The following is a 43,913-nucleotide window of genomic DNA, read 5'->3' as shown; positions in this document are numbered from 1 at the left end:
CGTCACCGGCGGCAGCTCCACCACCGGACCGTCCCACGACGCCAGCAGCTCCCGCTCCGCCACCGGCAGCAACTCCAGCCCGCTCACCGGCAGTTCGGGGTCGGCAACGATCGACACCAGCAGCTGCCGGTAGCGCTCGCCCATCCGCTTCGCGGTCGCGTCGTCGAAGAGGTCGGCGCTGTGGATCAGATAGGCCAGCAGCGAGCCGTCAGGCTGCTCGCGCAGGTCGAGCGACAGGTCGCAGCGGGCCGGGTGCCAGCCCAGCGGGAAGGGCCCGGCCTGCAGCCCGGGCAGCGGATCGGCGACGTCCCCGTACGTGTGCAGCGCGAACATCGCCTGGAAGATCGGCGTCCGGCTCAGATCCCGCTCGACGCCGAGCGCGCCCACCAGCTGCTCGAACGGTACGCCCGGGTGGGAGAGCGCCGACAGCACGGTGCGGCGCGTGGCCCGCAGCAGCTCGCTGAAGGCCGGGTCACCGCCCACGTCGCACCGCAGCACCATCGTCGTCGACAACAGGCCGACGACCGGCTCCAGTTCCGGCCGCCCCCGCCCGGCCGCCGGGGTCCCCACGCAGAAGTCGGTCTGCCCGCTGTGCCGCGCGAGCAGCACCTCGTACGCCGCCAGCAGCACCATGTACGGCGTGCAGCGCACGCGCCGCGCCAGCTCGTGCACGGCGCCGACCAGCGCGGCGGGGAGCGCGATCTCGGTCTGGCCGCCCGCGGACGTGCGCTCGGCGGGGCGCGGCCGGTCGGTCGGCAGCTCGAGGTCCGGCGCCCCGGCCAGCCGCTCGACCCACCACCCGGGGTCGCCGGGTGGCTCGTCCGCCGCGGCCAGCTCGCTGTACTGGACCGGCAGCGGCTGCAGCGCCCGGCCCGCGTACAGAGCCGCGACCTCCTCCTGGACGACGTTGAGGGACCAGCCGTCGCCGTTGATGTGGTGCAGCGTCACGCACAGGACGTGGTCGTCCGCGGCCAGCCGCACCACCGTCACGTGGAAGGGCGGCTCCGCGGCGAGGTCGAAGCGCCTGTTCGTCCGCTCGGCGACGATCCGCCGGGCCTCGTCGGCGGACGCGGCGTCGACCCGCTCGGCAACGACGGGTGCCGGGTCCTCCACGATGGCCCTCGGCTCGCCGCCCGCGTCGGTGAAACGGGTCCGCAGGGCGTCGTGCCGGGCGACCACGGCGGTGAAGGCCGCCTCCAGCGCGGGCACGTCCAGCGCACCGCGCAGCCGGTGGGCGTAGGCGAGGTTGTGCGAGGGGTCGTCCGGGTCGAAGGCGTTCAGGAACCACAGCCGCTGCTGGCCGTACGTAAGCGGTCCGGTCTTCACTCGTCTTCTCTCCGGGGTCAGGGGGGCGGTTACGGGCGGCGCCCGGTACGGCAGGTACTTCGGGCGGTGCGGGGCTGGGACGGCATGCGGTGCGGGGCCACCTACGGCGTGCGTCGGTCGGCGGCTCCGGACGGTACGGGCTACGGCTGGGGCGGTACGGCAACGGCTCGGGGACATGTGAGCGGCGCTGGGCGCCGGAGAGGCCGCCCCCGCTGCCTGCTCCGGCGCCGGTCGGCGCGCGGCACTCCCGCGTCCTCCACCTCCCGCGGCACTCCCGCGTCCGGCACCCTCCCGAGGGCACCGCGCCGGCACCGGCCACCGGCGGCAACCGGGCGCGGCTGCCAACCGGCGAACGGACGAGCGGGGTGGGAGCGCTCCCGATGTTCGGCCGCTATATCAGCAGCCGTACATCCCGCCGGTCAAGAGCCAACCGCCGTACGGTTTCCGGCCGGGCCGTCCGTACCCCGCGCCGGCACCCGCGCCCGACCGTGCCTCTGCGCACCGCTCCCGGCCTGCCTCACCTGCCCCTACGGCGGAACGTTGACGCCTCGACGGGCAACTGGCAGACTGACGCGCGTCCGAGGATATTGGTCTAGACCAATGATGTGATGCACCACCGCGAGCGTGCCGAGCCGCCGGCCGCCCCGCGTGCACACCCCGTACCCGTACCCGCCCGCCGCGGGGGAGCCGCCCTGTCCCGGGAGCGCTCCCGCCCGGCGTGCGGCGCACCGGGTGCGTCCCCGGCTCGGCCCGGTACGACAGGAAGGCGGCAGCACATGACGGCCGACGCAGGTGTGCCCGGAATCCGGCCCCGCCACCGCACGATCGACGTCCACGCCCTCCCCGCCCCGGGGCCCGCGGAGGGCCCCCTGACCTGGGCCCAGCAGCACATGCTCACGCTCTTCGAGGAGCTGCACCCGCAGACCGACCCGCTCAACCTGCGCTTCGCCGCGAAGCTGCGTCCCGGCCTCACCGAGGACGAGGTTCTCGACGCCCTCGCCGACCTCGTCCGCACCTACGACACCCTGCGCACCCGCTACGCCGTCACCCCGGACGGCCCGGTCCAGCGGGTCTCCGCCGCCGTACGGCTGCGCGTGGCCGTCCACGACTGCCCCGCCGAGGCCGGCGAGACCCTCGCCACCCAGGTCCTGGCCGAAGCCGCCGCCCGACCCTTCGACATCGGCGCCGAGTGGCCCGTCCGCGCCGCGATCGTCGTCGTCGACGGCGCCCCCCGCCACCTCCTCCTCGCGCTGTGCCACCTCGCGGTGGACCACGAGGGCGCCGAGTGGATGCGCCACCACCTGCGCGCCCTGCTCCCGCCGCAGCCGGCCCGCGCCCCCGTGCCCGCGACGCCGTACCGGATGCTCGGCGAGGCCGAGCGGGAGCGCACGGCCGCGGGCGTACGCGGCGGCGTGCGGGCGGTCGCCCATCACGAGCGCACCTTCGCCGCGATGCCGCAGACCATGCTGCCGCGGGCCCTGGCCGAGGCGGAGCCGCCCCGCTACCGCTACCTCGAATTCCACTCGCCCGCACTCGCGCTGGCCCTGCCCGCGCTCGCCGCCCGGCACAACTCCAGCCCGGCCACCGTGCTGTTCGCCGGCCTGGCCGCGGTCTCCGGCTTCGTCGCCGGACTGCCCCGCGCCTTTCTCCAGTTGACCGTCGGCAACCGGGCCCGGGCGCGGCTGCACGGCGCGGTCGGCATGTTCACCCAGGACGTCCCGGTCGCCGTCGACCTCACGGACGCCACGGTCGCCGACGTCATCGGCCGAGCGACCCCGGCGGTCTTCCAGGCCGCCCGCTTCGGCGCCTACCCGCCCGCCGACCTGGCAGCCGCGCGCCGCGCCGCCGAACTGCGCCGCGGTGTCGCCTTCGACCTGTCGTGCTGGCTCAACTACCGCACCTCCGCCGAGCACACCGCGCCCGCGACCGGCCGCCCCACCGCCGCCGAGCTGGACCGGGCCGCGGCCCGGACCCGCTGGCGCTGGCTCGACGGCACCGACAACAGCACCAGCACCTACTTCGTCTTCGCCGACAGCAGGCCGCGCAGGGTCACTCTCACCACGATCCTGGACACGGCCCTGCTGCCCGCAGCGGAAGCCGTCGAGTGGCTGCGCGCGGTGGAGCGCGTGCTGTGCGCCTCGCTCGGTGGCGACGTCGCGGTGGCCGCGATCGGCGAGCGCACCGGGCTGGCCCCCGACCCGCGCGGCGACGGCTGGTTCCTGTCCGACGCGGGCTGGGCCCACCTCCCGACCGTCACCGACCTGGTGCGCCGGACCTCGGCCGCCGAGCACGCCGCCGTCCTCGCCGAGCCGTCCGCCGAGGGGCCCCGCCTCGTCGCCTACCTGCAGGGCGCCCGTACCCCGCCCGACCCCGCAGCCCTCCACGCGGCCTGCACGGCAGCCCTCCCCGGCCTGCGCACCGCGGTCGCGCCGCACGAGTACGTGGTGTGCGCGGGCCCCCCGCCCCGTTCGCCGGACCCCGCCGCGTGGCGCCGGGCGCCCGTCCTGGCCCGCGGCACCGGCCGTTCCTCCACCCTGCCGGAGCCCCACCCGGCCTGACACCCCGTCGCCCGCGCCCGGAAGCCGCCGCCGCGGCCGGGCCGCGAGCGTCCGACCGGTCAGGAGGGGGAGGACGGCCCGGCGCCCGGGGACTGCGGCGGCTGTTCCGCGAGCCGTCGCAGCGCGTCCTCGGCGGCGGTGCCGGGCGGCGCGCTGTAGACGACCACGCTCAGGCCCGAGCCGTCCGGCAGGCTCATCGTCTCCTGGTCCAGCTCCAGCTCCCCGACGAGCGGATGCCGCAGCCGCTTCGTGCTGTCGCGGAAGACGTGCACGTCGTGCGACCCCCACATCACCCGGAAGGCGTCGGAGCGGGTGGACAGCTCACCGATGAGGTTCGACAGCTCCCGGTCGTACGGGTTCTTGCCCGCCTCGACGCGGAGCGCGCCCACCGCGAAGCGCGCCATACGCTCCCATTCGGGGTAGAACTCCCGGGCCCCCGCGCTCAGGAAGGCGAACCGGGCGACGTTCCCGCCGCAGCCCGGGTCGGCGTACAGCTGCGCATACAGGGCGCGGCCCAGCGCGTTGGCGGCCAGCACGTCGAGCCGGTTGTTCATGACGTACGCCGGAAGCCCCGGCATGCCCTCGACGATCCGCGCCACGCTCGCCCGTACAGCGGGCCGCGCCCCGCCCCGCCGCGCCCCGGCCGACCGCGGCGCCGGCCCGGCGGCGCGCGCGAGGTCGTACAGGTACATCCGCTCGGTGCCGTCAAGCCGCAGGGCCTGTACGAGCGCCTCCAGCACGCTGTCGGAGACTCCGTGCAGATTGCCGCGTTCCAGCCGCGTGTAGTACTCGACGCTCACTCCCGCGAGCGCCGCGACCTCGCCCCTGCGCAGCCCGGCCACCCGCCGCCGCCCGTACACCGGCAGCCCCGCCTGCTCAGGGGTGACCTTGTCCCGCCGCGAACGCAGGAAGGCGCTGACGGCGTCCCGGTTGTCCATGAGGACAGCGTAGGCAGCCCGCCCGCCGCGAGGGGGTCCCTGCCGTTACCCCTCACGGCGCGGACTCCCTCGCCGCGCCCGTGCGCAGTTGCATGGTGAGCGCCCCGGACGGCCGGGGAGGACCGACAGCGAAAGGGACACCGCCATGAACGACCCGCACCGGACCGTGACCGAGAACCCCGCGCACGTCGTACGCGGCCTCTACGACGCCCTCGGCAAGGGCGACGTGCCCGGCGTCCTGGCCAGGCTCCACCCCGACGTGGTCGTCGACGAGCCCGCCCCGCTCCCGTACGGCGGCGTGCACCGCGGGCGTGAGGCGTTCGTCCAGGGCGTGCTGGGCGTGATGACGGGCCACGCCGGTGTCGCCCTCACCGCCGTCGAGGTCTTCACCGGCCCCACCGGGGTCGTCGGGCGGCTCACGGGCACGCTCACCGCCCGCACCACCGGTGAGGTGTTCCCGCTGACCATGGTCGAGATCCACCGGGTCGAGTCCGGCACCGTCCGCAGGATCGACGTGTACGTCCAGGACCCGGGCGCGCTCGCCGCCTTCTACGCGCGTGCCGCCGCCGGGGCGGGGGCACGCTGACGGGCCCGAGGAATGCCGGTGGCGACGGCGGTGTTCGTACCGGAATGAGCGATTCGCACGGGGAAGCGGCGCCCGGCGTCGACACCGCCGCCGTACGCGAGCGGCTGGACGAGGCGCGGGAGGACGCGGCCGCCCAGATCGCCGCGCTCGGCCGGGACATCGACGCGATCGTTGCCGCGAACGCGCTCGCGGCGGTCGACGACGAGCACGACCCCGAGGGGTCGAGCACCGCGTTCGAGCGCGCTCACACCGCCGCCCTGCTGGACCAGGCCCGGCAGCGGCTGGCCGCCCTGGACGACGCGCTGGAACGCCTCGGCCAGGGCGCGTACGGCCGCTGCGAGGGCTGCGGCGAGCCGATCCCGCCCGAGCGCCTCGCCATCCTCCCCGCCGCCGCCCTCTGCACCCGGTGCGCGCAGGCCCGCGGCCGCTGAGGTCCCGAAGCCGCCGGTGCGGAGGGGCACGGCTCCGCCCCCGGTGAGGGCCCGGCGGCGGGCTCGCCGGACCTGGGACGTTAGCCCTCGGCGGCTGCCCGCGCCGCGTCCTGTCCTGGGCCCGCCCGCAGGCCGAGCGGCTGGGGAGGGCATGCGTGGTCGCGGTACTGGACCGGGCCGCCGCGGAACGCTTCCCGGACCGGGTCTTGGCCTTCGACGAGTTCGGGCCCCTGGGGATCCGGCCCACTGCAGGCTCCTGCTGGGCGAAGGAGGGCAAGCCCAACCGGCTGCCGGCGACCTACCGCCGCACCCACGGCGTCACCTACTTCCACGGCTGCTACTCCGTGGGCGACGACCGCCTGTGGGGCGTCAACCGCCGCCGCAAGGGCACCGCCAACACCCTGGCCGCGCTCAAGTCGATCCGCGCCGCCCGACCCGACGGCGCTCCGATCTACATCATCCTGGACAACCTCTCCGCCTACACCGGCGCGGGCATCCGCCGCTGGGCGAAGAAGAACAAGGCCGAGCTGTGCTTCACCCCGACCTACGCTTCCTGGGCCAACCCGATCGAGGCCCACTTCGGCCCGCTTCGGCAGTTCACCCTGGCCAACTCCCACCACCGCAGCCACCCCGCGCAAACCCAGGCACTGCACCGCTACCTGCGCCGGCGCAACACCAACGCCCGCCACCCCGACGTACTCGCCGCCCAACGCAAGGAACGCGCCCGCATCCGCAGCGAAAAGGGCATCCGCTGGAGCGGACGCCCCCTCAACCCCGCGGCCTGACCAACCGCGAACCGCAGCTCCCGAACGCCGAAGGGGCAAGTTCAGGAGAAGAACAGCGACCAAAGGATGACTCAGGAGGCGGACGGCTCGATCTCCCCCGCGAAGACGATGACCTGGTCGATGAGGCTCCGTCGCAGATGGACGACGTCTGTTCCCGCCAGGCGGAGGCCTCCATCAGGCGTGGTGAAGACCCACTGGTACCGGGCCCATTCGTCAGGCATGTCCACCGCTGAGCAGCGCACCATCGTGCCGGTCCCCGCCGGGTGGCGCCGGATGTCCAGCACGAACCGCTCGACCGCCGCGATTCCTTCGCTGCGGCCCAACGGTCCCCAGAAGACCACGTCTGAGGTCAGGGCCTGGGAGAGCAGGGCAGTCACATAGCTGTCGTTCGAGGCGTTGAACGCGGAGATGAACGTGTCGATCGCGGAGCGTGCGGTCTCTTCCTGCATGCCCCAGTAATACCAGCCGTTTCGCGTGCGCTCGTCCCACGAGCCGCCTTCCGATCACAGTGCACCATGTCACAGCACCAGCGGCCGACGGGCGGCAGCGCGGGCGAATCGCTGGAGGTGCACGCGCTGGAGGTCGCCGACCCCGCGGTGCTGCCCTTCGTGACCGGCACCTTCGACCCGATCGGCCCGCCGGCCACCGCCGCCTTCCCGCACCGCCACAGCTTCTACGAGATCGGCCCGGTCACCGGCGGACGCGGCGCGCACGTCGTCGACCTGACGCCGTACGACCTCGCTTCGCCGTACCTGTACGCGCTCGCCCCCGGCCAGGTCCACCACTGGCAGGACGCCGAGGCCCTGGCGGGCCGGGTGCTGCTGTTCACCGAGGACTTCCTCCTCCCGCACCCCGGGGACGCGGCCGTCGTCCGCTCCCTGAGCGCCCGCCCGCTGCGGCCCGCCCCCGACGAGTACGCCGCGCTGCGGGCGCTGCTGGCCGAACTCGACCGCGAGTACCGCGGCGCGGCGCACGGCCGGGTGAGCATCCTGTCGTCCTACCCGCACATCCTGCTGCTGCGGCCGGCCCGCCTCCCCGGCCCGCCGGCCCGACCGCGGAGCTGGCCGACCGCTTCCGCGACCTGACGCCCCGGCCCGGCGGCCCGCTGCGCTCGGTGGCCGAGTACGCCCGCGAGCCCGGCGTCTCGCCGGGTCACCTGCACACCGCCGTCAAACGCACCACGGGCCGGCCCCCGGCCGGCTGATCCGCGACCGCCGGATCCTGGAGGCCAAACGCCTCATCGCCGCGACCGGTCTGACGATCACCCAGGTCTCCGCATCCGTCGGCTTCGCCGACCCCGCCTACTTCTGCCGCCTCTTCCGCCGCGAGACCGGCCTGTCCCCGGGCGAGTTCCGCCGCGCCCTCGGCCCCGGCGCACCGCCGCCGTCCGGCCCCTGACCCAACCCGCCGCCCCGCACCGGGCCTTGGCCCGGACCCGGGCATCGACCGGACGCGCGAGCCCCAAGGCGCCCGAAAATGCCGTACCCGCACCCCTGCTGTACGTCCTGCTGTACGGTCGAAACATGTCGAAGCAGGTGACGATCCGGGTCTCCGAGGAGCTCCACGCCCAGCTGAAGCAGCGGGCCGAGTCGCAGGGAACCACGGTGACCGCACTCATCACCGAGGCCGCGCACAACGCCGTCCGCGACCCCCGACTCGACGGCGCGGCCGACGCCTTCCGCCGGTTCGTCGCGGAGAACGCCGCCGACTTCGACGCGGCCTTTCCCGGCGACGCCCCCGCTGCCGCGGACGCCTCGCGGGCGGCGTGAGGTGGAGCTGCACATCGACGTCCGCTGGCTGCTCGAACGCCAGGCGGAGGTCCTGCCCAAGCAGCCCGAGGTCCACGACTTCTCGGGCCTGGCCGCGGCCGTCGCCCGGCACCGCGTGGGCGTACCGGCGGTCGGCGCCGCCGTCGACAGCGCCTGGCGCGCCGCCGCCCTCCTGCACACCGTCGTCAGGCTCCGCCCGCTGCCGGCCCGCAACGCCCTGTACGGTGCCGCCGTCGCGGTGGCCTACATGAACGCCGCGGGCGAGGCCGTCGCCCCGCCGCGCGGCGCGATGATCGACCTTGCCCGAGACATCGACGCCGGCCGTGCCGACGGGTACGACACGGCCGACCGGATCCGCTCCTGGCGGGTCTGACCACCCGGAGGGGGAAGCCGGCATGGCCGACGGCGGCGAGGACCCGCAGCAGATGGTGCGGCTGCGCTACCACCTGTACGTCGAGACGCTCCGCGCCCGGATGCCCCAGGCCCAGTTCGACCTGCTCATGGAGGTCATCCGGCTGTGGGCCGGGCACGGCGGCGGCACCGCCCGGCTGCACTTCACGACCGAGGAGGAGCGCGACCTGTTCACCCCTGAGGTGCAGCAGGAAATGCTGAACCTCATGGGCCTGCTCGGCGCCATGCAGCCCGGCCACGAGGACCGCGCCGACCACGTCGTCGCCCAGCTCGGCGACGGCGAGCACGTCAAGGGCGCGATGTCCCTCGTGCCGCCCGAGGTCGCCGCCGACCCCGAGCGCCTGCGGGCGCTGCGCGACCGCATCGACGCCCGGCAGCACCAGCGCCGCCTCGACGAGGAGGAGGTCGACGGCATCGCCCGGGCGTCGGGTATGCCGCCGTCGGACGAGGACGGCTGACTGCCCGGCCGTCAGTCGTGGTCGTACACGGTGACGGCCACGCCCGCACCGGCGAGCCGCGCCGCGACCAGCGGCTCCACGCGCGCCCACGTACCGCCCGCCAGCCCGCAGCCTATGCGGGGCATGTGCACGGAGGCCCCGAGCTCCCGCGCCCGCTCGGCCAGGACGCCGAGGGCGGTGCCGATCGCCTCGTAGCGCACGGGCGCGCCCTTGCTGCCGGTGCGCATACCGTGCTGGCCGATCATGTTCGCCACCCACAGCAGCCGTTCGACCTGGACGATCTGCACGGCCCCCAGCCCGAAGTCGTTGCGCGCCCGCCCCCGGTGCCACCGCCGGTAGGCCGCCTCGGGCTCGGCCCAGCGCCTGGAGACCGCCAGCACGAAGCCCTTCCCCCAGCCCCCCAGGTCGTTGCAGACATGCGCGATCACCTTCGGGCCCTTTCCCAGCGGCGTTGTCGCGTCCCCGCGCACGTACGCGATCTCCCCGGTCACGGACCGAACGCTACCCGCAGCCACTGACAACGGGCCTGCCAACTCCCGCGGCTGCCTGTCCGCGGTTCCGGGGAGCGGCGCCTGCCCGGGCGCCGCCACCTCCTGGTCCGCACGAGGAGGAGACCGGGCCACGCGTCGCCCGGTGAAGGAGACCGGCGGGCGCCGCCGGACGCCTACCTTCCTGGTCCACACCGCCGAGGCCGTGGCGGCCCTGGCCCCGCGGCCGCACGGCCGCGCGGATCGGTAGGGTGGAGGCTCGGCGTTTCGCGGGCGCAGGCAACGGGGGTGGGAGTCGGTGGAGGACGCGGTCGTTGCGGTGGCCGGTACGCTGCTCGGCGGTCTGCTGACCGGACTGCTCCAGTCCCGCAGCGCCCGCGCGGAGCGGAAGGCGGCCCGTGCCGACCGCCGTGCCGATGACCTGCGTGCCGCGCTCGGCGCGCTGGTGGAGGTGACAGGCGATCACCGGCGTGCGATGTGGCGGCGCGAGCACCTGCGCCTGACCGGAGCCCCGGCAGCCGAGTACGAGGGCGCCCGGGCCGAGAGCCATGCGACCCGTTCGGCTGTGACCGCTCCGCTGGTAGCGGTGTCCGTCCTGGAGCCGGCTCTTGCTCCGGTTGCCCGTGCCGCCGCCCAGGCCGCTTTCGACATGCGCGGCGCCGCCGATCTCGATGCCCTTGCCGCTGTGCGGGAACGTGCGATCACGGCCACCGACGACCTGGTCGCCGCGGCCGGCCGTGCGGTGCGGCAGCCGGACTGACCACGGCCCGCGCCCGGGCCACCGGTTGTGCGCCCGGCTCCCGCTCCTCCTCCCGGGAGTCCGCGCCCTGGCCACCGGACCACTGCTCCCACGGACCGCACGGGGTGTCGCCCGGCACCCCCGCTCCGCCGACCGTTCGCCCACCCGCGGCCCGCCCGTGACCCCGCTGTTCCCCGCCCCGGCGCCGAAGCGCTCCACGGCCGGCAGCCGTGATCGCTTCCTCGCCGCCCTCCCCGGGCGAGGGCGGCGCCGCCTTCCCGGAACTCAGATCTCCTCCAAGGACGTTGGTGGGAGGACGCGAGTGACGGGAAGTGAGTAATGGGACACGGACAAGCACCGGATGCCCCACGGCTGCTGCTGGTCGAGGACGACCGCGAGCTCGGGGCCATGCTTCTCGACGTGCTGGGGGACGAGGGATACGCGGTCGACCTGGCGAACGACGGCCAGCGCGGTCTGCACCTCGGGCTCTCCCGGCAGTACGACGTGCTCGTCATTGACCGGCGCCTGCCGGTACTCGACGGCCTCGACCTGCTCGGCAGGCTGCGATCACGGGCGGTCCGCGCCCCGGCGCTCGTGCTGACCGCGATGGGGACCGTGCGCGACCGGGTGGACGGACTGGACGCGGGAGCGGACGACTACCTGGTCAAACCCTTCGTGCTCGACGAACTCAGCGCACGATTACGGGCGTTGTGCCGACGTGCGGGTGGTTCCGGCGACGTCCTGAGGATCGGCTCGGGTTGGCTGCACGTGGGCGACCGCGAAGTCGAGCTGGCGGACGGCGAGCGGATCGCCCTGGCGGCGCGGGAGTTCTCGCTGCTGTGGGTGCTGGCCGCGCACCCGGGCATCGTGCACTCGCGAGCGGAGCTGCGCAGGAGGGTGTTCCAGGAGGCGCCCGCGTCGTCCATCGTCGACACGTACGTCTACTACCTGCGCCGCAAACTGGGACGGCACGTCGTCCGCACCGTGCGCGGGCTGGGCTACTGCCTGGGGACCATGTGAGGACGGGAGCGGTACCGCCCGAACGGACGGCGGTGCGCCGGGCGCGGCTGCGGATCGCCCTGATCACCGCGGCGGTCGTCACCTTGCTGATCACGGCCGTCGGATGGGTCTGCGACACCGTGACGACGCGCGCGCAGAACGAGCAGGTGTGGCGGGAACTGCGCTTCGGCGCGGCAGTCGGCGACCTGTCGAAGCCGCCGGTGTGCACCTGGCTGTTCGCCGACGGCGTGTCGCCACTCGCCAACGCGCCGGCCGGCTTCCCGCTGAGCGGGGACGTCGACCAGGTGCGCCGGACCCACCGCGCCGTGGAGCGCACGCTTCGTCGCGACGGCACGGTCTACCTGGTCCGCACGCAGGCGCGGGCGGACGGGCCGGTCGTCCAGGCGGTGTTCGACATGCGCTACCAGCTGGCCGACCGTACCCACCTGTGGTCGGCGCTCGGCGTCTCCGAGGTGATGGGGCTGCTCGCCTCGGCGGGCGTCGGGGCTCTCCTCGGGCGGGTGTCCGTGACGCCGCTGGCCGAGGCGCTCGCGCGGCAGCGACGCTTCGTCACGGACGCCAGTCATGAACTGCGCACCCCGATCACCCAGGCGTACACGCGGGTGCAGGTGCTCTCGCGTCAGGCCGCCGCGCAGAAGCTGCCCGCCGGGCACCGCGAGGGCCTGGACCGGCTGACCGGATCGCTCGGCCGGCTCGGTGAGGTACTCGACGACCTGCTGTTGTCCGCCAGCCTGATGGCCGGCCCGGCGCGGCAGTCGGAACACCGGCCGCTCGACCTGGCGGCCCTGGCCCGGTCGGTGGCCGCGGAGGAGTCGGAGACGCTCGACGGCCGCCTCACCCTCCAGGTGGAGGCCCCACCCCACCCCCTGCCGGTGAACGGCGTCGAGTCGGCGCTGCGCCGGGCCGTCGGCGAACTGCTCTCCAACGCCGTCCGGCACACACCGGCGGGCGGCCGGATCGAGATGACGCTCAGCCGCGCCGACGGCATGGTCGCGCTGACGGTCGCCGACACCGGACGCGGTTTCTCCTCCGCCGAGGCGGAGCGGCTGTTCGAGCGCTTCCACCGTGGCGGCGACGACGGCCGGTACGGGCTGGGGCTCGCACTGCTGCGCGAGGTCGTCACTCACCACGGCGGCACGGTCACCGCCTCCAGCCGGCCGGGGCACGGTGCGCGGTTCACCATCCGCCTGCCGGGCTGCGCCCCCCCGCTCACCCACGCTCCGGCGCACCGGGCGACGGCAGGCCGAAGGTGACCGTCAGCCGGCGGCGGTGCGGACGTCCGCGTCCAGCGGGCGGTCAGGTTCGACGGGAGGCCCCCGTTGCGGACGGGTCCACCAGCAGGTCGAGCTGACGCCCGGCCGGCGTGTCCGGCGAGGGCGCCGAAGCCGGTGGCGGTTCCGTAGATCCGGGGCCCTGCGTCGCCGCCGTCGCCGTCCCGGAGGGCGCGCAAGAGGCGTCTGCCGCGCCCGGTGCGCGCCCGGACGTCGTCGTCCACGACGACGGTCGGCGGTGCGGCGGCCCGGCGCAGGGCGGCAGCGCCGAGGGGGCCGGTGAGACGGACGGTCCGCGTGGAGGGCACGCAACCGGAACCTGGGCGGGCAATCTCAGAGCGCTCTGAAAACCCGTGGATAGCTTCCGGGCATGACGCACGACTACGTGATCATCGGAGCGGGTCCGGCGGGCCTGCAGCTTGCGGCCCTCCTGGAACGTGACGGCGCCGACTACGTCGTCCTCGAGCGCGGAGCGGGCCCCGGCACCTTCTTCCGGCGGTTTCCGCGCCACCGCCGTCTCATATCCAACAACAAGGTGCACACCGGGTACGAGGATCCGGAACTGCGGCTGCGGATGGACTGGAACTCCCTGCTGAGCGACGACCCCGAGCTGCTGTTCACCCGCTACAGCCCGAGGTACTTCCCGCCCGCCGACGACATGGTGCGCTACCTGACGGACTTCGCCGCCCGGACGGGTGTCGAGGCGCGGTACGGCACCGAGGTGGCGAAGGTGTCCCGCGACAGCGGCGGTTTCACCGTCACCGACCGCGCCGGACAGGTGTGGCGGGCCCGGCGCCTGGTGGTCGCCACCGGCGTGTCCCTGCCGTACCTGCCGCCGATCCCGGGTGTCGAACTGGCCGAACGCTACGACACCTTCGACCCGGCCCCGGAGTCCTTCACCGGTCAGCGGGTGCTCGTCATCGGCCGGGGCAACTCCGCCTTCGAGACGGCGGACAGCCTGATGGAGCACGCGGCGGTCATCCACGTCGTGGGCCCGGGTTCGCTGCGGCTGGCCTGGCGCTCGCACTACGTGGGCCACCTGCGCGCGGTGAACAACAACTTCCTGGACAGCTACCAGCTCAAGGCGCAGAACGCGCTGCTGGACGGCCGGGTCCTCGCCGTACGCCGGGAGGCGGACGGCTTCCATGTGCCGGTGGCCTTCGACCGGGTCGACGAGGTGGTCAAGGAACTCCGCTACGACCGGGTGATCCTCGCGACCGGTTTCCGGTTCGACGCCTCCCTCTTCGACGAGTCCTGCGCGCCGGAGCTGGTCGTCGACGACCGCTTCCCGGCCACCACCGCCGTCGGCGAGTCGGTGAACGTCCCGGGGCTGTACTTCGCCGGGACGATCATGCAGGGGCACAGCTTCAAGAAGGCCACGACCGGCTTCATCCACGGCTTCCGCTACGCGGTCCGGGCCCTGCACCGGACGATGCGCCTTCGGTACCACGGCGAGGCCTGGCCGCAGGCCGCCCTCGGCACGTCCACCGAGCGGGCCGTCGAAGCGGTCGTCACCCGTGTCAACCGCTCCTCCGCGCTGTGGCAGCAGTTCGGCGTCCTCGGCGACCTGCTCCTCGTCGCCCCGGACGGCTCCCTGCGCTACGCCGAGGAGGTGCCCGTCGCCCACGTGCCGGACGCCGTGCGTGCCGGGGACTTCGGGGCGGTGGAGGCCCATGCCGTGATCACTCTCGAATACGGGGCCGGCCACGACGAGGTCGATCCGTTCGACGTGACGGCGGGACGCAAGTCCCAGCAGGACGTCTCGGGTCTGGACGGCCGCTACCTGCACCCGGTCGTCCGCTGGTACCGCCACGGCGCCTTCGTCGCCGAGCACCACCTCACGGAGAACCTGGAGAACGAATGGGACAGCGAGGAGGTCCACAAGGCGCCGCTGCGCGCGTTCCTCGCAGCCCACGGGAGCCAGGCCGCCCCGGTGACGCCATGACGCTGCGGGCGCTGCGCGAGGCCGCGCGGGAGGTGCTGGACCCCGTTCACTACGACTACGTTGCCGGCGGGGCGGGCGAGGAGCGCGTCCTGGCCGCCAACGAGCGCGCCTTCGACCGCTACGCGCTGCTGCCGCGGGTGCTGCGCGGCAACGAGGTGCGCGACACCGCCGTGGAACTGCCGGGCGCCCGGCGGGCGGCGCCGGTGGTCGTCGCGCCCACGGCCTTCCACCGCCTGCTGCACCCGGACGGCGAGCGGGCCACCGCACGTGCCGCCGCGGCCGAGGGAGCGGTGCTGGTGACCGGTACGGCGGCGACAACCGCGGTCGCCGACGTCGTCGGCGCGGCCCGCGGCGCCGCCCCGGACCCGGCGGTCTGGTTCCAGCTGTACCTGCATCCCCGCGCCGACGTCACGGCCGAACTCGTACGGCGGGCCGCGGACGCCGGCTGCACGGCTCTTGTCGTCACCGTGGACTCGCCGGTCTTCGGCCGGCACACCCGGGACCTGCGCAACGGCTTCACCGACCTGCCGCCCGGATACGGGGCGGAGAACATGCGCGGCCTGCCCGGCACCCCGCCCGGTGCCCTCACCGACATCCCCATGTCACCGGCGGCCACCTGGCGCGACCTCGGCCGGGTCGTGGGCGGGACCGCACTGCCCGTGGTCGTCAAGGGGGTCCTGCACCCGGCGGACGCGACGCTCGCCGCCGACCACGGTGCCGCCGCGGTGATCGTCTCCAATCACGGCGGCCGCCAGTGCGACGCCGTTCCGGCCGCCGTGGACTGCCTGCCCTCCGTCGTCGACGCGGTCGCGGGCCGGGTCCCGGTGCTGCTCGACGGCGGGGTGCGCCGGGGCAGCGACGTCGCCGTCGCCCTCGCGCTGGGGGCGGCGGCAGTCGGTGTGGGGCGCCCCGTGGCGTGGGGCCTCGCCGCGGACGGGGAGCCCGGTGTGCGGCAGGTCCTGGCGACCCTGCGCGACGAGTACGACCACACGCTCGCCCTGTGCGGAGGCAGCCGTAACGCCGACCTGACGCGCGACATGGTGGTCCGCACGGACATGCCGTGGTGAGCCGCGGCACCACCCCCGCCGCGGACGGCACCTGGTGGTTCCCGCGCGCCGTCGTCAGGCTGCGCGGAGCGATCTTCGAGAAGGTCAACGGCGACCGGGCGGTGACCCTCCCCAACGCCACCCACGGACCGGAGGTCTTCGAACGGGTCTACGCCCACCCCGCGGCGGCGGGCCGGAGCGCGGGCGCGGGCCTGTCGGACCTGTTCTGGTACTGGCTCTCGCCGGGGCCCGAGGTCCACCAGGAGCACCTGGAGCCCGGGGAACGCTACGAGGAGGTGGCCGCGGCCACCCGGCGCATCCTGGCCGGGAATTCCGCGGCGCACGAGGCGGCCGCGGCACGTACCGTCGCACGTGTCCTGGACGGACTGCCCCGGCACCGGATCAGCCTGGTCCGGCTGCGGGACCTGATGATGCCCGCGTGGGCGGAGTTCTCCTACGAGCTGGTCTTCAAGGAGCCGTGCCCTCCGCAGGCCAGGGAACTCATCACCGCCCACGCGGGTGACGTGATCGACTCCCTGAAGTGCACCGCGCTGCGCCACCCGCGCCGCCGGGCCCGCCTGACGGCATATCTGCACCGGCGCGTCGCCGACGGCGACGTGCCCCACCGGCTGCCGGCCTCGCTCTCACTGCCCGAGCAGGTGCACTACCTCCAGGGAACCTTCTTCAACACCGCCGTCGTGCAGCTCTCGGAAGCCACCGCCCACCTGCTGCTCGCCCTCGCCCACCACCCCGGCGTACAGCAGCGGCTGGCGGCCGACCCCGGCGACGGCCCCAGCTTCACGCACGTCCTCGACGAGACGATGCGGCTGTTCCCGCTGTTCGGCATCGCGCACCGGATCACCAGGGACGAGATCCCGCTCGACGAGGACACCGTGCTCCCGGCGGGCTCCGTGGTGTGCTTCAGCTACCCCGACTACCACGCCACGGGCTACGAGCGGCCCGCCGAGTTCGATCCCGGCCGCTGGACCACGCTGTCCGCACGCGACGCGCACCACATCCCCTTCGGCATGCCGGCGAACCGCCCCTGTCCGGCATGGCGGCTGTCCCCGCTCGTGCTGCGCGCCGCCACCCGCGAGGTGCTCGGCCGCTTCCGCCTGGAGTCCACCGCCTCGCACACCCGCTCCATCCCGAACCGGGCCCCCTGCCTGCTGATCCCGCGCGCCGCCCCGCCGACGCCGCGCCGCCTGGCAGCGCTCCGCGGATTCGTCAGGATCCGCGACAGGGCCGAGGACGTCACCCGCGGGCTGCGGCAACTGGTGCTCGGCACGGTCATGGTGCTGCACGCCCGCCGGCTGGGACCGGCCGCACGCCACTTCGACGGGGCCGCGGCCGGGAACTGCCCGGCCTCCCGACCGGAAGGAGAGCCCGGATGAGTCCCACGGAACTCGGCCCGGCCTTTTTTCTCGCCACCGTGGCGATCCTGGCCACCTGCCGGCTGGTCAGCCGGCTGCTCGGCCGTCTCGGGCAGCCGCCCGTCGTGGGTGAGATGCTCGCCGGCGTGGTGCTCGGCCCCTCGCTGCTCGGCGCCCTGCTCCCGGGTGTCGAGGACGGCTTGTTCCCCCACGACCTGCGGCCGGTCCTCTACGTCGCCGGGCAGGTCGGCCTCGTCGCGTTCATGTTCCATGTCGGCTGGGACTTCCGGGTGGACCGGCTGCGTTCGGTCGCCACGGCCGCCGCGACGGTCTCCGCCGCGGGCGTGGCCGTCCCCGTCGGGCTCGGCGTCGCCCTCGTGGCGACCGCGGGAGAGCGGACCGGCATCCTGGCCGCCCACGTGTCCATGCCGGTGTCGGCCCTCTTCGTAGGGGTCGCGCTCGCGGTCACCGCGTTTCCGATGCTGGCGCGGATCATCGACGAGCGCGGACTGGCCGGCACACGGCACGGGGCGCTCTCACTGGGGGCCGGCGCGGTGGACGACGTGGTGGCGTGGGTACTCCTGGCGGGTGTGCTCAGCCTGGCTCACGGCTCGCCCGGGCTGGTCTCGAAGGCCGTCCTCGGCGGCCTGGGACTGGTGCTCGTGATGGCGGTGGTGCTGCGCATGCACGGCCGCGTCGCACAGCTCGCCGAGCGGACGGCACCGGAGCACCTGTTCTGGGTGGTGGCCGGCGCGCTCTTCGTCGTGGCCTGGTACACCGATGTCATCGGGCTGTACGCGGTGTTCGGCGCGTTCAGCCTGGGCGTGGTGTTCCCGCGGTCACCGCGGCTGGACCGGACGGTGGACACGCTGGGCCCGGTGGGCACGCTCTTCGTGCCGCTGTTCTTCACCTACTCGGGGCTCAACACGGACTTCACGCTGCTGGGTTCCGGCCGGGTGCTGCTGTTCACCGCCGGCTGCGTGCTGCTCGCCGTGGCCGGGAAGTTCGGTGCCTGCTGGCTCGCCGCCCGCGCCGCAGGCGAACCGAACCAGGTGGCGCTGCGGGTCGGGGCGCTGATGAACGCGCGCGGCCTGATGCAGCTGGTGGCCCTCAACCTGGGGCTGGAGGCGGGCATCGTGACCCAGGCGATGTTCAGTGCCCTGATCGTGGTCGCCCTGGTCACCACCACCATGACGACCCCGCTGCTCGCGCTGATCGAGCGGCGCGACCGGGCGCCGCGCGGATCCGGCCTGGTGCCCGTCGCGGCGGCCGAGGCCGGATGAGCCGCACCGCCCCGGTGCCCGTGCGCCGGGGCGGTGCGGCCCCGCCCGCTACGCCCGCCCGCGCGCCCGGTCCGCGAGCCGCTGCTTGTCCGGCTTGCCGGCCGCGGTGAGCGGCACCTCGTCGATCGGCGTCAGCCGCACCGGCGCGCAGGCCTCGCCGAGCTCCGCGGCCACCAGCGCGCGCACCTCCTCCAGGGTGGGGAGGGCGCCGGGGCCCGCCGCCGGCACGACGAAGGCGTGGACGGCCTCGCCGGTGCTGTCGTCGGGGGCGGCGACGGCATACGCCTCGGCCACCGCCGGGTGCCCGGTGAGCAGCCGCTCGACGGGCCCGGTGTAGTGGACGTTGGCGTTGACGATGACGATGTCGCGGGTCCGTCCGGTGAGCCACAGCCGGCCCTCGGCGTCGAGGTGGCCCACGTCGCGAGTGCGCACCCAGCCGTCGACGAACACCTCGGCGGTGAGGGCCGGATCGCCCCAGTAGCCGCAGCCCTGCCCGGGGGTCCGGACGAAGATCTCGCCGTCCGTGCCCGTCGGGACGAGGCGCCCGCAAGGATCCCTGATCTCCAGGTCGACGGGCGGTACGCCCAGCGAGCCGGGCGCCTCCCACGGGGCGGCCATGGAGATCATGCCGGTCTCGGTCTGACCGTATCCGTGGAAGACGACGGGACCGAGCACCTCGGCTGCCTCGCGCAGCAGCCCCGGCGGCGGCGGGGATCCGGACACCATCAGCGCGCGAGGACGGTCGGTGCCGCCGGGCGACTCCCGCACCTGCGCCACGAGTTTCGCCAGCCGGGCCACGGTGATCACGCTCGCGGTGGCCCGGTGGCGGACGAGGGCGCCGTGGAGGTCGGCGGCGTCGGCGGTGACCAGGACGCCGCCCGCGGCCAGGGTGAGGAGTCCGTATTCCAGCATCACCTGGCTCGCCAGGGTGCCGAAGACGAGGAAGCGGTCCAGGCGCGAGGCGAGTTCGCGGATCGCCGGGGGCCAGACGCCCGGCCGCAGTGCCCAGCCCGCCGTCATCGCCGCGTAGGTCTGCGCGCACGCCTTGGGCTCGCCGGTGCTTCCGCTGGTGTGGATCAGCCGGGCGACGTCCTGCGGCCGGGCGGTGACCTGCGGACGTACCGCGCGGTCCGGCGCGGACAGCAGGTCGGCCAGGGCCAGAGCGGGCACGGGCCCGAGGACGTCCGCGGCACCGGCGCGGTCGGTGACCGTGCAGACTACGTCGGAGACGAGCCGGTGCTCCTGGCGCGGTGTCAGTCCCTGCCGGAGCCCGACGACACGCGCGCCCACGACGTGGGCGGCGATGACCGCGGCGAACGGGCCGGGACCCGCGCCGAGCAGCATCGCGACGCCGTCGCCCGGCCCCACGCCGTGTTCGCGCAGCCCGGTGGCGGCGCGCCGTACCGACGCCAGCAGCCGACTGCCGGAGACGGCTCGGCCGGCGTGCTCGAAGACGGCGCGTTCCCCTGCCTCTTCGAGGAGGTCCAGCACGGACCCGGGGAACTGCTCGGGCCCGCCGGAAGTCCGCTCAGCCAAGGCCGGCCGCCACGAACGCGGCGAGCGGCCGGCGGAGCACGGTCGGGAGGTCCCGGCCGTTCTCCACGTTCTCCGCCACGCGGTGGACCCCGTCGAGGCCACCGTCGCGGTAGTGGCGCACGACAGGGTGCAGGTCGGCGGACTCCCGCGCGTGCTCGACGTCGTTCTCGGCGACCCGCCGGACGGTGATGCCGAACGGGTCGTGGTCGTCGTGCCCGGTCCCGGTGATGAGGTAATCGCGCAGCATGGGGCCGGACGCTACCGGCACGACATCAGAAGCCTCTGAGATTCGCGGGGAGCCCGCCCGCACGTCGTGACTCGTCCCGGGCACGCCCGCATCGTTGTGCCGTCGGCCTTTGTGCTCAGCGGTGTTCGACCACCACGCAGCACATCCCCGGCCGGGCGTCCATGCGTGCGCGGACCGCGCCGTCGCCCAAGAGCCCTTCCAGCAGCGCCAGGTTCATCCCGCAGACCAGCGGCGGAAAGCTCTCGGCGACGGCGTGGAAAGGGCAGTTGTGCATACGTACCGCCGCGGCCGCACCGTCGGCGCCATCCTCGACGCGGGGTTCGTAGCCCCGGGCGGCGAGGAGTTCGGCGGCGTGTTCGAGGCTCGCGCACGGCGGTGCCGCACCGCGCAGGGCCTCGCCCCGCTGCCGGGCTGCCTGGTGGAGCGCGGTGTCCGCCCCCGAGCGCTCGGCTGCTTCGGCGAGCAGTTCGGCGGCGGTGCGGTAGTCGCGCGCGGGCAGCGAAACCGACCGCTCGACCCGGGCGCGCGTGTACACCTTGGCCGGCCTCCCGGCCCCCGGACCCGAACGCCCTGTCAGACGGCGGCTGCCGCTTTCCAGCAGTCCGGCCTCGGCGAGCCTGTCCAGGTGGTGCGCGGCCAGCGTCCGCCCCACCCCCACCGCCTCGGCCGCTTCGTTGCGTCCGACCTCCCGGCGCTGCGCGGCCACGTATTCGTACAGCCGCCGCCGGACGGGGTCCTGCAGTACCGCGATCGCCTCGATGTCCTCCATTCCCGCATTCTAGGAACAACCCCGGTAGGAGATAGAGCGGGCCGACGCTCGCGCTGCTCGCGGCCGGCGGCCCACCCGCCCCTGGCAGGGTGGGGCCGTGCCGTCACTCGTCGCGCGAGCGCTTGACCGCGTACACGGCGAGCAGGACCACGGCGAAGACGGCCAGGATCACCAGCAGGCCGGTGAGACCGAGGCCGCCGGAGCCGCTGGAGCCGCTGTGGGTGTGATGGCGGCTGCGGAAGGCGAGTTGGGCAAGTGTGTGAACCCCGTTTGTCATGCACGGAGTCTATGCGCCGCCCCGTAGTCGCCCCGCCCCTCCAATCCGCCTGCGGACGGGGGTGCGTGCAGGCCTGCCCTCAGGTGTTCGCGGCGGCCCAGACCCCGAGGCCGCGCAGCTGCTCGCGCAACGACCGGCCGCGCGCGGTCAGTGCGTACTCCACCCGGGAGGGCGTACGCGACCCCGCCGGCACGCAGGGTGTGCGGTCGACGAGCCCGCCGTCCTCCAGCGCGCGCAGCGTACGGGTCAGCATCCGGCGGCTGATCCGCTCGATGGCACGGTCCAGCTCGTTGAACCCGCAGGGCCGCTCCGCCAGGACACGGATCACCGCCGGGCTCCACCGGTCGCCGATGGTGCGCAGCACACCGGTCACCGGGCAGGTGTCGTACGCCTCGGCGGTCACGAGCGGCCCGCGCTCGTGGTCCCCGGCCGTGCGGCTGTCAGTGGACATGGAAGTGCCTTCTTTCCAGGCGGCCGGCGGGCGGCGGACGATGCGGCGCATGGACACCATCGAGTGGGGCGGCGTCCAGGTGACGCGTATCGGACTCTTCGAGAACGCACCGCTGACGCCCGCGCATTTCTTCCCCGGCACCGATCCGGCACAGTGGCAGGCCGACCGGTCCTGGCTGGCACCCGAGCACTGGGACCCGCACGCCGACCGGGTGCGGATCGCGGTGCAGGCGTGGCTGCTGCGCAGCGCCGGGCGCACCGTGCTGGTCGACACCGGGCTCGCCACGGACTCGGCCCGCACCGGCGTCCCGGCCGGGGGACCGCCGCTGCTCGACGCGCTGGCCGCGGCCGGGGTCGCCGCCGAGGACGTCGACACGGTGGTGTGCACCCACCTGCACGCCGACCACGTGGGCGGCAACACCGTCCTGGCCCCCTGCGGTGAGCGGGTCCCGGCCTTCCCCCGCGCACGCTACCTCTTCTCCCGGGCCGACCTGGAGTTCTTCGACCCGCGCACGCTCACCGAGCAGCCGGGCCGCAGCGCCGTCGTGTACGCCGAGTCCGTCGAGCCGGTGCTGCGCGCCGGACAGGCCGACGTCTGGGAGGGCGGCCACGTCGTCGACGAGAACCTCCGGCTGGAGCCCGCGCCCGGCCACACACCCGGCCACGCCCTCCTCAGCCTGGCTTCCGGCGGGGAGCGCGCGCTGTTCGTCGGCGACGTGCTGCACTCTCCGGCGCAGGTGCGCACACCGGAGGTCTCCAGCTGCTTCTGCCACGACCCTGCCGCTGCCGCGCGGACCCGGGCACGCGTGCTCCACCGTGCCGCGGACGAGAAGGCCCTGCTCGTCCCGGCCCACTTCTGCGGCACCGGCGCGGTCGAGGTCACCCGCCGGGGCGCGCACGTCTTTCTGGGCCGCTGGGCCGCGTTCGGCTGACCGGCCGCGTGCCCGCCCCGAAGCCGGACGCCTCCGGCCCGCCGCCCGGTGAACGGACCGGTACGCTCGACGAATGTCCGCCTTTGTCGTCGAATGCCGTACCGAGCTGCCGCCCGGCGAGGTGTGGCGCCGACTGACCGCGTGGGAACGGCACTCCGGAAGCGTGCCGCTGACCCGGGTCACCGTCCGCACCTCGCTGCCGACCTGCGTCGGCACCGTGGTGGTCGCCCGGACGGGCGTCGGCCCGGCGGGATTCACCGACCCGATGCGGGTCACCGTCTGGGAGCCGCCCGACGAGGGCGGCGAAGGCCGGTGCCGACTGGAGAAGACGGGCCGGGTCGTACTCGGCTGGGCCGAGATCGAGGTGCGCCCCGACGGCGCCGGCACGTATGTGCGCTGGCACGAGGACCTGCGGGTACGCGGCCTGCCGCGGGCGTTCGACGGCCTGACCCGCGCCGCCTCCCGTACCCTCTTCCGCCGAGCCCTCACCACCCTGCTCGCAGAGGATTGACGGCGCAGGCGCCGCTGCGGTCAGGACACCGAGGCTGACGCCGGGCACCATGCCGTCGAGACCGCCTCCGGCGCAGCCGCGCTCGTCCCCGCCGGGAACACGGGCGGCCGGCACGGTCAACGGCCCGCTCCCTGCGACGGCGCCCCGACGCCGGACGGCGTTCCGGCCCCGGCGTCGAGCGCCGCCTCGACCGCCGCCGCCTCCATGCAGCGGGCGAACGCCTCGGCCTGGGCGGGCGAGACGTAGTGCGTGTCGATGCGGATGTCCAGCGCCAGCCCGCCGTCCGGCGTGTCGTCGACGTAGACGAAGAACCGCTCCGACGACGTGTCCTGGCGCCCGGTCCAGGCGAACACGCTGTCCTCGCACGCTGCCCGGAGTTCCGCCGCCAGTTCACCGGGGGCCGGCTGCCGGGCGGCGTCCGGCCTCGGGGCGTGCGAGGTGCGGTCGTTGAAGTAGGTCCCGATGACGATGTCCTCGCCGCGCTCGCGGGAGAGCCGGGCGATCAGCGCGTCCAGGTCCTCCGGCTGGTAATAGGCGTGCTTCCAGGCGGAGATGTTGGCCCGCTCGGCCCGCTCGACGACCTCGGCGACGGTGGCTCCCTCGACGTCGAGGGAGCACATGCCCGACTGCGAGACGGGGCACACCACATCCGACAGTGCCGGCCGGAAGCGGTTGCTGACCACCGGACGGACCACCACGGGGCTGATGCCGGTGGCCCGGTGCAGGCCGAGCGCGAACAGCGCCATCAGAACGGCCGGTGTCCCGGCGCCTGTTCGCGCGGCGATCCTCGGAAGGGCCGCCGCGAGCGCCGTGGAGCGGAACTCGGCCAGCCAGTGCCGCGGCGTGCGCGGGTCCGTGGGCCCGGGCAACTGCCGTGCGGGCACCGTCCGCAGTATGTTCTCGAAGAACCGCAGCGTCCGCAGGCTCTGCCGCTGCCCGGCGGGGGACCGCTGCCAGCGGGCCTGTTCGAGCTGCTGCATACCGTTGACGGGCGCGGTCTCGCGCGCCCCGACGTCGCGGAGCATGATCGCGCCGCCGCGCCCGTCCGTCACCAGGTGGTGCAGGATGGTCACCAGCCACACGGGCCGGCCGTGCTGCCGTACCACCGCCATACGGATCGGCCAGTCGTTCGCGTAGTCGAAAGGGGTGCGCCGGTAATGCGCCTCGACCGCCGTGGCGGCGTCCTCCGCGTCGGCGTCCGGCGCGGCGTCGTACACCTCGAGGGCAACCTCGCCGGCCGCGAAGAGCCGCTGCCGGGGGCGGCCCGTGGCGTCGAAGCCCAGCCGGGTACGCATGGCGGGGAAGCGGACCATCAGATAGCGCAGCTCGTCCGCCACGTCGGCGAGCGTCCGGCCGTCCTCCAGCGGAGCCCGTCCGCCGATCGGCAGCGCGGACTCCTGCCGGCACATGGCGCCCCAGATCTCCCACATGCCCCAGGTCATCTCGCCCTCGCCCTCGCCGTCCCCGGCGAAGCCGACGGACAGCCGCTCGGTGAGGGGCGGCACCGGCGGTTCCTCGGCGGCGCCCGTGTCGGGCCCTGCCGTGCGGGCGCGGTGCCGCTCCCGCACCAGCGACTTGCGCGCCTCGCCGGCAGGGCCCGGGACCGGGTCCGCCTCGTCGACCACCACGACCCCGCGCAGCGTCGCCGCGGCGGCGGGCTCCAGCGCGGCGCGCACCGCGCCCGTACGGTCGGCCCGCCGGTCGGCGCCCGCGCGCAGCGTGAGCAGGACGTCCGTGACGACCTCGCCGCCGACCCGGTCGGCGACGACCACGCAGTCGTGCACCTCCGGGCACGCGGCAAGGACGCGCTCCTCCGCCATGGCCGTGTACAGCCACTTCCCCCCGCCCAGCGGCACCGCGTCCGCCGCCCGGCCGACGTGGTGGTAGTAGCCCGCCCCGTCCCGGTACATCAGGTCACCGGAGATGTGGTAGCCGCCCCGCCGGCTGCGGTAGGTCGCCCCCGAGTCGTTCCAGTGGCCCGGCGCCAGCGTCGGGGACCGCAGGCCCAGATGGCCGACCTCCCCGGCCGGGACGTCCCGGCCCGTCGCCAGGTCGAGCAGCGCCACCTCGGCGAAGCCGTGCGGGACGCCGACGCAGCGCCCGTACCGCCCGGTTGCGGCGGTGTGGGAGATGTGGAAGACGGAATGGCCCATCTCCGTGGAGCCCAGGCCGTCCTCGAAGCCGGAGCCGGGGACCCGGCCGACGCCGTCGCGGGCGGGGGTCTCCCGCGAGCCGACGGCGACGAGCTTGCGGATGTGCGGCTCGGGCGCGGGGCCTCCGCTGCTGGACCACAGCGCCACCGAGCCGAGGTCGTGCGCCGCCAGGTCCACCCCGGCCAGCTGCGCCCAGGTGGCCGCGGTGCCGAGGACCTCGCCGGGCTTCCAGCGCTCGATCGCGGCCACGACCGCGGGGCCGTCGTGCGGGGTCGACAGGAACAGCGCTTCGCTGCGCAGGCACAGCGCCGTGTTCAGGGCCTGGACGCCGCTGGCGTGGGCGGCGGGCAGTGCGCTGAGCGTCCGCTCGACGCCCGGGACGGGCGGAGCCGTCAGCCGCAGCAGCCGCGTGGCCGCGAAGAGGCTGGCGTGGGTGTGCACCACGGCCGCGGGCATCCGGGCATCGCCGGAGGAGTGGGTGACGGCCACCGGGTCCTCGGCGTGGTGGCGGTAGTACGCCGGCGCGTCCGCCGGGTCCGCGGTGCCGGTGTCCGCCGCCTCCACGTGCCGGGCCATGCCCCCCAGGTCGAGGTCGGCCAGCAGGGCGCGGTGCTCGGGGTCGGTCATCAGCGCCACCGGGCGCAGCCGCCGTACGAGTCCGGCGGCGATGTCGCCGGCCAAGGACCGGTCCATCAGGGCGGGGACGGCCCCGAGCCAGGTCAGGGCCAGGAACGTCAGCAGGCAGTCCGCTGACCCCGACACGTACACCGCCACCGGATCGCGCCGGCCGATGCCGTGCGCGTGCCACCACGCCGCCCGGGCGGCCACCAGCTCCCGCAGCTCGCCGAGCGTCAGCAGGTGGCCGGCGGGGCGGCCGTCGACGGGCGTGTCGAAGGCCGCGCCCGGGCCCGCCGGGTCCGCTCCGAGCGCTGACAGCGTGGGCAGCACGTTGCCCGCTCCCAGCTCCGGGTCGGCGACGAGCAGGGCCCGGATGTCCTTGCTGATCACGGCGTTCTCCTTCAAGTCGGCCTGGCGCAACGTCGTCTGCCTCAACCGCCGCGCGCCGCTTCGGGAGCACCCCGGCAGCGGCGTGACGGGACAGGACTACACCGCCGGATTTGGCCGCACAAGGCATCGCGCGCGGCTTCCGAGGACGGCCCGGCTCCTGAGCGTCCGTGGGTCCGGCCAAGGGAGGGCGTCGGCACGGTGACGACGCAGTTGCTGCGGGCCGAGGACGCCACGGTCCCCGCGCCCCGCCGCCCTCGGGCACCCTGCCCGGGAGCGGCGGCCGGGATTCATCAGCCCCAGGGGGTGACCGTCAGCCGAACGGCCGCCTCGCCGCCGAGCAGCGAGGCCGCGTCCGGGTCCGCGGAGGCCACGGGGGGCAGCGGGACGTGAGCGGTCCAGACGCCCGTGGCGGGGTCCTCGTCCAGCAGGGACTCCCCGGCCGGCTCGTAGCCGCCGACGGCACCGGGAATTCTGGAGTTCCAGGCGGCCCGGGCCGACGGAGGCCCGCCGGGGAGCCCGATGTCGACGACGAGTGTGTCGTCGAAGTCGCGGACCTGCTCCAGGTGGTCGCGGAAGGCGAAGACCCGGTGCCGCTCCTCGCGTACGGAGAACACCCGCACCTGCAGCGAGAAGCGCACCGTGTCCGTGCCGGGCGGAGGCAGCCTGCTGGACAGGAACGTGGTCGCCAGCCGCACCGCCCCGTCGGAGCAGCCGTCCTCTCCCGGAGCCGACAGCTGGATCGGGCACCAGTGGGCCGCGAGGCGCTCGTGCAGGACGACCGGCAGTCCCCTGACCGACAGCCGGACCTCGGCCTGCCACGTGACGTCCGGGTCGGCGTCCTCGAGCCGGTGCCCGACCAGGTCGGCGTCCACCCGCAGGTCGCCGAACAGGAACCGCCGCAGACTCTGGTACCCCTCTTCGGAGTTGACCAGGCCGTAGCGCCCGCTGTGGCTGCGGTGCACGTAGGCGCGGTGGGCGCCCGGCACGTACGCGTTCTCGATCTGGACCAGGCCGTCGCTCCTGACCCCGACGGCCTCCGCGGACAGCCCGCGCGCCACGTCGTAGTCCGACGGGTCGGTCCCGACCACGCACATGACCTTCTCCCGCGGGAACGTCCGCTGCCCGTCCGGCATCTCCCGGGCCGGCCAGCCGTCCGGCGGACCGTCGGGCTCCAGGAGCGCCGCCGGTGTCAGGTACTCGTACATGCGCCGCGGCCCGAAGATGTCGGCGCCCTCGATCCCGAGTGCGTCGCGCAGCCGCTCCAGCGTGCCGAATCCCACGTCGAAGGCGATGCCGCCGTGCGGGGTGCCGTAGGTGAAGAGCTTCTCGACGTAGTCGCACGGATCGCCGCCCTCGTCCGGGACGATCTTCTGGAGCAGGCAGCGGCAGATGAGCCCGCCCATGGAGTGCGCCACGAGATGGACCCGCGGCGCCCCCGTCTTGCGCTGGAGCGTCCGGATCAGGGCCAGCAGGTCGCGTGCGGCGTTCTCCACGCTGAAGTCCTGCGGCCTGGCACCCCACGTGTCGGCGGACACGTCGTAGAAGCGGTGCACCCAGATGCTCTCGGGCGGAATGTCCTCGTGCCGGTCCAGGTACGCCATCTGCCCGCCCTCGACGAGGATGTGGTAGCCCTCGTCGATGTGCAGCCTCAGCAGCGGCCCCTCGAACTGGTAGAACAGCGGGTCGTCCCCGCTCCCCACCCGCACGTGCGTCGAGCCCTCGTTGAACCCGTAGAACGGGTCGGTCACCGCCTTGTCGATGCCGGACGTGCCGCCCGCGAACCCCCTGACGTACACGATCGGAAGGCCGGACCCGGCGGACATGGGACCTCCAGGTGTCCTGTCGTGCGAGTGATCCACACCTCCGATGGTGACCCGATCAGGACCGTGGTGCCACGGGAGGACCATCCGGTCGGCCGACCGGCCCCGCGCCTGCGGCCCCGGCTCCACCCGGTTGGTGCGGGCGGGGTTGGTGCGGGCGGGCTGCGCCGCGCGGGTGAATGTCGCCGGCCGGCGCCGGCAAGCCCCGCCGTTGCGGAAACAGTGACGCGCGAGGACTCCCGCTTCTGGTCGCCCATGACCTGGATCGACGCGCAGTGCAGCGAGAGCAGCTTCTCCTGCGGGGTCCTGCAGAACGTCGTCGTGCCCTTCCTCACGCTCGCCCTGGTCACCGTCGCTCCTCCGGCTCCCGGCGCGAGGACCGGCAGCGGCCGGACTGGATCGTGGAGAAGGCCGCCGTCGCCGAGGCGCCCACCTACCTTCAGATCGCCCGGGAACTTGCCAGGAGGGTCGAGGACGGCCGCCTCGGCATCCGCCTCGCCGCGCGCTGGGGGCGCGGAGGGGCCTGGCGGAGCTCGCAAGGGCTCGTGCGTACACGGGAGCCGAACGCCGGTGAGGGGCCCTGGTGCCCGGCGTCGCCCGCGCGCGACCTGCTCGTCGACGCCGCCTGCCGGGCGCAGGCGACCGCGGGCCGCCCGCCGCGGCCCCACGGCGACGGGCAGCCCCCGGCTACGGAGACGGCTCCGCTCGCGTCCGCGTGGTCTTCGGACGCACACCCTCCCCGGCTGCGCGGACCGCAGGTCGTCCGGGGCCGGCGAGCGGAGCGAAGCAGCGAGAGCGATGTGGCGCTGGATCTCTTACGGGGGCGGGCAACGGGAAGCCGTCGAGGAACGGGAGGCCAGGACGCACCGGCCGGCCGAGGGCGGCGTCGACCGGATCACGCGGGAGCTGAGGGAGCGGGCGGGGCAGCGGCACGACGAGCGCCGCCGGGAGTCGCGGTCCCGCCCCGGACTCCGTCCGGAGGCACGCCGGCAGCCAGGCACGAGGACCGGCGAACTCCGAAGCTTCTGGGACGAGAGGGGACAGCGGGCACAGGACAACTCCCGCTCACGCTGACGTCACGGCCCGAGGACGTCCAGGCGCGTACGGAGGTGGCTCGCGTGGCGACCCGCGGCGAGAAGTGCCGGGCGAGCCGGACGAGTCGCCGCCGGTCGCCCCGAACAACGCCTCCCGTAGGGTCGCGGTATGACCAAGAGCGCATTGCTGGTGATGGACATCCAGCGGGACGTCGTGGCCATCGCGGACGACGGCTCGGGATACCTCCGGCGTCTGCGGCGTGCCATCGACGGCGCCCGCGCGGCGGGAATCCCCGTGATCTACGTGGTCATGCAGCTGAGGGCGGGTGACCCGCAGGTCAGTGCCCGCAACAAGGTCGTCACCAACGTGGTGCGGGCCGGCCTGTTCACCGAGGGTGCCCCCGGCACGGAGATCCACCCCGACGTCGCGCCGGAACCGGGCGATCTCGTGGTGGTCAAGCGGCGAGCGAGCGCGTTCTCCGGCAGCGACCTGGACCTGGTCCTCAGGGCCGGCGACATCGACAGCCTGGTACTCGCCGGCATCGCGACCAGCGCCGTGGTGCTGTCCACCGCCTGCCGCGCCGTCGACCTCGACCTCGGCCTGACCGTCCTGTCGGACGCCTGCCTCGACACCGACCCGGCACTCCACCGCGTCCTGACCGAGAACCTCCTGCCCCTGTGGGGAGACGTCCTCGCCGTCGACGAATGGCTCACCGCCATCGGGCCGGTGCCGTCCTAGATCATGCGGCCCGTCAGAAGGCCTTGATCTGGTTCCTGTTCCTCTCCGTCCGCCTCCGACGGCTGAAGGGCCCTCCGGCGGCGGCAGGTCGGCCTGACACCGGCCCCGGGTGCAGCCCTTCCCAGGCACTTCGAGCGGAGCGCGGCGAGGTGCGGAGCCAGGCGGGCGTCCGGTGAGTCACCGGACGCCCGCTGTGACTGAACTGCAACACGCCGGTCAGGCCGGGGCGTTGACCAGGTGGTCCGCGCTGTCGTCGCCCTCGTTCGCGGTGAGCCGGCGGCGCAGGTTCTCGCCCTCGATGTCGACGTTCGGCAGCAGCGAGTCCAGCCAGGACGGCAGCCACCAGGCGGACCGGCCGAGCAGCGCCAGAACCGCTGGCACGATCGTCATCCGGACGGTGAACGCGTCGAAGAGGACGGCGATGCCGAGGCCGAAGCCGAGCATCTTGATCTCCGTGCCGGTGGACCCCACGAACCCGAGGAAGACGCTGATCATGATGATCGCGCCGGCCGTGACTACCCGTGCGCCGTGGGTGAAGCCCGCCACGACCGCTTCCCGGGCCTCGGCGCCGCGTGCGTATGCCTCGCGCATCCGGCTGACCAGGAAGACCTCATAGTCCATCGCGAGGCCGGACACGACGCCGATCAGGAAGATCGGCATGGTGCTCACTACCGGGCCGTCTGCTTCACCCCGGCGATGTCCGACAGCCAGCCCCACCGGAAGACCGCGACCATCGAGCCGAGCGAGGCCAGGGGGCGGGGGTGCGATCGGCCGTGCGGGCGGCCCGGCCGGGGCCAGGCGGCGCCGGGGCGCGGAGGATCGGTGAGCCGATGGCCTACGCATCTCACCGACGCGACAGCGGCCCGGGCCGGATGTGCCACCGCGGTGACTGTGCCGGGTCTCGCCGGGAGTTCGCTGCAGCCTCGCGTTCGCTCGGGGGAGAGCCGGGGGGTGTCGCCGGGCTGTCAACGCGCGTCCAGGCCTGCGTGTGCGGTACGGCTCGGCTTAGGTGACCTCTGACAGAGGACCTTGACCGGTGGGTCTCGCCTGGGACGCCCGGGAGCTCCGCGTCACCTCCGGCAGTCAGGGGCTGCCCCGACGGCCGACTGCCGGAGCCCGAGGGCTATCGACCGCCGTACGGTGCCGCCTGCGTCGTGACCGGCCTCGTGCCGAAGGCGTGGCCGATCGCCGACCCCCGCCGTCCAGGGTGTTCGGGTGGTTTCCTACGATGGTGCAATGATCGATATGCCATCTTCTGTCATCGATGATGTCGTTATGCGTCCCCTTGGGGAAGGGGATTCGCGCGCCCTGTGCCATGCCTACCTGCGCAATCGCGATCACCTGCGTCCGTGGGAGCCTCTCGGAGCGATGCCTTCTTCACCGAGCAAGGACAGGCGGAACGCGTAAGCGGCCAGTTGGAGGAGCGGGAGGCGGGGCGCTTGGCCGCGTGGGTATTGGCGGTCGGGGACGAGGTGGTCGGGTGGGTGGCGTTGTCCAACGTGTCGCTCGGGCCGTTCCGCAGTGCGAATCTCGGCTACTGGGTGGATGCCCGACACGTGGGGCGTGGACTGGCGACCGCAGCTGTGCGCGAGGCGTGCCGCGCAGCCGACGAGCTACTGGGTTTGCACCGGGTCGAGGCGGGCACGCTGCTCGTCAATCTCGCCTCGCAGCGGGTGCTGGCCAAGTGCGACTTCGCCCCGATCGGTACCGCGCCGGAGTATCTGCATATCGATGGCCAGTGGCGGGATCACGTCATCTTCCAAAGGATCCTCAACGACCGTGCCCCGCTGTAGGGTCCCCGAGGTGCCGCGTCGTCGGAAAGAGTGCCGCGGGATGCGGGATGCGGGATGCGGGATGCGGTGTGTGCGCATGTCCGGAATCACGTTCGAAGCCAATGAATTCGTGCGCGGTCGACGGTGACGCGTCGAGTTTCTGATCGTCGATCACGGTCGTGTGGGGGCGAACGCGTCTCGTGCAGCGATCACCAGTGACCGGAGTATCACGGGCATCGGCCCACGTGATCGCTGATCCTCGCAACGCTGGGCCCGTTGTGGCGCGACCGGTACCAGGCCAAGCTTGCGTCCCGGTTCGCAGTCGACCGCTCCACCATTGCTCGGGCCGTCGCAGAGGTGTGCCCTTGCCTGCCGAGCGGGGGCGCACCGTCAGCCCGGATGTACGGCTGCGGAGCCTCCCCGAAGTTGTCGAGGGGTGGCCGCGACGCGGCCAGCGCCACCCGGCGGCGGCCGGGGACGCTGGTTACCCGGTCACCTGCGTGACAGCCTTCCTCCCGGCTCGCAGGATCTCCTCGGACAGGGGGAGGCCGGCCGTCGCCCGGGCCAGCAGGAGGGCGCCCACCAGGGTGGAGATGGCCGCCAGACCGCTGTCACCGGGCGCGATCCATCCGGCCATGTCGCGCACCCCGGCGGCGTAGGTGTCACGGCACTCGGCCGTCCTGGCGAAGTCGCCGGCGAAACCGGCCGCCGGGCATCCGTCGCCGGGTTCGTCGCGCGCCTTGGGCGACAGGTACGTTCCGATCAGTGACAGCCAGGCGGCCTCGTGGTCGCCGTGGTCGTCGTCCAAGCCCGCCAGACTACTCAGCATGTCGGCGAACGCCATGGCCGCCGCCTCGTCGACGAGTGCGGTCTTGGAGGCGAACTGCTTGTAGAACCCGCCCTGCGTCAGACCCACCGACTGCATGACGTCCACGATGCTCACGTTCGGCACGCCCTTTTCGCGGAAGAGCCGCGAAGCGGCCGCCACCACGCGTCTGCGGTTGGCCTGTGCCTCGGCCTGCGACACCCGGCTCATCTTCCCCTCCCTCGCTCCTCCTCGCCGGTTGGGAGGGCCGGCGAAGATCGCACCCAGTATTGATTATAATCCTAATCTATACGCGGTCGCCATGCGGCAGGAGGCCCTGGCCGTGCACGGGGCTGGGAGCGGCGCCGCGCGACTTGCGCCGCAGTTCAGGCCCTAAACCGCGGTCCGCGGCCGGCGCGGTGCCCGTGACGTACGACGCGGCGGGGTTCGCCAAAAAGCAGATCGTCGCGACGACCTCCTCTGTCCGCCCCACGCGCTGCAACGGCAGCGAGCCGGCCAGGGCCTTGAGGGTCGCGGGGCCCGTGGGCTCCATGCCGGTGTCCATCGGTCCGGCTTCGGCGACGTTGGCCGTGGTGCCTCGGAACCGAGGTCACGGGCGACGTCCATGGCGTACTTCGCGACCCCGGCCTTCCTGGCCCGTAGTCCGCGAGACCGGGAAAGTCGATCCGCGAACCCACACCGGAACTCATCGTCACGATACGCCCGTTCGGGCGGACCACCCCGTACGCCGCCCGGATGACGCCGATCACGCCGGAGTGGTCAGTGGTACGTCCGGCCGGCGCGTCGTGTGCCTCAGTTCGCGGAGTCGCCGGCGGCTGCGACGGCCGCTCGCACCTGCTGCGCGAAGCCCTTGACCGTGTAGTCGGCCGGCAGGCTGTCGATGAGCACGAGGTCCGAGATGGCGTTGTTGACGCGCAGCGGCAGGATCCTGCGGTAGTCCGGCGAGTTGTACCACTGCTCCGCTGCCTCGCGGGTGGGAAACTCCATCAGGACGACCAGCCCGGGCCACGCACCCTCCACGACGCTGGCCTCGCCGTTGGCCAGCCACTTCCCCCCGTACGGCTGGACGGTTGCCTCGACCTGCTCCAGGTAGGACAGCGCTTCGCTGTTCGGGACATCGCCGGGGATGCGCAGGTGGTTGATGAGATAGGTGCTCATGAGAGGTCTCCTGAGGTGTGCGAAACATTTGGATGATGTACATAATCTAACTGCCTCAGGTGCGGGGCGCAAGTTAGATGATGGCGATGTTCTAAATTGGGACGCCCGAAGCACCGGCGTGAGTAGGCATGCCGGCGGCATGGGGTGGGTGTCGGCTGGGTTGGGACAGTACGTGCCTGGTCACGAGGACGACCGCGAGCTCGCGGTCGTGCACGAAGTGCGCGGGGCCGGCCACCCGGGCGATCTTGTGGTGCTCCATCGCGGCGAGGTGCTCCAGGGTCCCGCGGACCGCGCCGCCGTCGTCCGGCCACATTGACGGCACTGCGGGCGTGCCCGTCGCGTGGCCGACGACCGCCGCGGGCAGGCCCAGTTCGCCGAGCAGGCCGAGCCGCGGGTCGTCCTCGCGCAGGTCCACCAGGAGCACGCCGTCCACCCGCCGCTCCGCCCGCCAGCGCCGGTACGCGACCTCCTCGGCCTCGACGTCCTCGGTCGCCCGGAGGAGCAGGCCGGTGCCGGTGGCGGCGAGCCCGGCCTCCGCACCGGAGATCAGCTGCTTGAAGAACGGTTCGATGCCGAGCACCCGGGCCGGCCGGTCCACGACCAGTCCGATCACGCCGGCCCGCCCGCCGGACAGCGGGCGGGCGGCGCTGCTGGGGTGCCGGCCCATCTGGGCGGCGATTTCCAGAATCCGTTCCCGGGTCCGCTCCGACACCCCGGCCTTGCCGTTGAGTGCATAGGAAACCGCACCCTTCGAGACCCCCGCGACCTTGGCGATGTCGGCGATCGTGGGGCGCTTGACGGGGCTCGTGGGCGCCTCGGGAGGAGCGGGACCCGGCCGGCGGCCCGTGCCTCTCGGATGGTCGGCCGGCTCAGCTGAACAGTGTTCACACGTTGGCGGTAAGGCAATCTGAAAAGCCTGTGACCAACAGACTCAACCGGTTCACGGAAAGTGTCCAGGCCAGGACCTCGATGCGCCGTCCGTACGTCGGCGCCTTCGAAGTTCGCTTTTCGTCCGGACCGGCGTCCAGGGGTTGCTCGGGGTTCGGATCATGTGATCGCGAGGCTCTCCAGGAAGCCCGAGAGCACGGTGTGCAGGATCTCGGCCTGTTCCACGGGCTTTCCCAGGAGGTCGACCAGGGTTTGTCGGATGCCGGGGTTCTTCACTCCGGCGGAGGTGAGGAGCAGTTTCATGGTGTCTCCGGCGCAGGGGGGCAACGGTCTGGGCGGTCAGGGAGCCTGGCCTGCCGCGGCGGGCGGGGCCGGTGGGGGCGTGCCGTTTGCGGTCAGGTGGGTCGGAGCCGTGTCCCGGGGCCGGCTGGGAGCTGATCGCTCCGGCGAGGTTCGGGCCTGGGCGTTGTGCACGCCGTGGCGCAGCTTGCCGACAGCATCGCGCAGATCAATATCTGAGCGGGCAGCCCCGGGTTGTCGGGAACTGCGCGTGACGCGATGTGCCGGTGCGTTTACGGATGCGGGTTCGTTATCATGCGCGACGTGAACTCTCGTGTGGTGCGCAGGCTTTGGGGGTTGGCAGGCGCCGCGGGGGCGTTCGCTGCGGTCGCCGCCGGATGGCAGGTGTTCGGCGATGTGGGCGCGGCGCAGTACGCGTTTGCCGGAGTGACCGCGCTGTGCGGCGGAGTGTTCGCCTGGTACCAGGCCGACACCACCGCGGTGCCCACCGCACCACGGGGTGTGGTGCCGCGCGAACTGCCGCGGGACATCGCCGATTTCACCGGCCGCGCCGGTGAACTCGCCGAGCTGGGTCGACTGCTGCGGCGACCGGGTCAGTCGCCCGGACCGCTCGTCGCCGTCGCGGGCAAGGGGGGCCTGGGCAAGACGACACTCGCGGTGCGGGCCGCGCAACGCCTCGCCGCCGACTACCCCGACGGGCAGCTGTTCGCGAATTTACGCGGCTACGACCCGCTGCCCGCCGAACCCGCCGAGATACTCGGCACCTTCCTGCGGTCGCTGGGCACAGAGCCGCGTGCGATCCCGGACGCGCTGCACGACCGCGAGCAACTGTTTCGCACCCTGACGGCCGGACGCCGGCTGCTCATCGTCCTCGACAACGCCAACGGGCCCCGGCAGGTGCGCCCGCTGCTGCCCGGCGGACCGGCAGCCGGGGTGATCGTCACCAGCCGCGTCGAGCTGCGCAGCATCGAAGGGGCTCACACCGTCGTGCTCGATCTGCTGGAGCCCGACGAGGCGGTCGAGTTGCTGGGCCGGGTCGCGGGCAGGGACCGGGTGGCGGACGATCCGCCGGCCGCACGGCAGCTGGCGGCGCTGTGCGGGTACCTGCCGCTGGCCGTACGCATCGCCGGTGCCCGCCTGGCCGAGCGGCCCGACCTGCGCCTGAGCGAGCTCGCAAGCCGCCTCGCCGATGAGCGCGACCGGCTGGACCATCTCGAAATCGGAGATCTCGATGTCCGCTCCTCTTTCATGATCAGCTACCGGGGCCTGCCGGAAGAGCAGCAGCGGGCGTTCCGGCTGCTCGGCCTCTTCCCCGGGAGCGACTTCGCGGCCTGGCCTCTCGGTGCGCTCATGGGCGTTCCGCTGCGCGAGGCCGAGCGTCACCTCGACGCGCTGGTGGCCGCGCAGCTGCTCGACGCGATCGGCCCCGACGAGACGGGCTCTGCCCGCTACCGCCTCCACGATCTGCTGCGTGCACTGGCCCGTGAGCAGCCCGAACCCGACGCCGCGGCGGCGGTCGGCCGGCTCCTGGGCGCGTACGTCTGTCTCGCGGCCGTCGCGGAGGACCGGTTCCAGCCCGGCGAGCTGCGCAAGACCAGTGCCCACCCGCGCCACGAAGTCGAGGCCGAGCACCGCGACGAGTTGCTGCGCGACCCGATCGCCTGGTTCATCGCCGAGCAGCACAATGTCGTGGCGTGCGTACGGATCGGGCACGAGCGGGAATTGTGGGACGCGACATGGGAACTGACCCACATCGCTGCGCCCTTCTTCGAGATGCTGGCCTTCTGGGACGGCTGGGGGGCGGCTGTGGAACTGGCCCTGGACGCGGCCCGGCGCTCGCACAACCGCTGGGCCGAATCGATCACGCTGTTCGACACCGGGGCGCTGTACCGCGATCTGGGCCGGGCCGACGAGGCGCTGGCCGCGTACGAACGGGCGCTGGCCGGGTACGAGGCGTCCGGCGACGAGCACGGCGTGGGCGCCGTCATGCTCGTACAGGGCATCATCCACCGGAACCGGGGAGCGTGGGAGGTGGCCGCACAGCGTCTGAGCGACGCGGCCCAGCGGCTGCGGACCGCCGGGGACGGCCGACTCGCCGCCCAGGCCGTGCGCAGCCTTGCGGTCGTCCGCTGCGGCCAGGGGCGCGTCGACGAGGCGGTGCCCTTGTTCGAAGAGGCGCTGGAGGAGTTCCGACGGCTCGGGGATCGGCGGGCCGAGGCCTACGCCTGGCGCGGTCTCGCGCAGGCCCAGCTCGACGGCCGCGAACTGGGCGCGGCAGCACGGTCGTTCGACAAAAGCCTTGGACTGACCCGGCAGCTGCGCGACAGGCGGGGTGAGGCCAGGGCACTGCAAGGACTCGGCCGGGTCGGCGCCGCCGAGGGCGCCACCGCTGCGGCACTGCGGCGGTTCGCGCAGGCCCGGCAGATCGCCGACGAGGCTCACGACCAGGTACTGGCCGGGGAACTCGACGCCGACATCTCGGCCGTGAGCCGGCCGTAGCATCTCTGTGGACCTCTGCGTCCGCATGGTCCGCCTATTGACGGACGGTCAAAGTTGGGGGTCTCACTCACGCGATCTATTCCCTCAAACCAGCCCCCTTAGGGCCTGTCCGGCGGATCTTTCCGGGCTCGGCTTCCTGACACGGCTGCGTTACTGGGCGGCACCATGGCTGACCGCACTGTTACGCAAGCGTTGGCCACCGTTCGGCGGCCCACTCCAGCCATCCTGACCACCCAGGAGGCGGACCTTCTACCTCGTGCCCGTCGAGCTCTGTGGCGTCGGGCTCCTCGAACAGCGTCCTCCAGTGCAAGAGGTCCGTCTCGCTCATCACGAAGGTCTGGTCAGGGGTGGTTGACTGACGATGGGCGATCCGAGCGCGTTGGGTCTCATGGTCCACTGGCACGTAGACGAGCTGGCAGGACGCGCCCGCAGACTCCACCAACCAGCGGATCGCGGACCTCTCGTCACGAGACCAGCATCCGAAATCCAGGACCACGTTCGTTCCCAGCTTCAGCGCCTCCAGGCCCAGCCAGAGCAGTCGTCCTTCCAGCACCTCGCGCTTTCCTGCCGGCTGCGGGTCGCCGAACAGCGGGCGCATCCACTCATCCGGTGTCAGCCGCAGCGCGTTGTACTCGGTGGCCAGCTGTCGAGCTCTCGTGGTCTTTCCGGCCCCGGGCAGGCCAACGGTCAGGAACAACGTCGTCACGCCCAGATCTTGCCACGAAGGGCCAAGGGATCAGGGCTTGAGCCAAAGGCGGATCGAAGCCACGGTGACGGTGCCATGGAAGACATAGGCGCGCTTGTTGTAGCGGGTGGCCACGGCTCTGGAGTGCTTGAGCTGGTTGATCGTGCGCTCGACCTCGTTGCGGCGCCGGTACATCTCCTTGTCGAAGCCCGTGGGCCTGCCGCCTCGGCTGCCTCGGCGCCGACGGATGGCCCGCTGGTCCTTCGGCTCGGGGATGGTGTGCTTGATCTGGCGTCTGCGCAGGTAGCGCCGGTTGCGGCGTGAGCTGTAGGCCTTGTCGCCGCCAAGGTGGTCGGGGCGGGTACGCGGGTGCCCGCCGCCAGGCCGCTTGACCCGGATCCGTTCGAGCACGGGGATCAACTGCGGGCTGTCGCCCCACTGTCCGGGTGTGATCAGCAGGGCCAGCGGTCGACGTCCGCCTTCGCCGGCGAGGTGGATTTTGCTGGTCAGGCCGCCCCGGGAGCGTCCGAGTCCTTCGTCGGGGCGGTGCCGCCGAGGCGTTGACCTTTTTTCGAGACTCGCGGCGTTCTGCGCGGGGCACCGGCGGCGTGCTGGTGGGCCCGGCACGAGGTCGGATCCACGCTGACCATGCTCCAGTCCACCCGACCGCGGGCATCGGCGTCGGTGAGGACCATCTGGAAGACCATGTCCCAGGTGCCGTTTGCTGACCAGCGCCGATGCCGCTCGTAGACGGTCTTCCAACTGCCGAACCGCTCGGGCAGGTCACGCCAGGGGACTCCGGTCCGGATCCGGAACACGATCCCGTTGATCACCCGACGGTGGTCGCACCACTGACCGTCCCGACCACCGGACTTCGGCAGATGCGGCTCAAGCCGCATCCACTCGTCGTTCGTCGGATCTCCCCGCCCCACGACCAGAGCAACGATCCCATCGTCGGACGGTCATAAGATCCGCCGGACAGGCCCTGAACTCCTGCGCTGCCAGGTCCGCGAACGCTCCCGGCGATGAGAGGACCCGACCCTGGTGGTGCTGGACACCCAGAGCCTCCATGTGGCCGCCGGGGTCCCCGCCTCCACGACCGGTCACGATCCGGCGAAACGAGTCTCGGGCCGCAAACGTGGCCTGGCCGTGGACGTACTCGGCCTGGTCATCGCGGTCGTCGTCCTCGCCGCGAACACGCACGACAACGCCACGGGCACGGCCTTGCTGGACCGGGCCGTCGAGTAGACCGGCGGTACCGTCCGCAAAGCCCTGGTCGACCGGGGCTTCAGGAACAAGGTCGTCGAGCACGGCGCCGGACTGGGAATCGACGTTGAGATCGTCGCACGCAACCCGCAGGCAAAGGGGTTCGTGCCACAGCCGAAGCGGTGGAGGGTCGAGCAGACCTGCGGGGTTTTGATACTGCACCGGCGCCTGGTCCGTGACTACGAGCACCGCCCCTCCACTTCCGCCTCCCGCGTCTACTGGGCGATGACCCACGTCGTGGTCCGACGCCTCGTCGGCGCGAACACCCCCACTTGGCGTACGGTGCCGGCGATGCCGGCATGAACATTCGGCCCCTGCGCGAAGCCCTGGACCTCCAGCATGACGCCGCCCGGGCCCTGACCGACGACCTCCGCGCACAGATCGACGACCTTCAGACCCGGCTGCGGGAGGCCGAGACGCACCTGGAGCACCTCACGATCACCCGCAAGACCGTCACGGGCGTCGCTGACCGGCTCCTGGCCGTCGGACCGGACTTGCCCGAGCACCCGGACTACCCCCGCATCCTCGCCGCCTTCAACCACACGACCGGGTCACTACAGGCCAAGGAGGTCTGCGAAGCCCGCGGCCACGGACTCCTGCCGAAGAACGTCGAAGGCGCCCGCGTCAAGCTGAAACGCCTGGTCAAACTGGGGATCCTTACCGAGGCCGACAGCGGCAGCTTCACCAGGAAGCAGTGAGCGGCCAGCAGCCTGCAGACTCACCTCGATGTGACCATCCGCTCCAGTTGGAGTTCGTCGACTACGCGGTTTCCAGGACCACAGCGGGGAGTTTCGCCTCCAGGACCTGCCCCCGCGGCAGGGTGAGGCCGAAGCATCGTTCGATGATCTCCAATGTAGTGCGGTGCACCTCACGGCGAGGCACGGTGGCGTCTGGCAGGCCAGCATCAGCCAGCATCCCCTCAACGCGTTCCGCCACCTCGCGATCACCGTTCACGCCGTTGTATCCCCATGAACGGTCCAGGTGGAGATTGAAGGAACACATAAGACGATCGTCATGAAAGTAGGAGAACTGAGGCGGTACAGGCTTACCGTTCTCCTCTTCGAACTCCAGCTGGAAGACGTGTGCGCCACCCCGCGAAACGGGTGGCTGCCGTCCGAACTCCGCCTGCCAGCCACCGTACTTGATCACAAAGACAAGCTCGCCGAACTCTCCATAACGCAGACCTATTGCAGGGTAGGGGGCCCAGGGCCCCTCCTCCACGACATCGATCAGATCCTTGCCGGTGAGGCGGCCCAGAACACGCGCCGTACGCGTCGGCCCGAACACCGACGCGGTCAGCCGAGTCACCAGCTCTTCGGTGCCCAGCCCCCGAGCGAGCACCACGCTGTAGCCACCGAAGGCGATCGACCGAGGAGCAGCAAGCCATGTAAGTCCGTCGGTCATGGTGATCATCGTGACGCATCTTTGCCGGCCATGTCATCGGGCCCCTCGGCCATCCTCCAGCCAAGTTATTGACCCGCCGCGCCCACGCGCCACTGAAGGGCTTCGCCATATCCGAAATGGACATGCACTCGCGAACCGCCCTCTGGGACAGACGCTGTCTTGGTCGTGTGCCGTCCAATCGAGTGCTCTTTTCCTGACTCCTTGGCAGTCCTCTCCTACACAACCGGCACGCTGACATAGCGTCGAGATGATCTACCTCTACGAAGGAGCAAGCATGACGGAAGAAATCCCCCTGTGCCCTCCCTGGTGGCCCAGGCTCGTTTGGGACTTGCACCAATGGCCCCACCCGCCCGGTGGAGGACCCGGGCCGATCAACTTCCCCCCCGCCATCCATGACATGATGGCAGCCGTCAGCATCCACAGCCTTTCCTATTGGATGCTCGACCAAGAGGAAGCGGCACGCATTCGACACGTTGCAGAGGGATGCCTCTCAACAACGGCCAGCCAGCTCAGCGAACTTCACGAGCGAGGAGCTACGACCTGAAGGTCCGGCACGGTCATCTCTGCCAGTGCCCACGTCACGGAAACCGCCACGGGAAGGAAGATATCCAGATCCGCATCTGGCAGATCCGGCCCCTCCGTCAACTCGCGTGCATAGTAGCCGAACCTGCCGTCGTCCTTCTGCTGGGACTCCAGATATGTCGCCGCGTAATCGAAAGTCTCGGAGTCGCCAGACTTGAGGTATGCGAGGGTCCGCAGTAGGGCGGATCCAAGAATGAAATCATACTCTCGGAGTTTTTGCAGGGCGAGCACGGACAGTGAATCCATAAGATCGTCAGTGGCACCCGAAGCCTCTCGTGAACCGAAAAGCGTCACCCCTGCTACCGCATTGCACAGCTGTTGTATCTTGGCGGAGTCGGCCAACAACAGTGATTGACCAAGGGGCGGCAGATCACTGTCGCTCTGGTGACCTATCAGAGACGGTCCTCCGTTCACAGCATCCAGGAGGTACGCCAGGCCTTTCAGCTGTGTCGGAATAGTGTCCAAGTTGCGCAGTGCGCGTGTTGTGTCCTGGGTGAATGAAACCAATACTGAGGACTCGACACCTCGCCTTCGCATGATGTCACAACCCAGCACCAGCAATTTCGCGTCCTGAGCAAATGGGTCGAATGTCCCATCGGCTATTTCACGCGCAAGCGTCTGGTTGACCTGCGTAGCCATCACATCAGCGAATGAGGCAGCGTCAGGCACCTTGGCCTTCTCTGCGATTGACAAGCCCAACAGCGACTGCAGTTGGTGCTTCGCTGAGGCGGCTGGAAGGTGCGCGGTCTCGAAGATGAACTTGGTTGCCCGGTCCACACTGCAGTGACGTTTTGGCATCTGCTCCGTCTCCTTCAGCGACCGCTCAGCACTGCAAGGCCAGCCAACGCTGATACGAGAGTCGTGTGGTAGCAGGATTCGGCCTCCGACTCGGCCCCCATGCCGCTGCCCGTCACCTGGTCCTCCCTCAGGCGGGCCCGCAGGCCGGGAACCGCGCCGTCCGGGCGTTGTGCCGAGGCCAGAGCTTCCCACCCGAGGTCATCAAAACGAGTCGGTTGCCGTAGACATTGGGCCGAAAGAAGCAGTTCAGCTGTCAGGTCCCAGTCGCAAGCGATGATATACATGCCTAGAAGCGAGCGAACGAGTTTTGCGAGTCTTTTTATTTCATCCTCGCTTATCCCTTCGGCTGGGCGATGTCCTAGGTCAGCTGCATAGAAGATGACGTGGGTGAGGACATAGGATTCTGCTCGAGACACATAGATGGGATTCACCGGCTGTGCCGCCATCGTTCGCCGATACAGCATTTGATAAGAAGGCAGACGGTGGTTTACCCCGCTTAGGTCGAGTGCATGGTGAAGCTCCATCATCCGGTGAGGAGGGAGCGCAGGAGCTGTCACCGAGCTCACCTCCACCAGCCTTTCGAACGATGTCCGGAACTCACGCCCGTCGAGTCTCCCACCCCGTTCGAGAGCCGCCGCGACCACAAGGTGGGGCACCATGGTTTCCGGCTCTCGGAACGGGCGTTCACGGTAGGTTGGGGAGTGGTTGGCGGCCTCCAGGGAGTCCAAGAACCGCGCGACTACGGACGGGTCCACGGTCCCCAGGCAGTGCTGGGCAGACAGAGTGAGGATCGCCAGCTCCGACAGCGGGATTTCACACAATCCGCTCAGCTCGCCGTTTTTGAAAGGGTCGAATTGGGACAGGTTCTTTCCTATCCAACTCATCGACCCTTCTACAACCTGCTCCACCGTGGCGCGATCGGTCACAGGTCACACTCACATACGGCATGGGGGTCGTCGCCCGAAGCACATACCCACCACGCGCGTTCTCCTTGACGGTAGCGCGCCATGTTGCGTGCAAGCTCGGGGACAACATCCCTCAACGGGGCGTCGAGGTCTATCATTCCCGCGTCCTGCAAGCGCCCTATCTGCTGTTCCATTTCTTCACGACTAGGGCGTGAGGCAGGGTGCTTGTTTTCCATGGGAAGTCACCTTTCTCTCTCTACTGCAGGTGGTCGCACCAACCCTGGTCGCCGGCGAGCCAATAGCCGCCAGCCTGGGCCTTGATGTCACTCGCCCGCCGCGGATACCGCTGGTCGAGTACGTCAATGACGTCCCGCGCAGGGGCATCCAAATCGATTACACCCTCGTCGTGAAGGTGCTGGACGTGCTCATAGATCTCGGACTCTGCTTCGGCTATCGCACGTCGCATGCTTTCGGATTCGTGTTCGCTGCCGGGCCCGGTACCGGGTGACGTCACGGTGCCTCCCTCTGGAGAATTGGTTCGTCTCAACCAGGTTGCAACATTCTGGCGCCAGCAGCAACTGGACGCCCGCTCCTGGAAGTCACTGCACAGGTCGGGCTACTGTCGCTGGCTTGCAGGAGCGCAAGAAGGAGAGGAGCCTGGCAAAGTTAAGGACACTCTTTCGGACGTGTGACTACCATCGAAGATGTATAAGCAAGTATGGCTCGTGTACAGTTCCACCAACAGAAAGACCGTCTGCGATCAGCACTGGAGAAGACCCGAGATCCTCCCGCGACGGTACGTAACTCGCTGGATACAACTGAATCCAAGGGAGTGTCTAATAAACGGCGGATCTGTTGATCATGGAGACGCCAAGTGAGTGAGATGACGATCGAGCACGAGTCCGTGCCTGAGTTGGCCGGTGCGGC

General features: G+C 72.1%; 42 protein-coding genes and 4 pseudogenes. 24 read left to right on the top strand and 22 right to left on the bottom strand.

Annotated features, from left to right (window positions below; all coding sequences use genetic code 11):
• On the bottom strand, positions 1 to 1,326 hold a 1,326-nt coding region (locus IH54_RS0130630; protein ID WP_031523097.1), incomplete at its 3' end, for a condensation domain-containing protein.
• Between the two features lie 776 nt (positions 1,327 to 2,102).
• On the opposite strand from IH54_RS0130630, the gene IH54_RS42055 reads away from it, so the two are divergent.
• The gene (locus IH54_RS42055; protein WP_031523095.1) at positions 2,103 to 3,884 is read left to right on the top strand and encodes a condensation domain-containing protein; all 1,782 of its coding nucleotides are present in this window, start codon (positions 2,103 to 2,105) and stop codon (positions 3,882 to 3,884) included.
• Positions 3,885 to 3,943: 59 nt separating this feature from the next.
• Here the strand turns inward: IH54_RS42055 and IH54_RS0130620 are convergent, their stop codons facing one another.
• Positions 3,944 to 4,822, bottom strand: coding sequence for a helix-turn-helix transcriptional regulator (locus tag IH54_RS0130620; protein ID WP_052398053.1), 879 nt, complete (start codon positions 4,820 to 4,822; stop codon positions 3,944 to 3,946).
• A gap of 145 nt (positions 4,823 to 4,967) precedes the next feature.
• On the opposite strand from IH54_RS0130620, the gene IH54_RS0130615 reads away from it, so the two are divergent.
• The 3 genes and pseudogenes from IH54_RS0130615 to IH54_RS44875 form a co-directional block, all read left to right on the top strand.
• Positions 4,968 to 5,408 (top strand): nuclear transport factor 2 family protein, encoded by a 441-nt coding sequence (locus tag IH54_RS0130615; protein WP_031523091.1) that lies wholly within the window; start codon positions 4,968 to 4,970, stop codon positions 5,406 to 5,408.
• 44 nt (positions 5,409 to 5,452) lie between these two features.
• Complete coding sequence (locus tag IH54_RS0130610) at positions 5,453 to 5,839, top strand: TraR/DksA family transcriptional regulator (protein ID WP_031523089.1); 387 nt, start codon at positions 5,453 to 5,455, stop codon at positions 5,837 to 5,839.
• Positions 5,840 to 6,015: 176 nt separating this feature from the next.
• A pseudogene (locus IH54_RS44875) lies at positions 6,016 to 6,624 on the top strand (transposase); the annotation flags it as partial.
• Between the two features lie 71 nt (positions 6,625 to 6,695).
• On the opposite strand, the gene IH54_RS44870 reads toward IH54_RS44875, so the two are convergent.
• Positions 6,696 to 7,073 carry a hypothetical protein gene (locus IH54_RS44870; protein WP_031523085.1) on the bottom strand — a complete coding sequence of 126 codons (378 nt, stop codon included), beginning with the start codon at positions 7,071 to 7,073 and terminating at the stop codon, positions 6,696 to 6,698.
• Between the two features lie 66 nt (positions 7,074 to 7,139).
• Here IH54_RS44870 and IH54_RS47235 point away from each other — a divergent pair, with 66 nt between their 5' ends.
• From IH54_RS47235 to IH54_RS0130580, 5 genes are all read left to right on the top strand, one after another.
• A complete protein-coding gene (locus IH54_RS47235; RefSeq protein WP_234344051.1) occupies positions 7,140 to 7,709 on the top strand; it encodes an AraC family ligand binding domain-containing protein in 570 nt (189 codons plus the stop codon).
• 115 nt (positions 7,710 to 7,824) lie between these two features.
• Positions 7,825 to 8,022 (top strand): helix-turn-helix transcriptional regulator, encoded by a 198-nt coding sequence (locus tag IH54_RS47230; RefSeq protein ID WP_324607832.1) that lies wholly within the window; start codon positions 7,825 to 7,827, stop codon positions 8,020 to 8,022.
• Between the two features lie 125 nt (positions 8,023 to 8,147).
• Positions 8,148 to 8,393, top strand: a complete 246-nt coding sequence (locus IH54_RS0130590) for a toxin-antitoxin system HicB family antitoxin (RefSeq protein ID WP_052398052.1) — start codon at positions 8,148 to 8,150, stop codon at positions 8,391 to 8,393.
• 1 nt (position 8,394) lies between these two features.
• The gene (locus tag IH54_RS0130585) at positions 8,395 to 8,766 is read left to right on the top strand and encodes a hypothetical protein (protein ID WP_031523081.1); all 372 of its coding nucleotides are present in this window, start codon (positions 8,395 to 8,397) and stop codon (positions 8,764 to 8,766) included.
• Positions 8,767 to 8,788: 22 nt separating this feature from the next.
• Positions 8,789 to 9,262: a hypothetical protein gene (locus tag IH54_RS0130580; RefSeq protein ID WP_234344049.1), complete on the top strand. Its 474-nt coding sequence runs from the start codon at positions 8,789 to 8,791 to the stop codon at positions 9,260 to 9,262.
• Positions 9,263 to 9,273: 11 nt separating this feature from the next.
• Here IH54_RS0130580 and IH54_RS0130575 read toward each other — a convergent pair whose 3' ends face one another.
• Positions 9,274 to 9,753, bottom strand: a complete 480-nt coding sequence (locus IH54_RS0130575) for a macro domain-containing protein (RefSeq protein ID WP_031523078.1) — start codon at positions 9,751 to 9,753, stop codon at positions 9,274 to 9,276.
• Between the two features lie 295 nt (positions 9,754 to 10,048).
• Here IH54_RS0130575 and IH54_RS0130565 point away from each other — a divergent pair, with 295 nt between their 5' ends.
• The 7 genes from IH54_RS0130565 (at position 10,049) to IH54_RS0130535 (ending at position 18,427) form a co-directional block, all read left to right on the top strand.
• Positions 10,049 to 10,510, top strand: coding sequence for a hypothetical protein (locus tag IH54_RS0130565; RefSeq protein ID WP_031523076.1), 462 nt, complete (start codon positions 10,049 to 10,051; stop codon positions 10,508 to 10,510).
• Positions 10,511 to 10,828: 318 nt separating this feature from the next.
• Positions 10,829 to 11,509: a response regulator transcription factor gene (locus IH54_RS0130560; protein WP_031523073.1), complete on the top strand. Its 681-nt coding sequence runs from the start codon at positions 10,829 to 10,831 to the stop codon at positions 11,507 to 11,509.
• Positions 11,506 to 12,762 (top strand): sensor histidine kinase, encoded by a 1,257-nt coding sequence (locus IH54_RS0130555; protein ID WP_234344047.1) that lies wholly within the window; start codon positions 11,506 to 11,508, stop codon positions 12,760 to 12,762. Before IH54_RS0130560 ends, IH54_RS0130555 begins: the two co-directional genes overlap by 4 nt.
• Before the next feature lie 388 nt (positions 12,763 to 13,150).
• Positions 13,151 to 14,725 carry an NAD(P)-binding domain-containing protein gene (locus tag IH54_RS0130550; RefSeq protein WP_031523068.1) on the top strand — a complete coding sequence of 525 codons (1,575 nt, stop codon included), beginning with the start codon at positions 13,151 to 13,153 and terminating at the stop codon, positions 14,723 to 14,725.
• Entirely contained in the window at positions 14,722 to 15,792 is a 1,071-nt protein-coding gene (locus tag IH54_RS0130545) for an alpha-hydroxy acid oxidase (protein ID WP_031523065.1), read from the top strand. Before IH54_RS0130550 ends, IH54_RS0130545 begins: the two co-directional genes overlap by 4 nt.
• Entirely contained in the window at positions 15,789 to 17,165 is a 1,377-nt protein-coding gene (locus IH54_RS0130540; RefSeq protein ID WP_031523063.1) for a cytochrome P450, read from the top strand. The genes IH54_RS0130545 and IH54_RS0130540 overlap by 4 nt, the downstream gene beginning before the upstream one ends.
• Positions 17,162 to 18,427: a cation:proton antiporter gene (locus IH54_RS0130535; protein WP_031523060.1), complete on the top strand. Its 1,266-nt coding sequence runs from the start codon at positions 17,162 to 17,164 to the stop codon at positions 18,425 to 18,427. The genes IH54_RS0130540 and IH54_RS0130535 overlap by 4 nt, the downstream gene beginning before the upstream one ends.
• A gap of 48 nt (positions 18,428 to 18,475) precedes the next feature.
• Here the strand turns inward: IH54_RS0130535 and IH54_RS0130530 are convergent, their stop codons facing one another.
• The 5 genes from IH54_RS0130530 to IH54_RS0130510 all read right to left on the bottom strand — a co-directional run bounded on the left by IH54_RS0130530 (position 18,476) and on the right by IH54_RS0130510 (position 21,707).
• The gene (locus IH54_RS0130530) at positions 18,476 to 19,963 is read right to left on the bottom strand and encodes a class I adenylate-forming enzyme family protein (protein WP_031523058.1); all 1,488 of its coding nucleotides are present in this window, start codon (positions 19,961 to 19,963) and stop codon (positions 18,476 to 18,478) included.
• Positions 19,956 to 20,210: a hypothetical protein gene (locus IH54_RS0130525; protein WP_031523055.1), complete on the bottom strand. Its 255-nt coding sequence runs from the start codon at positions 20,208 to 20,210 to the stop codon at positions 19,956 to 19,958. Before IH54_RS0130525 ends, IH54_RS0130530 begins: the two co-directional genes overlap by 8 nt.
• 115 nt (positions 20,211 to 20,325) lie before the next feature.
• A complete protein-coding gene (locus IH54_RS0130520; protein ID WP_031523053.1) occupies positions 20,326 to 20,979 on the bottom strand; it encodes a helix-turn-helix transcriptional regulator in 654 nt (217 codons plus the stop codon).
• Positions 20,980 to 21,082: 103 nt separating this feature from the next.
• Positions 21,083 to 21,256, bottom strand: a complete 174-nt coding sequence (locus IH54_RS45830; protein WP_159012175.1) for a hypothetical protein — start codon at positions 21,254 to 21,256, stop codon at positions 21,083 to 21,085.
• 79 nt (positions 21,257 to 21,335) lie between these two features.
• Positions 21,336 to 21,707, bottom strand: a complete 372-nt coding sequence (locus tag IH54_RS0130510) for a winged helix-turn-helix transcriptional regulator (protein ID WP_052398050.1) — start codon at positions 21,705 to 21,707, stop codon at positions 21,336 to 21,338.
• A gap of 49 nt (positions 21,708 to 21,756) precedes the next feature.
• Between IH54_RS0130510 and IH54_RS0130505 the strand changes: the two genes are divergently transcribed.
• Both IH54_RS0130505 and IH54_RS0130500 read left to right on the top strand, forming a co-directional pair.
• Positions 21,757 to 22,638: an MBL fold metallo-hydrolase gene (locus IH54_RS0130505; protein WP_031523049.1), complete on the top strand. Its 882-nt coding sequence runs from the start codon at positions 21,757 to 21,759 to the stop codon at positions 22,636 to 22,638.
• Between the two features lie 73 nt (positions 22,639 to 22,711).
• The gene (locus IH54_RS0130500; protein WP_031523047.1) at positions 22,712 to 23,149 is read left to right on the top strand and encodes an SRPBCC family protein; all 438 of its coding nucleotides are present in this window, start codon (positions 22,712 to 22,714) and stop codon (positions 23,147 to 23,149) included.
• A 116-nt stretch (positions 23,150 to 23,265) separates the two neighbouring features.
• Here the strand turns inward: IH54_RS0130500 and IH54_RS42580 are convergent, their stop codons facing one another.
• Both IH54_RS42580 and IH54_RS0130490 read right to left on the bottom strand, forming a co-directional pair.
• Positions 23,266 to 26,310, bottom strand: a complete 3,045-nt coding sequence (locus IH54_RS42580; RefSeq protein WP_063762408.1) for an AMP-binding protein — start codon at positions 26,308 to 26,310, stop codon at positions 23,266 to 23,268.
• Positions 26,311 to 26,600: 290 nt separating this feature from the next.
• The gene (locus IH54_RS0130490; protein WP_031523042.1) at positions 26,601 to 28,133 is read right to left on the bottom strand and encodes an esterase/lipase family protein; all 1,533 of its coding nucleotides are present in this window, start codon (positions 28,131 to 28,133) and stop codon (positions 26,601 to 26,603) included.
• Between the two features lie 1,200 nt (positions 28,134 to 29,333).
• Here IH54_RS0130490 and IH54_RS0130480 point away from each other — a divergent pair.
• A complete protein-coding gene (locus tag IH54_RS0130480) occupies positions 29,334 to 29,903 on the top strand; it encodes a cysteine hydrolase family protein (RefSeq protein WP_031523037.1) in 570 nt (189 codons plus the stop codon).
• Positions 29,904 to 30,119: 216 nt separating this feature from the next.
• On the opposite strand, the pseudogene IH54_RS0130475 reads toward IH54_RS0130480, so the two are convergent.
• Positions 30,120 to 30,655, bottom strand: a pseudogene (locus IH54_RS0130475) (MMPL family transporter); the annotation flags it as partial.
• 484 nt (positions 30,656 to 31,139) lie between these two features.
• Here IH54_RS0130475 and IH54_RS40455 point away from each other — a divergent pair.
• A pseudogene (locus IH54_RS40455) lies at positions 31,140 to 31,696 on the top strand (GNAT family N-acetyltransferase).
• Positions 31,697 to 32,159: 463 nt separating this feature from the next.
• Here the strand turns inward: IH54_RS40455 and IH54_RS0130465 are convergent.
• The 5 genes from IH54_RS0130465 to IH54_RS46330 all read right to left on the bottom strand — a co-directional run bounded on the left by IH54_RS0130465 (position 32,160) and on the right by IH54_RS46330 (position 34,850).
• Positions 32,160 to 32,711 (bottom strand): TetR/AcrR family transcriptional regulator, encoded by a 552-nt coding sequence (locus IH54_RS0130465; protein WP_031523033.1) that lies wholly within the window; start codon positions 32,709 to 32,711, stop codon positions 32,160 to 32,162.
• A 76-nt stretch (positions 32,712 to 32,787) separates the two neighbouring features.
• Entirely contained in the window at positions 32,788 to 33,045 is a 258-nt protein-coding gene (locus tag IH54_RS47225) for an SDR family oxidoreductase (RefSeq protein ID WP_052398049.1), read from the bottom strand.
• Between the two features lie 248 nt (positions 33,046 to 33,293).
• Positions 33,294 to 33,659: a DUF1330 domain-containing protein gene (locus tag IH54_RS0130455; protein WP_031523029.1), complete on the bottom strand. Its 366-nt coding sequence runs from the start codon at positions 33,657 to 33,659 to the stop codon at positions 33,294 to 33,296.
• A 91-nt stretch (positions 33,660 to 33,750) separates the two neighbouring features.
• Positions 33,751 to 34,434 carry a LacI family DNA-binding transcriptional regulator gene (locus IH54_RS0130450; protein ID WP_267965243.1) on the bottom strand — a complete coding sequence of 228 codons (684 nt, stop codon included), beginning with the start codon at positions 34,432 to 34,434 and terminating at the stop codon, positions 33,751 to 33,753.
• A gap of 272 nt (positions 34,435 to 34,706) precedes the next feature.
• Entirely contained in the window at positions 34,707 to 34,850 is a 144-nt protein-coding gene (locus IH54_RS46330) for a hypothetical protein (protein ID WP_199923491.1), read from the bottom strand.
• Positions 34,851 to 35,150: 300 nt separating this feature from the next.
• Here IH54_RS46330 and IH54_RS0130440 point away from each other — a divergent pair, with 300 nt between their 5' ends.
• The gene (locus tag IH54_RS0130440) at positions 35,151 to 37,346 is read left to right on the top strand and encodes an ATP-binding protein (RefSeq protein ID WP_159012173.1); all 2,196 of its coding nucleotides are present in this window, start codon (positions 35,151 to 35,153) and stop codon (positions 37,344 to 37,346) included.
• 181 nt (positions 37,347 to 37,527) lie between these two features.
• Here IH54_RS0130440 and IH54_RS0130435 read toward each other — a convergent pair whose 3' ends face one another.
• Positions 37,528 to 38,052: an AAA family ATPase gene (locus IH54_RS0130435; protein WP_031523021.1), complete on the bottom strand. Its 525-nt coding sequence runs from the start codon at positions 38,050 to 38,052 to the stop codon at positions 37,528 to 37,530.
• 30 nt (positions 38,053 to 38,082) lie between these two features.
• Positions 38,083 to 38,963 (bottom strand): IS5 family transposase gene (locus IH54_RS43770; RefSeq protein WP_107060303.1). Its coding sequence is split into 2 segments (ribosomal slippage): positions 38,083 to 38,603 and positions 38,603 to 38,963, totalling 882 coding nucleotides; the frame shifts between segments, so codons are not numbered across the junction.
• Between the two features lie 55 nt (positions 38,964 to 39,018).
• On the opposite strand from IH54_RS43770, the pseudogene IH54_RS40445 reads away from it, so the two are divergent.
• Positions 39,019 to 39,600: pseudogene (locus IH54_RS40445) on the top strand (transposase); the annotation flags it as partial.
• The gene (locus IH54_RS0130415; RefSeq protein WP_031523013.1) at positions 39,597 to 39,995 is read left to right on the top strand and encodes a hypothetical protein; all 399 of its coding nucleotides are present in this window, start codon (positions 39,597 to 39,599) and stop codon (positions 39,993 to 39,995) included. The pseudogene IH54_RS40445 and the gene IH54_RS0130415, both read left to right, overlap by 4 nt.
• A 61-nt stretch (positions 39,996 to 40,056) precedes the next feature.
• Here the strand turns inward: IH54_RS0130415 and IH54_RS0130410 are convergent, their stop codons facing one another.
• The 3 genes from IH54_RS0130410 to IH54_RS45820 all read right to left on the bottom strand — a co-directional run bounded on the left by IH54_RS0130410 (position 40,057) and on the right by IH54_RS45820 (position 43,007).
• Positions 40,057 to 40,710, bottom strand: a complete 654-nt coding sequence (locus IH54_RS0130410; RefSeq protein WP_031523010.1) for a hypothetical protein — start codon at positions 40,708 to 40,710, stop codon at positions 40,057 to 40,059.
• 510 nt (positions 40,711 to 41,220) lie between these two features.
• The gene (locus IH54_RS45825; protein ID WP_159012171.1) at positions 41,221 to 42,081 is read right to left on the bottom strand and encodes a hypothetical protein; all 861 of its coding nucleotides are present in this window, start codon (positions 42,079 to 42,081) and stop codon (positions 41,221 to 41,223) included.
• 14 nt (positions 42,082 to 42,095) lie between these two features.
• Entirely contained in the window at positions 42,096 to 43,007 is a 912-nt protein-coding gene (locus IH54_RS45820) for a DUF6895 family protein (protein WP_159012169.1), read from the bottom strand.
• Positions 43,008 to 43,251: 244 nt separating this feature from the next.
• Here IH54_RS45820 and IH54_RS45815 point away from each other — a divergent pair, with 244 nt between their 5' ends.
• Positions 43,252 to 43,494, top strand: coding sequence for a hypothetical protein (locus tag IH54_RS45815; RefSeq protein ID WP_159012167.1), 243 nt, complete (start codon positions 43,252 to 43,254; stop codon positions 43,492 to 43,494).
• Positions 43,495 to 43,913: the final 419 nt, after the last annotated feature.

The organism is Streptomyces sp. NRRL F-5123, from assembly GCF_000721495.1.
Classification (GTDB): Bacteria; Actinomycetota; Actinomycetes; order Streptomycetales; family Streptomycetaceae; genus Actinacidiphila.
This window is presented reverse-complemented; position numbering and strand designations above follow the sequence as displayed.

Bases quoted from the DNA above. Each gene is read 5' to 3' on its own strand.
- IH54_RS42055 (WP_031523095.1), top strand. From the start codon at position 2,103: ATGACGGCCGACGCAGGTGTGCCCGGAATCCGGCCCCGCCACCGCACG.
- IH54_RS0130620 (WP_052398053.1), bottom strand. From the start codon at position 4,822: ATGGACAACCGGGACGCCGTCAGCGCCTTCCTGCGTTCGCGGCGGGAC.
- IH54_RS0130615 (WP_031523091.1), top strand. From the start codon at position 4,968: ATGAACGACCCGCACCGGACCGTGACCGAGAACCCCGCGCACGTCGTA.
- IH54_RS0130610 (WP_031523089.1), top strand. From the start codon at position 5,453: ATGAGCGATTCGCACGGGGAAGCGGCGCCCGGCGTCGACACCGCCGCC.
- IH54_RS44870 (WP_031523085.1), bottom strand. From the start codon at position 7,073: ATGCAGGAAGAGACCGCACGCTCCGCGATCGACACGTTCATCTCCGCG.
- IH54_RS47235 (WP_234344051.1), top strand. From the start codon at position 7,140: ATGTCACAGCACCAGCGGCCGACGGGCGGCAGCGCGGGCGAATCGCTG.
- IH54_RS0130590 (WP_052398052.1), top strand. From the start codon at position 8,148: ATGTCGAAGCAGGTGACGATCCGGGTCTCCGAGGAGCTCCACGCCCAG.
- IH54_RS0130580 (WP_234344049.1), top strand. From the start codon at position 8,789: ATGGCCGACGGCGGCGAGGACCCGCAGCAGATGGTGCGGCTGCGCTAC.
- IH54_RS0130560 (WP_031523073.1), top strand. From the start codon at position 10,829: ATGGGACACGGACAAGCACCGGATGCCCCACGGCTGCTGCTGGTCGAG.
- IH54_RS0130550 (WP_031523068.1), top strand. From the start codon at position 13,151: ATGACGCACGACTACGTGATCATCGGAGCGGGTCCGGCGGGCCTGCAG.
- IH54_RS0130545 (WP_031523065.1), top strand. From the start codon at position 14,722: ATGACGCTGCGGGCGCTGCGCGAGGCCGCGCGGGAGGTGCTGGACCCC.
- IH54_RS0130535 (WP_031523060.1), top strand. From the start codon at position 17,162: ATGAGTCCCACGGAACTCGGCCCGGCCTTTTTTCTCGCCACCGTGGCG.
- IH54_RS0130525 (WP_031523055.1), bottom strand. From the start codon at position 20,210: ATGCTGCGCGATTACCTCATCACCGGGACCGGGCACGACGACCACGAC.
- IH54_RS0130520 (WP_031523053.1), bottom strand. From the start codon at position 20,979: ATGGAGGACATCGAGGCGATCGCGGTACTGCAGGACCCCGTCCGGCGG.
- IH54_RS45830 (WP_159012175.1), bottom strand. From the start codon at position 21,256: ATGACAAACGGGGTTCACACACTTGCCCAACTCGCCTTCCGCAGCCGC.
- IH54_RS0130510 (WP_052398050.1), bottom strand. From the start codon at position 21,707: ATGTCCACTGACAGCCGCACGGCCGGGGACCACGAGCGCGGGCCGCTC.
- IH54_RS0130505 (WP_031523049.1), top strand. From the start codon at position 21,757: ATGGACACCATCGAGTGGGGCGGCGTCCAGGTGACGCGTATCGGACTC.
- IH54_RS0130500 (WP_031523047.1), top strand. From the start codon at position 22,712: ATGTCCGCCTTTGTCGTCGAATGCCGTACCGAGCTGCCGCCCGGCGAG.
- IH54_RS0130490 (WP_031523042.1), bottom strand. From the start codon at position 28,133: ATGTCCGCCGGGTCCGGCCTTCCGATCGTGTACGTCAGGGGGTTCGCG.
- IH54_RS0130480 (WP_031523037.1), top strand. From the start codon at position 29,334: ATGACCAAGAGCGCATTGCTGGTGATGGACATCCAGCGGGACGTCGTG.
- IH54_RS0130465 (WP_031523033.1), bottom strand. From the start codon at position 32,711: ATGAGCCGGGTGTCGCAGGCCGAGGCACAGGCCAACCGCAGACGCGTG.
- IH54_RS47225 (WP_052398049.1), bottom strand. From the start codon at position 33,045: ATGGACACCGGCATGGAGCCCACGGGCCCCGCGACCCTCAAGGCCCTG.
- IH54_RS0130455 (WP_031523029.1), bottom strand. From the start codon at position 33,659: ATGAGCACCTATCTCATCAACCACCTGCGCATCCCCGGCGATGTCCCG.
- IH54_RS46330 (WP_199923491.1), bottom strand. From the start codon at position 34,850: ATGAAACTGCTCCTCACCTCCGCCGGAGTGAAGAACCCCGGCATCCGA.
- IH54_RS0130415 (WP_031523013.1), top strand. From the start codon at position 39,597: ATGAACATTCGGCCCCTGCGCGAAGCCCTGGACCTCCAGCATGACGCC.
- IH54_RS0130410 (WP_031523010.1), bottom strand. From the start codon at position 40,710: ATGATCACCATGACCGACGGACTTACATGGCTTGCTGCTCCTCGGTCG.
- IH54_RS45825 (WP_159012171.1), bottom strand. From the start codon at position 42,081: ATGCCAAAACGTCACTGCAGTGTGGACCGGGCAACCAAGTTCATCTTC.